General features: G+C 64.0%; 45 protein-coding genes and 1 rRNA gene (1 of these 46 running past the window's edge). 25 read left to right on the top strand and 21 right to left on the bottom strand.

Annotated features, from left to right (window positions below):
• The 3 genes from gdhA to H618_RS0116935 all read right to left on the bottom strand — a co-directional run.
• A protein-coding gene (gene gdhA, locus H618_RS0116945) for an NADP-specific glutamate dehydrogenase (RefSeq protein WP_028696199.1) crosses the window boundary here: on the bottom strand, positions 1-653 show its beginning. It extends 688 nt beyond the left edge of the window; 653 of the gene's 1,341 nt are visible here — the first part of the coding sequence; it begins with the start codon at positions 651-653; its stop codon lies beyond the left edge, outside the window.
• A gap of 241 nt (positions 654-894) precedes the next feature.
• Positions 895-2,562 (bottom strand): energy-dependent translational throttle protein EttA, encoded by a 1,668-nt coding sequence (ettA, locus tag H618_RS0116940; RefSeq protein ID WP_028696198.1) that lies wholly within the window; start codon positions 2,560-2,562, stop codon positions 895-897.
• Positions 2,563-2,720: 158 nt separating this feature from the next.
• A complete protein-coding gene (locus H618_RS0116935; protein ID WP_028696197.1) occupies positions 2,721-3,104 on the bottom strand; it encodes a hypothetical protein in 384 nt (127 codons plus the stop codon).
• 245 nt (positions 3,105-3,349) lie between these two features.
• Here H618_RS0116935 and H618_RS0116930 point away from each other — a divergent pair, with 245 nt between their 5' ends.
• The 5 genes from H618_RS0116930 (at position 3,350) to H618_RS0116910 (ending at position 12,795) form a co-directional block, all read left to right on the top strand.
• Positions 3,350-7,177, top strand: coding sequence for a sensor domain-containing protein (locus H618_RS0116930; protein WP_028696196.1), 3,828 nt, complete (start codon positions 3,350-3,352; stop codon positions 7,175-7,177).
• Between the two features lie 142 nt (positions 7,178-7,319).
• Complete coding sequence (gene glyA / locus H618_RS0116925; RefSeq protein WP_028696195.1) at positions 7,320-8,573, top strand: serine hydroxymethyltransferase; 1,254 nt, start codon at positions 7,320-7,322, stop codon at positions 8,571-8,573.
• A gap of 438 nt (positions 8,574-9,011) precedes the next feature.
• Positions 9,012-10,934, top strand: a complete 1,923-nt coding sequence (locus H618_RS21830; protein WP_081673805.1) for an S-type pyocin domain-containing protein — start codon at positions 9,012-9,014, stop codon at positions 10,932-10,934.
• Positions 10,927-11,250 (top strand): bacteriocin immunity protein, encoded by a 324-nt coding sequence (locus H618_RS0116915; RefSeq protein WP_028696194.1) that lies wholly within the window; start codon positions 10,927-10,929, stop codon positions 11,248-11,250. The genes H618_RS21830 and H618_RS0116915 overlap by 8 nt, the downstream gene beginning before the upstream one ends.
• 312 nt (positions 11,251-11,562) lie before the next feature.
• Positions 11,563-12,795, top strand: coding sequence for an aminotransferase class I/II-fold pyridoxal phosphate-dependent enzyme (locus H618_RS0116910; RefSeq protein ID WP_028696193.1), 1,233 nt, complete (start codon positions 11,563-11,565; stop codon positions 12,793-12,795).
• Here H618_RS0116910 and yjiA read toward each other — a convergent pair.
• The 3 genes from yjiA to H618_RS0116895 form a co-directional block, all read right to left on the bottom strand.
• Positions 12,792-13,766, bottom strand: coding sequence for a GTPase (yjiA, locus tag H618_RS0116905; RefSeq protein ID WP_028696192.1), 975 nt, complete (start codon positions 13,764-13,766; stop codon positions 12,792-12,794). The genes H618_RS0116910 and yjiA overlap by 4 nt on opposite strands.
• Before the next feature lie 78 nt (positions 13,767-13,844).
• Entirely contained in the window at positions 13,845-14,042 is a 198-nt protein-coding gene (locus tag H618_RS0116900; protein WP_028696191.1) for a YbdD/YjiX family protein, read from the bottom strand.
• 18 nt (positions 14,043-14,060) lie between these two features.
• Positions 14,061-16,127, bottom strand: coding sequence for a carbon starvation CstA family protein (locus tag H618_RS0116895; protein ID WP_028696190.1), 2,067 nt, complete (start codon positions 16,125-16,127; stop codon positions 14,061-14,063).
• A 161-nt stretch (positions 16,128-16,288) separates the two neighbouring features.
• On the opposite strand from H618_RS0116895, the gene H618_RS0116890 reads away from it, so the two are divergent.
• On the top strand, positions 16,289-16,654 hold the full coding sequence (locus H618_RS0116890; RefSeq protein WP_028696189.1) for a PilZ domain-containing protein: 366 nt from the start codon (positions 16,289-16,291) through the stop codon (positions 16,652-16,654).
• Between the two features lie 261 nt (positions 16,655-16,915).
• The gene (locus H618_RS0116885) at positions 16,916-18,433 is read left to right on the top strand and encodes a nucleobase:cation symporter-2 family protein (protein WP_028696188.1); all 1,518 of its coding nucleotides are present in this window, start codon (positions 16,916-16,918) and stop codon (positions 18,431-18,433) included.
• A 49-nt stretch (positions 18,434-18,482) separates the two neighbouring features.
• On the opposite strand, the gene radA is transcribed toward H618_RS0116885, so the two are convergent.
• Positions 18,483-19,853, bottom strand: coding sequence for a DNA repair protein RadA (gene radA, locus H618_RS0116880; RefSeq protein ID WP_028696187.1), 1,371 nt, complete (start codon positions 19,851-19,853; stop codon positions 18,483-18,485).
• Between the two features lie 177 nt (positions 19,854-20,030).
• Between radA and mscL the strand changes: the two genes are divergently transcribed.
• Complete coding sequence (gene mscL / locus H618_RS0116875; RefSeq protein WP_028696186.1) at positions 20,031-20,450, top strand: large-conductance mechanosensitive channel protein MscL; 420 nt, start codon at positions 20,031-20,033, stop codon at positions 20,448-20,450.
• A gap of 48 nt (positions 20,451-20,498) precedes the next feature.
• Here the strand turns inward: mscL and H618_RS0116870 are convergent, their stop codons facing one another.
• Positions 20,499-21,275, bottom strand: a complete 777-nt coding sequence (locus tag H618_RS0116870) for a ferredoxin--NADP reductase (protein ID WP_028696185.1) — start codon at positions 21,273-21,275, stop codon at positions 20,499-20,501.
• A gap of 338 nt (positions 21,276-21,613) precedes the next feature.
• Here H618_RS0116870 and H618_RS0116865 point away from each other — a divergent pair, with 338 nt between their 5' ends.
• Both H618_RS0116865 and H618_RS0116860 read left to right on the top strand, forming a co-directional pair.
• A complete protein-coding gene (locus tag H618_RS0116865) occupies positions 21,614-22,327 on the top strand; it encodes a LuxR family transcriptional regulator (RefSeq protein ID WP_028696184.1) in 714 nt (237 codons plus the stop codon).
• Positions 22,328-22,422: 95 nt separating this feature from the next.
• Positions 22,423-23,547 (top strand): methyltransferase, encoded by a 1,125-nt coding sequence (locus H618_RS0116860; RefSeq protein ID WP_028696183.1) that lies wholly within the window; start codon positions 22,423-22,425, stop codon positions 23,545-23,547.
• A gap of 65 nt (positions 23,548-23,612) precedes the next feature.
• On the opposite strand, the gene H618_RS21825 is transcribed toward H618_RS0116860, so the two are convergent.
• The 3 genes from H618_RS21825 to H618_RS0116845 are packed head-to-tail and all read right to left on the bottom strand — an operon-like array spanning position 23,613 to position 26,224.
• Entirely contained in the window at positions 23,613-23,765 is a 153-nt protein-coding gene (locus H618_RS21825; protein ID WP_033727744.1) for a DUF2474 domain-containing protein, read from the bottom strand.
• A gap of 12 nt (positions 23,766-23,777) precedes the next feature.
• On the bottom strand, positions 23,778-24,785 hold the full coding sequence (gene cydB, locus H618_RS0116850; RefSeq protein ID WP_028696182.1) for a cytochrome d ubiquinol oxidase subunit II: 1,008 nt from the start codon (positions 24,783-24,785) through the stop codon (positions 23,778-23,780).
• A gap of 2 nt (positions 24,786-24,787) precedes the next feature.
• On the bottom strand, positions 24,788-26,224 hold the full coding sequence (locus tag H618_RS0116845) for a cytochrome ubiquinol oxidase subunit I (protein ID WP_028696181.1): 1,437 nt from the start codon (positions 26,222-26,224) through the stop codon (positions 24,788-24,790).
• Between the two features lie 350 nt (positions 26,225-26,574).
• Between H618_RS0116845 and H618_RS0116840 the strand changes: the two genes are divergently transcribed.
• The 5 genes from H618_RS0116840 to H618_RS0116820 all read left to right on the top strand — a co-directional run bounded on the left by H618_RS0116840 (position 26,575) and on the right by H618_RS0116820 (position 33,553).
• Positions 26,575-27,804, top strand: a complete 1,230-nt coding sequence (locus H618_RS0116840; RefSeq protein ID WP_028696180.1) for an MFS transporter — start codon at positions 26,575-26,577, stop codon at positions 27,802-27,804.
• Between the two features lie 176 nt (positions 27,805-27,980).
• Entirely contained in the window at positions 27,981-29,276 is a 1,296-nt protein-coding gene (locus H618_RS0116835) for an NCS2 family permease (RefSeq protein WP_028696179.1), read from the top strand.
• Positions 29,273-30,358: a tRNA (uridine(54)-C5)-methyltransferase TrmA gene (gene trmA, locus H618_RS0116830; protein ID WP_028696178.1), complete on the top strand. Its 1,086-nt coding sequence runs from the start codon at positions 29,273-29,275 to the stop codon at positions 30,356-30,358. The genes H618_RS0116835 and trmA overlap by 4 nt, the downstream gene beginning before the upstream one ends.
• Before the next feature lie 147 nt (positions 30,359-30,505).
• Positions 30,506-31,390 (top strand): KPN_02809 family neutral zinc metallopeptidase, encoded by an 885-nt coding sequence (gene ypfJ / locus H618_RS0116825; RefSeq protein ID WP_028696177.1) that lies wholly within the window; start codon positions 30,506-30,508, stop codon positions 31,388-31,390.
• Positions 31,391-31,597: 207 nt separating this feature from the next.
• Positions 31,598-33,553 (top strand): methyl-accepting chemotaxis protein, encoded by a 1,956-nt coding sequence (locus H618_RS0116820; RefSeq protein ID WP_425414205.1) that lies wholly within the window; start codon positions 31,598-31,600, stop codon positions 33,551-33,553.
• Positions 33,554-33,669: 116 nt separating this feature from the next.
• Here H618_RS0116820 and ggt read toward each other — a convergent pair whose 3' ends face one another.
• From ggt to mdaB, 3 genes are all read right to left on the bottom strand, one after another.
• A complete protein-coding gene (gene ggt / locus H618_RS0116815; protein WP_028696175.1) occupies positions 33,670-35,337 on the bottom strand; it encodes a gamma-glutamyltransferase in 1,668 nt (555 codons plus the stop codon).
• Positions 35,338-35,413: 76 nt separating this feature from the next.
• Positions 35,414-36,310: a LysR family transcriptional regulator gene (locus H618_RS0116810; protein WP_028696174.1), complete on the bottom strand. Its 897-nt coding sequence runs from the start codon at positions 36,308-36,310 to the stop codon at positions 35,414-35,416.
• Between the two features lie 86 nt (positions 36,311-36,396).
• Positions 36,397-36,984, bottom strand: coding sequence for an NADPH:quinone oxidoreductase MdaB (mdaB, locus tag H618_RS0116805; RefSeq protein ID WP_028696173.1), 588 nt, complete (start codon positions 36,982-36,984; stop codon positions 36,397-36,399).
• Positions 36,985-37,155: 171 nt separating this feature from the next.
• Between mdaB and H618_RS0116800 the strand changes: the two genes are divergently transcribed.
• The gene (locus H618_RS0116800) at positions 37,156-37,470 is read left to right on the top strand and encodes a putative quinol monooxygenase (protein ID WP_028696172.1); all 315 of its coding nucleotides are present in this window, start codon (positions 37,156-37,158) and stop codon (positions 37,468-37,470) included.
• Here H618_RS0116800 and H618_RS22825 read toward each other — a convergent pair.
• The gene (locus tag H618_RS22825) at positions 37,445-37,597 is read right to left on the bottom strand and encodes a hypothetical protein (RefSeq protein WP_154660681.1); all 153 of its coding nucleotides are present in this window, start codon (positions 37,595-37,597) and stop codon (positions 37,445-37,447) included. The genes H618_RS0116800 and H618_RS22825 overlap by 26 nt on opposite strands.
• Positions 37,598-37,751: 154 nt before the next feature.
• On the opposite strand from H618_RS22825, the gene H618_RS0116790 reads away from it, so the two are divergent.
• From H618_RS0116790 to H618_RS0116760, 7 genes are all read left to right on the top strand, one after another.
• Positions 37,752-38,357: a CDP-alcohol phosphatidyltransferase family protein gene (locus H618_RS0116790; protein ID WP_028696170.1), complete on the top strand. Its 606-nt coding sequence runs from the start codon at positions 37,752-37,754 to the stop codon at positions 38,355-38,357.
• 28 nt (positions 38,358-38,385) lie between these two features.
• Positions 38,386-40,143 carry a bifunctional alpha/beta hydrolase/class I SAM-dependent methyltransferase gene (locus H618_RS0116785; RefSeq protein ID WP_028696169.1) on the top strand — a complete coding sequence of 586 codons (1,758 nt, stop codon included), beginning with the start codon at positions 38,386-38,388 and terminating at the stop codon, positions 40,141-40,143.
• The gene (locus tag H618_RS0116780; RefSeq protein WP_028696168.1) at positions 40,140-41,450 is read left to right on the top strand and encodes a phosphatase PAP2/dual specificity phosphatase family protein; all 1,311 of its coding nucleotides are present in this window, start codon (positions 40,140-40,142) and stop codon (positions 41,448-41,450) included. The genes H618_RS0116785 and H618_RS0116780 overlap by 4 nt, the downstream gene beginning before the upstream one ends.
• Entirely contained in the window at positions 41,447-41,881 is a 435-nt protein-coding gene (locus H618_RS0116775; RefSeq protein WP_028696167.1) for a hypothetical protein, read from the top strand. The genes H618_RS0116780 and H618_RS0116775 overlap by 4 nt, the downstream gene beginning before the upstream one ends.
• Positions 41,882-41,890: 9 nt before the next feature.
• Positions 41,891-42,514: a lysophospholipid acyltransferase family protein gene (locus tag H618_RS0116770; protein WP_028696166.1), complete on the top strand. Its 624-nt coding sequence runs from the start codon at positions 41,891-41,893 to the stop codon at positions 42,512-42,514.
• A 1-nt stretch (position 42,515) separates the two neighbouring features.
• Positions 42,516-43,448: a phosphatidate cytidylyltransferase gene (locus H618_RS0116765; RefSeq protein WP_028696165.1), complete on the top strand. Its 933-nt coding sequence runs from the start codon at positions 42,516-42,518 to the stop codon at positions 43,446-43,448.
• Positions 43,449-43,555: 107 nt separating this feature from the next.
• The gene (locus H618_RS0116760; RefSeq protein WP_028696164.1) at positions 43,556-43,900 is read left to right on the top strand and encodes a cupin domain-containing protein; all 345 of its coding nucleotides are present in this window, start codon (positions 43,556-43,558) and stop codon (positions 43,898-43,900) included.
• 97 nt (positions 43,901-43,997) lie between these two features.
• On the opposite strand, the gene mmsB is transcribed toward H618_RS0116760, so the two are convergent.
• Both mmsB and H618_RS0116750 read right to left on the bottom strand, forming a co-directional pair.
• Positions 43,998-44,885, bottom strand: coding sequence for a 3-hydroxyisobutyrate dehydrogenase (gene mmsB, locus H618_RS0116755; RefSeq protein ID WP_028696163.1), 888 nt, complete (start codon positions 44,883-44,885; stop codon positions 43,998-44,000).
• Positions 44,886-44,895: 10 nt separating this feature from the next.
• Entirely contained in the window at positions 44,896-46,431 is a 1,536-nt protein-coding gene (locus H618_RS0116750; protein ID WP_425414204.1) for a CoA-acylating methylmalonate-semialdehyde dehydrogenase, read from the bottom strand.
• Between the two features lie 125 nt (positions 46,432-46,556).
• Here H618_RS0116750 and H618_RS0116745 point away from each other — a divergent pair, with 125 nt between their 5' ends.
• Both H618_RS0116745 and H618_RS21820 read left to right on the top strand, forming a co-directional pair.
• The gene (locus H618_RS0116745; protein WP_028696161.1) at positions 46,557-47,507 is read left to right on the top strand and encodes a LysR family transcriptional regulator; all 951 of its coding nucleotides are present in this window, start codon (positions 46,557-46,559) and stop codon (positions 47,505-47,507) included.
• A 220-nt stretch (positions 47,508-47,727) separates the two neighbouring features.
• A complete protein-coding gene (locus H618_RS21820; RefSeq protein ID WP_050577335.1) occupies positions 47,728-48,048 on the top strand; it encodes an SHOCT domain-containing protein in 321 nt (106 codons plus the stop codon).
• Between the two features lie 66 nt (positions 48,049-48,114).
• Here H618_RS21820 and recD read toward each other — a convergent pair whose 3' ends face one another.
• From recD to rrf, 4 genes are all read right to left on the bottom strand, one after another.
• Positions 48,115-50,172, bottom strand: a complete 2,058-nt coding sequence (gene recD, locus H618_RS0116735; protein WP_028696160.1) for an exodeoxyribonuclease V subunit alpha — start codon at positions 50,170-50,172, stop codon at positions 48,115-48,117.
• Complete coding sequence (recB, locus tag H618_RS0116730) at positions 50,169-53,864, bottom strand: exodeoxyribonuclease V subunit beta (protein WP_028696159.1); 3,696 nt, start codon at positions 53,862-53,864, stop codon at positions 50,169-50,171. Before recB ends, recD begins: the two co-directional genes overlap by 4 nt.
• The gene (recC, locus tag H618_RS0116725; RefSeq protein WP_028696158.1) at positions 53,861-57,325 is read right to left on the bottom strand and encodes an exodeoxyribonuclease V subunit gamma; all 3,465 of its coding nucleotides are present in this window, start codon (positions 57,323-57,325) and stop codon (positions 53,861-53,863) included. The genes recB and recC overlap by 4 nt, the downstream gene beginning before the upstream one ends.
• 159 nt (positions 57,326-57,484) lie before the next feature.
• Positions 57,485-57,600, bottom strand: a 5S ribosomal RNA gene (gene rrf, locus H618_RS0116720).
• Between the last annotated feature and the right edge of the window lie 71 nt (positions 57,601-57,671).

Raw genomic sequence — 57,671 nt, 5'->3', positions numbered from 1 at the left:
TCGGCGAAATACACACAGCCATAGCCGGTGGCCTCGGGGCGAATCAGGCTGCCACCGTAGTTCATGCCCTTGCCGGTGAGCACCGAGGTGAACTGGTTGGCCAGACGCTTGTACTGACCGAACAGATAGCCGATTTCGCGACCGCCAACACCGATATCACCAGCCGGCACGTCGACGTCAGCGCCGATGTGGCGGTACAGCTCGCTCATGAAGGCCTGGCAGAAGCGCATGACTTCGCCATCGCTCTTGCCCTTCGGGTCGAAGTCCGAGCCGCCCTTGCCGCCACCCATGGGCAGCGAGGTCAGCGAGTTCTTCAGCACCTGCTCGAAGGCCAGGAACTTGAGCACGCTGAGGTTCACCGAGGGGTGGAAGCGCAGGCCGCCCTTGTACGGGCCGATGGCGCTGCTCATCTGAATGCGGAAGCCGCGGTTGACCTGCACCTTGCCCTGGTCATCGACCCAGGAAACACGGAACAGCACCGCACGCTCGGGTTCGCACATGCGTTCGAGGATGCCTGATTGCAGGTAGTGAGGATTGGCTTCGAGGAAGGGCCAGAGGCTGCGCAGCACCTCTTCCACGGCCTGGTGGAATTCGGGTTGGGCAGGGTCGCGCTGGTGCAGGCGGGCCAGGAAACTGTCGACGGATTCGATCATGCTAGACATCTCACCAAGAGGAGGAACTTGTTGATTTTTTCCCGACTCTAGCAAGAGCGACCGCACTGCAAAAGTGCGTGATGTCGTTTTAATGAAAATTTTTGGTGCGTTTATATAAATGTATACAAAATGCAACCTGCTCTAATTCGATAAATCCCCGTCGAATGGGCTCATGACCGGAATAGCCCAGGCACAAAAATGGGGCCGATCATGGCCCCATTTTCGTGCAACCGCTGGCTAGTTACTGCGCCAGCTTCTTGTGACGCACGCGGTGCGGCTGGGCTGCCGCGTCGCCCAGGCGTTTTTTGCGATCGGCTTCGTACTCGGTGTAGTTGCCTTCGAAGAACACCACGTTTGAATCGTCTTCGTAGGCCAGGATGTGCGTGGCCACACGGTCAAGGAACCACCGATCGTGGGAAATCACGATGGCGGCGCCAGGGAAGTCGAGCAGCGCTTCTTCCAGCGAACGCAGGGTTTCCACGTCGAGGTCGTTGGACGGTTCGTCGAGCAGCAGCACGTTGCCCCCCTCTTTCAAGGTCAGCGCCAGGTGCAGACGGCCACGCTCACCACCGGACAGGTCCTTAACGAACTTCTGCTGGTCGCCGCCCTTGAAGTTGAAGCGCCCGACGTAGGTACGCGAAGGAATTTCATAGCTGCCGATGCGGATCTGGTCGGAACCGTCGGACACCTGCTGGAACACCGTCTTGCTGCCGTCGAGGTCTTCACGGCTCTGGTCGACACAGGCCAGTTGCACGGTTTCACCGATTTCGATGCTGCCCGAATCCGGCTGTTCCTTGCCCATGAGCATGCGGAACAGCGTGGATTTACCGGCGCCGTTACCGCCGATCACGCCGACGATGGCGCCTTTGGGCATGCTGAACGACAGGTTGTCGATCAGTACGCGGTCGCCGTAGCCCTTGCTGACGTTCTTGAATTCGATGACCTTGTCGCCCAGGCGCTGGCCTGCGGGGATGTAGATCTCGTTGGTTTCGCTGCGCTTCTGGAATTCCTGCGACTGCATTTCCTCGAAGCGTTGCAGACGTGCCTTGGACTTGGACTGGCGGGCCTTGGCGCCTTTGCGCACCCACTCCAGCTCCTCCTTCATGGCCTTCTCGTGGGCGCTCTGCTGCTTGGATTCCTGGGCCAGACGGTCCGACTTGGCTTCCAGCCAACCCGAGTAGTTGCCTTCGTACGGAATGCCGGCGCCGCGGTCGAGTTCGAGGATCCAGCCGGCGACGTTGTCGAGGAAGTAACGGTCGTGGGTAATCGCCACCACGGTGCCGGGGAAATCGTGCAGGAAGCGTTCGAGCCAGGCCACCGAGTCGGCATCCAGGTGGTTGGTCGGTTCGTCGAGCAGCAGCATGTCGGGGGCCGACAGCAGCAGACGGCACAGCGCCACACGGCGCTTCTCGCCACCGGACAGGTGTTCGATCTTCGCATCCCAGGCCGGCAGGCGCAGGGCGTCGGCGGCGACGTCCAGCTGGCGTTCGAGGTTGTGGCCGTCGGCCGCCTGCAGAATGGCTTCGAGCTTGGCCTGTTCGGCGGCCAGCTTGTCGAAGTCGGCATCCGGCTCGGCGTAGGCCGCGTAGACTTCGTCCAGACGCGCCTGGGCGTCCTTGATCACGCTGACCGCTTCTTCGACCACTTCACGCACGGTCTTGCTCGGGTCGAGCTGCGGCTCCTGGGGCAGGTAGCCGACATTGATGTCGGGCATCGGACGGGCTTCGCCGTCGAACTCCTTGTCGACCCCGGCCATGATCCGCAGCAGGGTCGATTTACCGGCGCCGTTCAGGCCCAGCACGCCGATCTTGGCGCCGGGGAAGAACGACAACGAAATGTTCTTGAGGATTTCGCGCTTCGGCGGCACGACTTTGCTCAGCCGATGCATGGTGTAGACGTATTGAGCCAAGACCAAGCCCTCTCTTAGATAGGTAAGGACATCGACGGGCGCGCAGGCCAGGGCCTGGTCCCGGAATGAAATGGATGTCGTGGAACGAAGCGGGCCATTCTACGCCAAGTCGTGACCTTGCACAGATGGCCCGACGAAGCCGGCCCGCGGCGCGGCGCTCAACGCCGGCCGTTGCGCCGGGTGCCACGCGGGGCGCGGTTGCCGCCGCCCTGCTCGGCCAACTGCGCGGCCCAGGCCGCCTTGACGCTGAAGCCCGCAGCCACGCTGGCGCTGCCGTGCGCCGCTGCGGCGCGCGGCGTGTGGGTGGCAGGCGCGGCAGCACGCTCGGCCGCGAACGGGGCAGTGACGGCCTTGGCGGCTCGGGCCTGCTGACGCAGCTCGGCCAGTGACGGCGCCTTGGCCACCTGGGTGACGGCGGGCTTGAGCAGCGAGCGCTGGCACGACTTGCACGACACCTCGTCGCTCACGGCGGTGCTGACCAGCGTCTGGGCGCGACGCCCGCAGACAGCCTCCAGGCCATTGGGGGAATAGTGGGTAACCAAAACCAGGCTTCTCCAGGAACACGTGCATTGAAACGGCCGGCATTCTCGCACACCCACCGCTCGATGCCGACCCGACCGGACGGGCAGGACAGAACTCTGGCACTTTGCCATAATGCGACGCCCTGTTTCGCAGCAGACTAGTCTGGGGTCAGCGCGCCGTCTTATAGTGCGCCGGCTTCGTTCATGCCCTGGCTCAGCCGCCAGGCGTTTCCCTGCCATCGCCAGCCCCTTTGCAGGATGAGCGCGTGACCCACTTCACCTCACCTTCAGCCCAGCTTCCGGCGGTTCCCGTCAAGGCACTGGGTGGCTCGCTCAAGGGCGCACTGGCGCTGCTCGTGCTGGTGCTGCTGGGCCTGCTCGTGTGGCAGTTGTTCGCCCAGTACCGCGCCACGCAACTGGAGCAGCGCGAGCAAAGCCTGGGCGCCAGTGCCGAATTGGCCGATCACCTGGAATTGAACCTGGCGCTGCGCGCCCAGCAAGCGCTGACGATGCTGCAACTCTATGTCGACGTCCCGCTCGGCGACGCCGCCGATGGCGCGTTGCTGCAATTGCAGGCACGCCTGCCGGCGCTGCAGGGCCTGGCCTGGCTGGACGACGCTGGCCAGGTGCAGGATGACAGCCAGTTCGGCGGCGCAGAGCGCAGCACCATCGACGAGCTGCTCAGCCTCGGTGCTCGGCGAGCGTTCTTCTACAGCAATTCCGCCGACGGGCACACCCTGTACCTGCTGTTGCCACGGGCCGCCCACGGCGAGCGCAACGGCACGGGCGGGCACTGGCTGCTGCGGTTGTCCAGCGACTACCTGTACAGCCTCACCCAGCGCCTGGACGGCCCCAGTTCGCCCTTGTGGCTGCTGGAAAACAGCCGCAGCGGCGACCGGCTCGCGCAGCATCCGGCGATCAGCGACGCCGCGCCACTGGACAGCGTGCTGCTGAGCTTTCTGGACAACAGCAACTGGCAACTGCGTGGGCTGTTCGACGCCGTGCAGGCGCGCAACCAACTGCTGCCGGCGTTGATCGGCAAATGCCTGCTGGTGCTGCTGTGCGCCTCGCTGCCGGTGCTGGCGCTGTTCAACCTGCGTCGCCGCCAGCGCACCCTGCAGGACGAACGGCGACGTTACCACGACATCTTCGAAGGCACCGGGGTGGCGCTGTGCGTGCTTGACCTGTCCAGCCTGCCCGGGCAACTCGAGCGCCACCACCTGAGCAACCGCGCCGGTCTGCGCCACAGCCTGGCGCTGGACCCGAATCTGCGCCGCGCGCTGCTTCAGCAATTGAAAATCACCGAGACCAATCAGGTTGCCCGCCAGTTGCTTGAGGTCGAGTGCAACGACCGCGCCTGGCAACGTCTGATCGAAGGCAGTGGCGATGGCCGCGACAGTGTCGGCATGCAGCTCATCGATGCCGTGCTCGAGCGCCGCGAGCAACTGGAACTGGAAGTGCGCCTGCCCACCGGCCAGGGCGGCGATGTGCACCTGTGGCTGATGGTGCGTCTGCCCGAACCGCGCGACTACCACGCGGTCATCCTCAGCATCAGCGATATCACCAGCCGCAAGCAGGTCGAGCTGTCGGCGCTGGAGCGTGAGAGTTTCTGGTCGGATGTGGTGCGCACCGTGCCGGACCAGCTCTACGTGCAGGACGTGCTCAGCCAGCAGATGATCTTCAGCAATCGTCACCTCGGCCAGACCCTGGGCTACAGCCGCGCCGAGCTGGCGCAAATGGGCGATCGCTTCTGGGAAATGCTCATGCACCCGGACGACGCCGAGCGCTACCGCGCCCAGCGCTGGCACCTGCGCCGCGATGACGAGCAGCCGCTGCACTACCATTCGCGCTTCCGTCACCACGATGGCTCGTGGCGCTGCTACGACATCCGCGAGCAGGTGCTGACCCGTGACGCTGCGGGCCAGATCACGCGGATCATCGGCGTCGGCAAGGATGTCACGGTGCAGATCGAAGCCAGCGAGTCGCTGCGCGACAGCGAACAGCGCTACCGCATGCTCGCCGAGAGCATCAGCGACGTGATTTTCTCCACCGACAGCCAACTCAAGCTCAACTACGTCAGCCCGTCGGTAAAAGTGGTGCTTGGCTACGAGGTGGAGTGGATTTTCAGCAACGGCTGGCAGTCGACCATCGCCAATCCGGCGCAGCTCAGCGGCGTGCTCAAGCTGGTCGAACAGGTCACCAGTGCCCTGGGCAACCTCGAGCAACTGGCGCGCCTGCGTAGCGACCTGCCGACCCAGTTGTTCCTGTTCGACTGCCTGCGCGCCGATGGGCGCAAGATTCCCATCGAGCTGCGCGTGGTGCTGGTGTGGGACGAGCATGGCGGCTTCGAAGGCATTCTCGGCGTGGGCCGCGACATCAGCCAGCAACGGCGCGCCGAAAAAGACCTGCGCATGGCCGCGACGGTCTTCGAGCACTCCACCTCGGCCATTCTCATCACCGACCCGGCCGGCTACATCGTCCAGGCCAACGAAGCCTTCAGCCGCGTCAGTGGCTATGCCGTGAGCGATGTGCTCGACCAGTTGCCGGGCATGCTGGTGGTCGACAGCCAGCAGGAAGCGCATCTGCGCTACGTGCTCAAGCAGTTGCACCAGCGCGGCAGCTGGGAGGGCGAGGTGTGGCTCAAGCGCCGCAGTGGCGAGCACTACCCCGCCTGGGTCGGCATCACTGCGGTGTTCGACGACGAAGGCGATCTGGCCAGCTACGTGTGCTTCTTCACCGACATCAGCGAGCGCAAGGCCAGCGAACAGCGCATCCATCGCCTGGCCTACTACGACGCCCTGACCCACCTGCCCAACCGCACGCTGTTCCAGGATCGCCTGTATACCGCCTTGCAACAGGCGCAGCGCAACACCTCGTGGGTGGTGCTGATGTTCCTCGACCTCGACCGCTTCAAGCCGATCAACGATTCGCTCGGCCACGCTGCAGGCGATCGCATGCTCAAGGACATGGCCGAGCGCCTGCTGGCCTGCGTTCACGATGACGACACCGTGGCGCGCATGGGCGGCGACGAATTCACCCTGCTGCTGCAACCACGGCCCAGCCGCGAAGCCTCGCTGACCCGGGCGATTCATGTGGCCGAGAACATCCTCGCCAGCCTGGTGCGGCCGTTCGTGCTGGAGAACCGCGAGTTCTTCGTCACCGCCAGCATCGGCATCGCCCTCAGCCCGCAGGATGGCAGCGAACTCAGCCAACTGATGAAGAACGCCGACACGGCGATGTACCACGCCAAGGAACGCGGCAAGAACAATTTCCAGTTCTATCAGGCCGACATGAACGCCAGCGCCCTGGAGCGTCTGGAACTGGAAAGCGATTTGCGCCACGCCCTGGAGCAGAACGAGTTCGTGCTGTATTACCAGCCGCAGTTCAGCGGTGATGGCAAGCGCCTGACCGGGGCCGAAGCCTTGCTGCGCTGGAACCATCCACGGCGCGGGCTGGTGCCGCCGGGGGAATTCATTCCGGTGCTCGAAGAGCTGGGCCTGGTGGTGGATGTCGGCGACTGGGTGCTGCGCGAGGCCAGCCGCCAGTTGCGCGCCTGGCGCGAGGCCCGCGTGCGAGTGCCCAAGGTGGCGGTCAACCTGTCGGCCCGGCAGTTCTCCGACGGCCAGCTGGGCACGCGCATCGCCGGCATTCTGGAAGAAAGCGGTCTGTCGCCGGCCTGCCTCGAGCTGGAATTGACTGAAAGCATCCTGATGCGAGAAGTCGACGAAGCCATGCAGATTCTCGCCAGCCTCAAGCAACTGGGCCTGAGCATCGCCGTGGATGACTTCGGCACCGGCTACTCGTCGCTCAACTACCTCAAGCAGTTCCCCATCGACGTGCTGAAGATTGACCGCACCTTCGTCGACGGCCTGCCCTGCGGTGAACAGGATGCGCAGATCGCCCGCGCGATCATCGCCATGGCCCACAGCCTGAACCTGTCGGTGATCGCCGAAGGCGTGGAAACCCACGAGCAACTGGAGTTTCTTCGCGAGCACGATTGCGACCAGGTGCAGGGCTACCTGTTCGGCCGCCCCATGTCGGCCCGCCAGTTCGAAGCGCAGTTCAGCAATGAAGCGCTGTTCATGCTGGAGTGAGGCAGCTGCTAGCTGCAAGCGGCAAGTTGAAGCAGTACGGCTTTTTCTTGTCGCTTGAAGCTTGAAACTTGAAGCTTCAAGCTTGCCGCTGCCCAATGCTGTAGAATGCTGCCCCTTTCCCGCCCGATCCTTGAGGACCGCCATGTTCAGCCGTGATTTGACCATTGCCAAGTACGACGCAGAGCTCTTCGACGCCATGCAGCAGGAAGCGCTGCGCCAGGAAGAGCACATCGAGCTGATCGCTTCGGAAAACTACACCAGCCCCGCCGTCATGGAAGCCCAAGGCTCGGTGCTGACCAACAAGTACGCCGAAGGCTACCCAGGCAAGCGCTACTACGGCGGTTGCGAGTATGTCGATGTGGTCGAGCAACTGGCCATCGACCGTGCCAAGGAACTGTTCGGCGCCGATTACGCCAACGTTCAGCCCCACGCCGGTTCCCAGGCCAACGCCGCGGTCTACCTGGCCCTGCTGTCGGCCGGTGACACCATCCTCGGCATGAGCCTGGCCCACGGTGGTCACCTGACCCACGGCGCCAGCGTCAGCTCGTCGGGCAAGCTGTACAACGCCGTGCAGTACGGCATCGACGGCAACGGCCTGATCGACTACGACGAAGTCGAGCGTCTGGCCGTCGAGCACAAGCCGAAAATGATCGTCGCTGGTTTCTCGGCCTATTCGCAGGTGCTGGACTTCCCGCGCTTCCGCGCCATTGCCGACAAAGTCGGTGCCTACCTGTTCGTCGACATGGCCCACGTCGCTGGCCTGGTCGCTGCTGGCGTCTATCCCAACCCGGTACCGTTCGCCGACGTGGTCACCACCACCACCCACAAGACCCTGCGCGGTCCACGTGGCGGCCTGATCCTGGCCCGCAGCAACCCCGAGATCGAGAAGAAGCTCAACGGCGCCGTATTCCCGGGCGCCCAGGGCGGTCCGCTGGAGCACGTCATCGCAGCCAAGGCGATCTGCTTCAAGGAAGCGCTGCAGCCTGAGTTCAAGGCCTACCAGCAACAAGTGGTGAAGAACGCCCAGGCCATGGCCAGCGTGTTCATCGAGCGCGGCTTCGACGTGGTCTCCGGCGGTACCGAAAACCACCTGTTCCTGCTCTCGCTGATCAAGCAGGACATCTCTGGCAAAGACGCTGACGCAGCGCTCGGCAAAGCCTTCATCACCGTCAACAAGAACTCGGTACCCAACGACCCACGCTCGCCGTTCGTCACCTCCGGCCTGCGCTTCGGCACCCCAGCCGTCACCACCCGTGGCTTCAAGGAAACCGAATGCCGCGAACTGGCTGGCTGGATCTGCGACATCCTCGCCGACCTGAACAACGAAGCGGTGATCGACGCCGTGCGTGAGAAGGTCAAGGCGATCTGCAAGAAGCTGCCGGTTTACGGGCAGTAATCGTTGGGAGCGAACGGCTTCGCAGATTAGCCCTTGGCTAGACGCAAGCTGGCAGTTCGAATCTAGTTGTATAAAAAACCGATACCGGCGCGCTGGTGTCGGTTTTTTTGTGCGCAATGAATGGCAAGTGCTCGAGACCTACACAGGTGGTTGAACCTCAGGCCCTGTCGATCACTTCAAGCACTCATCGTTCGGTAGAGTATTCGCACTACGCTTGATAATGCATGTAGATTCCCGCTCGAATCTTAAACCCCGCTTAATTTGAATTCAGACATGGCGAGCTTCGCCAATAGCAAAACCCCAGGCCCTTAATTTTGCACGCGACGTTGCACGGGAAACATATCCTGCCCAGGAAGTGCTACAAGGTTCAATAAGTGAAGGCCATGACGCACGCTGAACTCTCCTTCTGTCGCCTGACCGAGTCAACTGGAGAGCATCATGCAACATCCTCCCGTAGAGCTTCCTCCGCTTGAAATAAAAGATCTTCAATTAGATTATCCCATGCCACCGCTTTTTCCTTTCAACTTGCCAATGTGGCCCAATAATTTGCTACCACCGCACTTCCCTGTCCCTCCTGAATTACTGCCCGCCCCAGAGCCCACAACCGTTGAAATTGAAAACGCAATTAAAAATGAAACCAGAACCGGAAAAATTCCCAAATTCGCAGACGTGGATGCAGAGATTGATTCTTATGCTCAACTGAAGTCCAGCACCAAGTCGACAGAGGTGCGCCGCCAGGAAGCATCAGATGAGCTATTCCTGCGAACATATAATGAAATGCAGCGTCAGGAAACCCTTGCTAAAGCCCTGTTAGGCCATGATCCGCTTTCTAAGAGCGGCAGCATGAACGTTAGTCGTTATGAAGAGCTTTACGGCGATATCGGGCTTGACAAAGATGCCTTCAAATCGAGACTGAGAGAGAGCTATGCCGCCGCCTGGGCGCGTGGCGACCTGGCCTATAAAAGTTATCTGCTGTTCTTCAGGGCTTGGAATATCGACCCGTCGCACCAATTCATGCAGGTAGGCCCTGGGGTCACACCGGATGCGATCAGAATAAGGGTACGTGACCGCCTAGCTGCGGAGTCCGTTGCTCAAGCTGAAGCTGAACGCATTGCAGCAGAGGCTGCCGCACAAGCCGAGGCAGAACGCATCGCAGCAGAGGCTGCCGCACAAGCCGAGGCAGAACGCATCGCCGCCGAAGCCGCTGCACAAGCCGAGGCAGAACGCATCGCCGCCGAAGCCGCTGCACAAGCCAAGCGCCTCGCTAACACTTACCGGGTTCCCACCGCTCCTATCAAAGCGGGCGTAGCGGTCATCACGCCGGCTGGACTGGTCGTCTCTGCTGTCACCAGTACGGCCATGCGCGCCGCCGTCTCCGGTGCCGTCGCGCTGGTGGTAGCCAACCCGTTGGTCGCCGCAGGTGTCGTGCTCGGAGTGGCGGCGTTCGTCTACACCTCCCGACTCGGCGACGGCAAAACGCCAGAGCGCTACGCGTTGCAATTGCCAGCGTCAGATCTTCTGCTAGGGGCAGAAAGTTCCAGCCAGCCATTACGTCCTGGCAGTACGGTCGATCTGCCCTATCGCATCGGCTCCCGATCCAGCGCCGAAGGGGGTTCGGAGATATTCGTCGCGAAGACCGACAACCTCAATGCTCCCTCGGCAGTGCGCGTTATCGAGGCCGTGTTCGACGCAGCACTTGGCGTCTACACCGCGGTCACAGCCGACTCCCCACCACGCACGCTGACCTGGACACCTGCGGTTTCGCCTGGCGACCCCTCCACCATCACGCCTGAAATCGAGCCAGAGCCTCCTGTCTACCCCGGTGCCACGATTACCCCCATCGACCTGCGCATCGATAGTTTCCCCGAACTTCCCGATACTAGTTTCGATGACTACATCGTCGTGTTTCCTGCTGACTCCGGTCTTGCGCCGATTTACACCATGTTCAAAAGTCGGCGTGAAGAGCCTGGCGTTGCGACAGGTGGCAGCGTAGTGTCGACAGGGAATTGGATTGAGGCAGCGGCTACAGAACTTGGTGCTTCTATCCCGCTTTCTGTCGCCGAGACGCTGAGAGGAAAATCATTTGGATCGTTCCGTGCATTCAGAAGAGCGGTGTGGAAGGCTATGGAGCAGGATTCTGAGGTCAGTGGGCGATTTGGCAACAAGAGATTTGGTCACAGAGCAGGCTCATCTCCCTTCACCAGAGAGGCCGAGCAAGTAGGTGGCAGGAAGCGATATGAGATACACCATCTCACCCCGATACATTCTGGCGGCGAAGTATACGACATGGATAATTTGCGCATTATGACGCCCAGACAACATATTCAAGCCCACAAGCAAAAGGCGAACGTCGATGAATGATAAAAAATCACTCCAAGACTACACCGAGTCTGAGTTTCTTGAATTCGTTCGGCAGTTTTTCAAGGCTGCAGCCCCTAGTACTGATTACGAACAGAGCGATACCGAAAATGAGGTTCAAGCTCTTGACGCCATCGATGCATCTGAAAAGCACTTTGATGAATTGGTAGATCACTTCCGGGCAATCACGGAACATCCCAGCGGAAGCGATCTAATCTATTACCCTGAAGATCACGTTGAGGACAGCCCCGAAGGCATTCTCAACGAAGTGAAAAAGTGGCGTGCCGCCAACGGTAAGCCAGGGTTCAAGCCAGCCTGATATTTGCACCTTTATTGGCCCCTGAGCCGTCAGGGGCCTATCGGCTGATCCTCTGAGTTCCAGCCCCTACCTGCTCCCACCGGGCATTTGCGACTGTACAATCCCTTGCCCTGCTCTCCAACTGAGTCAACGGTTCAGCCAAGCCAATGCCTCCGACCCAGACTTGCCGCGAGCCCGAAATCTGCATCACGTCATGTTCCAAAGTGTTGCGGCCACCCCACCAGAAAACGCCGCCCTCGCGCCGGAAGCGTCTGATTCGCCCGCTCCTGTTTCGTCGTCATGCTGTCGCCCTTACTTCGGCGAGGCGCATCCATGAACGGCAATCACAATCAGCACGGCAACTACAAACGGGTCATCGACACGGCCGAGACCAGCTGGGACTACTCGCAGCGCAGCCGACTGTCGGGGCTGAATGTCACGGTGCTGGCGCCGAACCATCTGGCCGACCAATTCGGCAGGCGTTTGCATCATTTCTGCACCAGTTCCTACCTGGGCCTGGACTATCACCCGCGCCTGCTCAATGGCGCGGTGGATGCGATTCGCCAGAACGGCACGCTGCGCATCGCCAACTCGCGCAATCGCTGCAAGCTGGGGGTGCTGGACGATTACGAGTGGCGGCTCTCGGAGCTGTTCCAGAGCCACTGCCTGGCGACCTTGTCGTGCAGCGCCGCCAGCGCCGGGGTGCTGCCGCTGCTGGCCGCCGGCGTGTTTTCCGACAAGCAGCCACCCACGCTGGTCTTCGACCGCTTCGCCAATGCCTCGATGAGCCATGTCAAAGCCGCCTGCGCCGATGAAACCCAGGTGCTGACCCTGCCCCACAACGACATGGACCAGCTCGAGCAGGTGTGCCGCGATCACCCGCGCGTGGCCTATGTCGCCGACGGGTTGTACAGCATGGGCGGGATGTGCGACCTCGAAGGCTTGCTGTTCCTCCAAGAGCGCTACGGCCTGTTGTTGTACCTGGACGACTCCCACGCCCTCTCCACCCTGGGCGAGCAAGGTGCCGGGCTGGTGCGCCCGGAAATCGACCAGGCTAACGAGCAGACCATCATCGTCGCCTCGCTGGACAAGTCGTTCGGCGCCGGTGGCGGGCTGGTGATGCTGGGCAGCGAGCGGCACAAGCGTCTGATTCACCGCTATGGCGGGCCAACCAACTGGTCGCAGAGCCTGAACACCGCAGTGATCGGCGCCGGGCTGGCATCCATCGAACTGCACCGCACGCACACCTTGACGGCAGCCCAGGACAAACTGCAGAAAAACCTCAGGCTGTTCGATTCGCTGGTGCCGAGCGAGCAGGCCGGCAGCCGCTCACCGATCCGACTGGTGCGCACGGGTGACGCGCAAAGCGCCAATCAGCTGTCGGCGCGCCTGGCCGATCAGGGCTACCTGACCTCGGCGGTGTTCTTTCCCATCGTGCCCAATGGCAGCGCCGCCGTGCGCATCACCCTGCGCGCCGACATGGAGGCGTCGGTGATCATTCACTTCTGCACCGCCCTGCTGGAACTGGCCGGCGCGCACCTGCACCGGCGTGTATCGCAGCGCTAGTTGCCGAGGGCAGCGAAGCCTGCGCGGATTTTTTCTTCGGGCAGCTCATCGCCGATGAACACCAGCACGCTTTCGCGCGACTCGTCGGCCTTCCACTCGCTGTCCCAGTCGAAGCCATACAGCTTGAGCACGCCCTGGAACACCAGGCGCCGCGCTTCTCCGGCGATGCTCAGCACGCCTTTGTAGCGCAGCAGTTGCTTGCCGTGCTCTTCGAGCAGCGCGTTCATGAAGTCGCTGAGGCGGTCGATGTCCAGCGGCGCCTCGCTGCGCAGCACCAGGGTGGCGATGCGATCGGGGGTGGCCGGCTTGAGCAGCGGGCGCAGGGTCGGGGTCGGGCGCAGGCCCAGCTCCGGGTTGAGGTTGAAGCCGCGCACATCGAGCAGCTCGGCCAGCTCGATGCGGCCATGCTCGACGATGCGAATCGCGGCGCGGCCATTGATGCGGCCCAGGCGCTCGCGCAGCGCGTCGAGCGTGGCCGCATCGACCAGATCGGTCTTGCTCAGCAGCAGGCGGTCGGCAAAGCCGACCTGGGCCTGGGCGATGCTTTGGGTCAGGTGCAGCTCGGCGTGCCTGGCGTCGACCAGGGTGATGATGCCGTCGAGGATGTAGCGCTCGCGCAGTTCTTCGTCGATGAAAAAGGTTTGCGCCACGGGCGCCGGGTCGGCGAGGCCAGTGCATTCGATCACCAGACGGTCGAACGCGATTTCCCCGGCGTCGAGGCGTTCGAGCAGCAGGTACAGGGCCCGGGTCAGGTCGCCGTGGATGCTGCAGCAGACGCAGCCGTTGGCCAGGGTCATGACCTGCACCGGCTCATCGCCGAGCAACTGGCTGTCGATGCCGGCGTCGCTGAATTCGTTCTCGATCACGGCAAGCCTGAGGCCGTGCTCGGCCTTGAGCATGTGCTTGAGCAGGGTGGTCTTGCCGGCACCGAGAAAACCGGTGAGGACGGTGACGGGAATAGGCGTGGACACGCAGGTACCTCCATGAAGCAGAAATGAACGTGGGAGTCCGTTCGACCGGACTCCCACGAATTCACGCGTGACGCAGCGTCAACAGCATTTGGGCCCGGACTTGCCGCCGTAACGGGCTTCCTGGCGCTCGCGGAAGAACGCCTCGTAGCTCATCACCGGCTGGTCCGGATGCGTGCGCTGCATGTGCTCGACATAGTTGTCGTAGTCAGGCATGCCCACCATCAGGCGGGCGGCCTGGCCCAGGTACTTACCCAGCTTCCCCAGGTCGTTGAACATCACTGCGGCCCTCTGTGATCACGCATCAGGCAAGGCCTGGAACGGGGTTTCCTTGTCGGTCCGCTCTTTGCGACCCAGTGCGCGATAGCCCACTTTGATGGCGAAGAACAGGATGCTGAACACCACCACCAGGAACAGGATGGTGAGCGTGGCGTTGGTGTAGGCGTTGAAGATCACGTGCTGCATCTGCCCGATGTCCTTGGCCGGAGCCAGCACCTGACCGGCGTCGAGCGCGGTGCGGTACTTGTTGGCCAAGGCCAGGAAGCCCACCGCCGGGTTCGGGTCGAACAGCTTGATCAGGCCTGCGGTGGTGGTGCAGATCAGCAGCCATACCGCCGGCAGCAAGGTCACCCACATGTACTGCTGGCGCTTCATCTTGATCAGCACCACGGTGCCGAGCATCAGCGCGATGCCTGCCAGCATCTGGTTGGAGATACCGAACAGCGGCCACAAGGTATTGATGCCGCCGAGTGGATCGATCACCCCCTGGTACAGCAGGTAGCCCCACAGCGCCACGCAGCCGGCCGTTGCCAGCAGGTTGGCGCCCCATGACTCGGTGCGCTTGAGCGCCGGCACGAAGCTGCCCAGCAGGTCTTGCAGCATGAAGCGCCCGGCACGGGTACCGGCATCCACTGCGGTGAGGATGAACAGCGCCTCGAAGAGGATCGCGAAGTGGTACCAGAAGGCCATGGTGTTCTCACCCGGCAACACCTGGTGGAGGATCTGCGCGATACCCACCGCCAGCGTCGGCGCACCGCCGGCACGGGCCAGCACGGTGTGCTCGCCGATGTCACGGGCCACCGCTTCGAGCTGTTCGGGGGTGATCAAAAAGCCCCAACTACTGACCGTCTGCGCCACCGAGACGACATCCGCACCGACCACTGCCGCGGGGCTGTTCATGGCGAAGTACACGCCCGGCTCGATAACCGAGGCGGCGACCATCGCCATGATCGCCACGAACGACTCCATGAGCATGCCGCCATAGCCGATGTAACGGGCGTTGGTTTCGTTATCCAGCAGCTTGGGCGTGGTGCCCGAGGAGATCAGCGCGTGGAAGCCCGACACCGCGCCACAGGCGATGGTGATGAACAGGAACGGGAACAGGGTGCCCTTCCACACCGGGCCTGTGCCGTCGGTGAACTGGGTCAGGGCCGGCATTTTCAGCTCGGGCGCGATGATCAGGATACCGATGGCCAGGCCGACGATGGTGCCGATCTTGAGGAAGGTCGACAGGTAGTCGCGTGGCGCCAGCACCAGCCATACCGGCAGTACCGCGGCAACGAAGCCGTAGCCCACCAGCATCCAGGTGATCTGCACGCCGGTGAAGGTGAACGCCGGGCCCCAGACCGGATCGGCAGCCACCAGGCCGCCCGCCCAGATCGACAGCAGCAGCAGGACCACGCCGATGATGGAAATCTCACCGATGCGTCCCGGGCGGATGTAGCGCATGTAGATGCCCATGAACATCGCGATGGGGATGGTCGCCATCACCGTGAACATGCCCCATGGGCTCTCGGCCAGGGCCTTGACCACGATCAGCGCCAGCACCGCGAGGATGATGATCATGATCAGGAAGCAGCCGAACAGGGCGATGGTGCCGGGAATGCGGCCCATCTCTTCGCGGACCATGTCGCCCAGCGACCGGCCGTTGCGGCGGGTCGACATGAACAGCACCATGAAATCCTGCACCGCGCCGGCCAGGACCACGCCAGCAATCAGCCACAAGGTGCCGGGCAGGTAGCCCATCTGCGCGGCCAGCACCGGCCCGACCAGAGGCCCGGCGCCTGCGATGGCGGCGAAGTGGTGACCGAAAAGAATGTGTTTGTTGGTGGGGACATAGTCCAGACCATCATTGTTGAGCACCGCCGGGGTAGCGCGGCGCGAATCGAGTTGCATCACCTTGGTGGCGATGAACAGGCTGTAGTAGCGATAGGCGACCAAGTAGATGGCGACCGACGCGACGACAATCCACAAGGCATTGATCGCTTCACCCCGACGCAGGGCGACCACACCCAGCGCACAGGCTCCTATGACCGCCAGCGCCAACCATGGCAGATGGCGTAGCAGGCTATTATTGTTGTTCATGGTTTTGCTTCCAGCTTGAGGTTTGGAATAAGACCGCTCACCGAGTCTAGGGCCAGTCCTTGAGCATTGCCACACTTGCTTTGGTCTAGAGCCTCTGGCGGCCGATTCGCAGCATCCGTTGCACCCTGCCGGGTGCCCACCGTCATTCGAGGGTTTTCAGCATGAGCGGTCATCAGCAACGTCGACGCTTCCAACGCATCCCTTTCGACGCCACCACCGAGCTGTGCCAGGACGATCGCTGCTGGCCGGTGAGCTTGCTCGATCTTTCCTTGAAGGGCTTGTTGATCGCGGCGCCGGATGACTGGGACGCAGACCGCGAACGGCCTTTCCAGGCCACCGTGCACCTGGCCGCCGATGCCGTGGTGCGCATGCAGGTGGAGTTGCGCCATCACGAGGGCAAACGCCTGGGCTTTCATTGTTTGATGATGGACATCGACTCGATCAGCCATCTGCACCGCCTGGTCGAGCTGAATCTGGCCGATGGCGTGGCGATGCAGCGCGAACTGAGCGAACTCATCGAAGATTAGAATCTATTAGCAAGCTATCTATTCGGGCGCTGGCAAATTTCTGTCCAACCAGTCAGCTTCAGACGCAGCGTCCGGAAACTTGTATACACCCCTCTAGTACCGCCCTTCCTTTCCTGGAACGCAATCTGCATACAACCGAATCAGTGAGCGGTGGCGCGCGTGCAGCTTCACATTCAAATTATTGTATACAACCTGACCGTTCGGTTAGGTACGATTCATAGCGCTAGCGCCCCAGAACAATAATTCGAGAGAGCCTGCGCCATGACCACGTCACCCGCTTCGACCCCCGCTCCACGTTCCGAGGATGAAAACCTCGGCGTCGGTGCCAACCTCGCCTATGGCCTGCAGCATGTGCTGACCATGTACGGCGGCATCGTCGCGGTGCCGTTGATTCTCGGTCAGGCAGCGGGGCTTGGCTCGGCAGATATCGGCCTGCTGATCGCCGCGTCACTGTTCGCCGGCGGCCTGGCGACCCTGCTGCAAACCCTCGGCCTGCCGTTCTTTGGCTGCCAGCTGCCGCTGGTGCAAGGGGTGTCGTTCGCCGGCGTGGCGACCATGGGTGCGATTCTGGCCAGCCAGGATGGCGGTGGCCTGCCGGCGGTGCTCGGTGCGGTGATGGCGGCGGCGCTGATCGGGTTGCTGATCACCCCGGTGTTTTCGCGCATCACCCGCTTCTTTCCGCCGCTGGTGACCGGCATCGTCATCACCACCATCGGCCTGACCCTGATGCCGGTGGCCGCGCGCTGGGTCATGGGCGGCAACAGCGCGTCGGCGGATTTCGGCAGCGTGGCCAACATCGGTCTGGCGGCGCTGACCTTCGCCATCGTCCTGCTGCTGAGCAAGCTCGGTAGCGCCAGCCTGTCGCGGCTGTCGATTCTGCTGGCGATGGTCGCCGGCACGCTGATCGCCTGGGCGCTGGGCATGGCTGATTTCAGCCAGGTCGGCCAGGGTCCGTCATTCGCCCTGCCAACACCCTTCCACTTCGGCCTGCCGACCTTCCACATCGCCGCGATCCTGTCGATGTGCATCGTGATCATGGTGACGCTGGTGGAAACCTCGGCCGATATTCTTGCGGTGGGCGAAATCATCGACACCAAGGTCGACTCGAAACGGCTGGGCAACGGCCTACGTGCCGACATGGTGTCGAGCATCCTGGCGCCGATCTTCGGCTCGTTCACCCAGAGCGCTTTTGCGCAGAACGTAGGCCTGGTGGCCGTGACCGGAGTGAAGAGCCGTTACGTGGTGGCCACCGGTGGCCTGATTCTGGTGGTGCTAGGCCTGCTGCCGGTGATGGGACGGGTGATCGCTGCAGTGCCGGCCCCGGTGCTCGGCGGCGCTGGCCTGGTGCTGTTCGGCACGGTCGCGGCCAGCGGCATTCGCACGTTGTCGAAGGTCAGCTACCAGAACAACGTCAACCTGATCATCGTCGCCGCCTCGCTGGGCTTTGGCATGATCCCCATCGCCGCGCCGAACTTCTACCAGCACTTTCCCGGCTGGTTCGAGACCATCTTCCATTCCGGCATCAGCTCGGCGGCGATCATGGCCATCGTCCTCAACCTGCTGTTCAACCACTTCACCACCGGCAACCCGCACAATGCCTCGGTGTTCGCCGCCGGCTACGAGCGCACCATTCACTATTCGGATATTTCCGCCCTGCGCGACGGTGACTACTTCAAGGACGGCAAGCTGTTCGATGCCGAGGGCCATGAAGTGCCGGTGCTGGAGGCCCACGATCAGGGCAAACCCGCTTCACGGCGCAAGCCGGTGGTCGAGCACTGATCGATTGACGGTGCAGGGGCCGATGCGCATCGTCGGCCCCTTTTTTCGCTCAATCGTCGAACAACGCATCCAGCGCCTGCTCCAGGCGCGTCACGGCAATCACCTGCAAACCGGCCGGAGACTCTTTGGGCGCGTTGCCCTTGGGCACGATGGCGCGCTTGAAGCCATGCTTGGCCGCCTCCTTGAGACGTTCCTGACCACTGGGCACCGGACGCACCTCACCAGACAAGCCAATTTCACCGAACACCAGCAAGCCATGGGGCAACGGCCGGTTGCGCAGGCTGGACATTACCGCAGCCAGCAAGGCCAGGTCGGAGGCGGTTTCCAGCACCTTCACACCGCCCACCACGTTGAGGAACACGTCCTGATCGTGGGTCGGAATACCGCCATGCCGGTGCAGCACCGCCAGCAGCATCGCCAGACGGTTCTGGTCCAACCCCAGGGTGACCCGGCGCGGGTTGGCCAGGTGGCTGTCATCGACCAGCGCCTGCACTTCCACCAGCATCGGCCGCGTGCCTTCCCAGGTGGCCATGACCACGCTGCCAGGCACTTCCTCCTGGGCACGGTTCAAGAAGATCGCCGACGGGTTGGAGACTTCCTTGAGCCCGCGATCGGTCATGCCGAACACGCCCAGCTCGTTGATTGCACCAAAACGGTTCTTCACCGCCCGCAACAGGCGCAGGCGACCATCGGATTCGCCCTCGAAATACAGCACGGTGTCGACCATGTGCTCGAGCACCCGCGGACCGGCCAGCGAGCCTTCCTTGGTGACGTGGCCGACCAGGAAAATCGCCGTGCCGCTCTGCTTGGCATAGCGCACCAGCAGCGCCGCGCTTTCGCGTACCTGGGCCACACCACCCGGGGCTGACTGCAACTGTTCGGTGAAGATGGTCTGGATCGAGTCGATGACCATCACCCGCGGCTTTTCCATGCGCGCGGTGGCGATGATGGTTTCGATGCAGGTTTCGGTCATCACCTTGAGCTGGTCTTGGGGCAGACCGAGCCGGCGCGAGCGCATCGCCACCTGCTGCTGGGATTCTTCGCCGGTGACGTACAGCGCCGGCATGTGCGTGGCGATGTTGCACAGGGTTTGCAAGAGAATGGTCGACTTGCCGATACCCGGGTCACCGCCGATCAGCACCACCGAGCCATCCACCAGGCCGCCACCCAGTACCCGGTCGAGCTCGGCGCTGCTGGTGGTGAAGCGCGGAATCTCTTCGACGCTGACTTCGGCCAAGGTCTTGATCTGCGCCTGCTGCCCGGTCCAGCCGGCGCGGCCGCTGGGCGCTGCGGCGCCAGCGCTTTCGATCATGGTTTCCACCAGGGTGTTCCAGGCGCCGCATTCGCCGCACTGGCCCGCCCATTTGGGAAAGGTCGCGCCGCATTCGGTGCAACCATACAAGCGCTTGGCCTTGGCCATGGGTCGGTCTCCTGGAAAAACGGCCATGATACCCCCAGGGGCCATCACCTGCCGCATACCGCAATCGGCTAAAACTATTGGCTGGCAATACAGTCACTTGCAGCATGCGCAAGGCATGAAATCCATCGCTGGCTTACACTGCGAGCACATTCTTCATTTGTTACAAGGAACTACAGCATGAGCGTGATCAAGGAATTCAAGGCCTTCGCGGTCAAGGGCAATGTCGTCGACATGGCGGTCGGTATCATCATCGGCGCGGCGTTCGGCAAGATCGTCTCGTCTTTCGTTGGTGATGTGATCATGCCGCCGCTGGGTCTGTTGATCGGCGGTGTCGATTTCAGCGACCTGGCCATCACCCTCAAGGCCGCCCAGGGTGACGTACCGGCCGTGGTTCTGGCCTACGGCAAGTTCATCCAGACAGTGATCGATTTCATCATCGTGGCATTCGCCATCTTCATGGGCGTCAAGGCGATCAACCGCCTCAAGCGCGAAGAAGCCGTGGCCCCGAGCGCTCCGCCAACGCCGACTCCGCAGGAAACCCTGCTCACGGAAATCCGCGACCTGCTCAAGACGCAGAATCAGAATCGCTTGCCGTAACGACGAAGGGCCGCATTCAGCGGCCCTTCTTTCATACCCTGGCAGCCCTCACCAGTAGGTTTCCACCGCCACCTGCCCGGGCCTGCGGCTAAGGCTCAGTTGCAGGTCGCGGGCTTTGAGCACCTGGCGGGTATCGTCGATCATCTGCGGGTTGCCGCAGAGCATGATGCGCGAATGCTCAGGTGACAGCTCGAGCCCGGCTGCGCGCTCCAACTCGCCATTTTCGATCAGCGTGGTGATGCGCTCGCCCAAGGCCCCCGGGTGGGCTTGGCGGGTGACCACCGGAATGAACTGCAACTTGCCGGCAAACTCTTGCAGGTATTCGCGCTGTTCCAGCGCGGCGATGTCATCGAGGTAGGCCAGCTCCTTGGCCTCACGCACCGAGTACACCAGCTTGATCGATTCGAAGCGCTCCCAGGCTTCGAAGTCCTGCAGGATCGACATGAAAGGCGCGATGCCAGTGCCGGTCGCCAGCAGCCACAGATCACGTCCGCCGACGAAACGATCAAGGGTGAGAAAACCAAAGGCCTGGCGGTCGATGAGCAGCGTGTCGCCTTTGCCCAGACGGCTCAGCTCGCTGGTGAATTCGCCGCCCGGCACGACGATGGAGAAGAAGTCGAGAAACTCGTCATGGGGCGCGCTGACCATCGAGTAGGCCCGCCACGCCACACTGCCGTCGGCCTTGCTCACGCCGAGCCGGGCGAACTGGCCGGAACGAAAGCGAAAGCCGGCGTCACGGGTCACCCGCAAGGTGAACAGGTTCGGCGTCAGCGGCTGTACGTCCAGCAGGGTCTGACAGGTGTACTTGTCGGTATCGGCGGTCATGGCGGGCTCCAGTAAAGCGGTGCGCAAGTGTGGCGCAAAGCGGGGTGGATAAAAACCACCTTGTCAGCAGGGTGAAGCGGCTGTTTCTGGCACGATCGTCTGAACAGCGTCCGCCCACAGCCCCCGTCTCACTAGGGCTGTAGCGTTGCATACGGAGCGTTGGCAGGCACCCGACGGGCGGCATCTGCCAGAGATTTCGGGGGTCTGAGCCGCTTGCTGGCAGTCGAAATGACTAAACCTAAAGTGCGCTATAGCAAAAAAAACACTCTTGTAAATCGATGCTTTTCTACAATGCGAACGGGTAGTCAAACTCAAACCAGTGACTCTGGGGAAACGCGATGCCACATTGGACGTCTGACCAGCTTCAGGATCTGCTGGAAAACCGCGAGCCCGAAGCCGTATTCGATCGAGCGGTCGAGCTCGCTCAGGCACTGGACATGACTCATCTGGGAATGCGCTTGCATGTCCACACCGTCGCCAGGGGCAACGACACAGTTCTTTACAATAACTATCCGCCCGAGTGGAACCAGCAATACGAGCAAGAGAACTTCTGCCAGCTCGACCCGATCAAGTCGCTGTGTCACCACACCACGCTCCCGGTGCTGTGGGACGAAGATCACTTCACCACCACCCCACGCTTTCGCAAGGCCGCTTGCAAGCACGGGCTACGCCATGGCTGGACCCAACCGGTACACGGCCTGCGCGGTCACGAGAGCCACCTGAGCGTATCGCGCCCCTCGGGCAAGATCAGCGTGGCCGAGTTCTATGAAAAGGGCGCGGAGGTGCTGTGGCTGTGCAATACCCTGCATGCCGTACTCTGCGAGCACCACCAGAATCGCCTGGACGCCGTGTCGCCACCGCCCCACCTGAGCGATCGCGAACTGGAAGTGCTGCGCTGGTCAGCCGCCGGCAAGACCGCTGCCGACATCGCCTGCATTCTGTCGCTGTCGCAGAGCACGGTGAACTTTCATATTCGCAGCGTCATCACCAAGACCAACGCCTCGAACAAGGCCGGTGCCATCGCCATCGCCGCCATGCAGGGCATGCTCTGACGCACTGCGCCCAACGCGCCCGCAAAGCCCTGTAGAATCCTCCGCCTCACGTGCAGCGTGCCAACGTTGCAGGATTCGCCTCAGAGCCCGACCCAATGCCTTTGCTGAACAGCCCCTACGCCGACCTCGACCTGATTCGCCAGCCCGAGCAACCCAACGACCCACTGCAAGCCTTCGATGCCGCCGACGAGTACTTGTTGCAGCACCTGGCTGCCCAGGCTCCGGGCGCCGATTGCCGGGTGCTGGTACTCAACGACGCGTTCGGTGCCCTGGCAGTGAGCCTGGCCGGCCATGTGCAGGTGCTCAGCAGCGGTGATTCGCACCTGGCCTGGCTGGCGCTGCAGAAAAACCTCGCACGCAATGGCAAGGCGCCTGACAGCGTGCCGTTCGTGCCGGCCAGCGCCCAGTGGCAGGGCCGGTTCGACCGCGTGCTGCTGCGCGTTCCAAAAACCCTGGCCCTGCTCGAAGAACAGCTGATTCGCCTGCAAGGCCAACTGGCGCCTGGCGCCCAGGTGATCGCCGGGGCGATGCTCAAGCACCTGCCGCGCGCCGCAGGCGACTTGCTGGAGAAATACATAGGCCCGGTGCAGGCGTCGCTGGCGCAGAAAAAGGCCCGCCTGCTCAGCGCAACGCTGGCCGAGCGGCCGCCATTCGTGTCGCCCTACCCCACCACCTACCGCCTGCAAACCCCGGCGCTCGAGCTGCGCAACCACGCCAACGTGTTCTGCCGCGAAGACCTGGATATCGGCACCCGCGCCTTCCTGCCGCACCTGCCCGGCAACCTCGGCAACGCCCGGGTCGCTGACCTGGGCTGTGGCAACGGCGTGCTGGCGATTGCCAGTGCCCTGGCCAATCCCGAGGCGCAGTACACTTTGGTCGATGAGTCGTACATGGCGGTGCAGTCGGCCGAGGAAAACTGGCGCGCGGCGCTGGGCGAGCGTGAGGTCGAGGTGCGTGCCGGCGATGGCCTGGCCGGACAGCCCAGGCAGTCGCTGGATGTAGTGCTGTGCAACCCGCCCTTCCACCAACAGCAAGTGGTGGGCGATTTCCTCGCCTGGCGGATGTTCCAGCAGGCCCGCGAGGCGCTGGTGGTCGGCGGCGCGCTGTACATCGTCGGCAACCGTCATCTGGGTTATCACAGCAAGTTGGCGCGCTTGTTCCGGGGCGTCGAGCAAGTGGCTGCCACGCCCAAGTTCGTGATTCTCAAGGCGCGCAAATAAGAGGGCCGGCGTTGCCGGCCACTCGCGGCTGACGCCGATCCTGCAAGTGCTGCGAATGGCCGCACCTAGTGCGTGGTCAAGCCCGCCGCCGCCATGAACAGCCGCATCAGCCAGGCCGCCACACCCAGGGTGGCGACGCTGGCGAGCCAGATCAGCGCCAGCCAGCCCAGGCGCTGCCACAGTGGTTTCTTGACCTGTACATCGGGTTCACCGGTCATGCTCGCCTCCTGTCAGTGGTAGCCATCGTCGTGGCTGACCTTGCCGCGGAACACGTAGTAGCTCCAGAACGTGTAGCCAAGGATGAACGGCAGGATGAACAGCGTACCCACAAGCATGAAGCCCTGGCTCTGCGGCGGCGCGGCGGCTTCCCAGATCGAGATCGACGGCGGGATGATGTTCGGCCACAGGCTGATGCCCAGGCCGCTGTAGCCGAGGAAGATCAGCACCAGGGTAAGCAGGAACGGCGTGTAGTGGGTGTCCTGCGCCACCGCTCGCAGCAGCGCATAGAAGGTCACCATCACCAGAATCGGCACCGGCATGAACCAGATCAGGTTGGGCATGCTGAACCAGCGTTCGGCGATCTGCCCATAGGCCAGTGGCGTCCACAGGCTGACCACGCCGATCACCGCCAGCAGCACCAGCGCCAAGGGCCGTGCCAGGTCGTGCATGCGCTGGTGCAGGGGGCCGTCGGTCTTCATGATCAGCCAGGTGCAGCCCAGCAGGGTGTAGGCAACGATCAGCCCCAGCCCGCAGAACAGGCTGAAGGGGGTCAGCCAGTCGAGCGTGCCGCCTGCGAAATGCCGGTCGACCACCTTGAAGCCTTCGATGAACGCGCCCAATGCCACGCCCTGGAAGAAGGTCGCCACCAGCGAACCCCAGATGAACGCCTTGTCCCACAGGTGACGCTTGGCATCACGCGCCTTGAAGCGGAACTCGAAGGCCACACCGCGGAAGATCAGCCCCACCAGCATCAGGATCAACGGCAGGTACAACGCTTCGAGCACCACCGCATAAGCCATCGGGAACGCGCCGAACAGCGCCGCCCCGCCCAGCACCAGCCAGGTCTCGTTGCCGTCCCACACCGGCGCTACGGTGTTCATCATCACGTCGCGGTCGGCCTTGCCCTTGACGAAGGGAAAGAGCATGCCGATGCCTAAGTCGAAGCCATCCATCACCACATACATCATCACTCCGAAGATGATGATCACGGCCCAGATCAGCGGAAGATCGATACCCATGTTCAGTTCCCCTCGTTCGGGCGGGCGGCGGCGTGTTCGCTGCCATCGTCAGCGGCAGACAAAGGCCGCGCTGGCGTACGTTGTTGTCCCGGGCCACCGGACTGCGGCTGCTCACCGACCGTGCTCTGCGGGCCTTTGCGCACCAGGCGCATCATGTAGCCAAGGCCGGTGCCGAACAGCGCGAAGTAGACCACCACGAACATCACCAGGGTGATGCCCAGTTGCGTGTAGCTGTGGTTGGACACCGCGTCGGCGGTGCGCATCAGCCCATACACCACCCACGGCTGACGGCCGATCTCGGTGGTGAACCAGCCGGCGAGGATGGCGATCAGCCCCGAGGGCCCCATCCACAAGGTCAGGTAGAGGAACGGCCGCGAGCTGTACAGCTTGCCGCTGCGGCGCAGCCACAGGCTCCACAGACCGACCAGAATCATCAGCATGCCCAGGCCGACCATGATCCGGAACGACCAGAACACCACGGTCGAGTTGGGCCGGTCTTCAGGGGCGAATTCCTTGAGCGCCGGCACCTGTTTATCCAGGCTGTGGGTCAGAATCAAACTGCCCAGGGCCGGGATTTCCAGCTTGAAGCGGGTGGTTTCAGCCTGCATGTCGGGCAGGCCGAAGAGGATCAGCGGCGTTGGCTCGCCCGGGTGGTTTTCCCAGTGGCCTTCGATGGCGGCGATTTTCGCCGGCTGGTGCTTGAGCGTATTGAGGCCATGGAAGTCGCCGATCACCGCCTGCACCGGGGCGACGATCAAGGCCATCCACATGGCCATCGAGAGCATCTTGCGCACCGCCGGGTTGTCGCTCCCGCGCAGCAGGTGCCAGGCCGCCGAAGCGCCGACGAAGAACGCTGTGGCGACGAACGCCGCGGTGGCCATGTGCATCAGGCGGTAGGGGAACGAGGGGTTGAAGATCACCGCCAGCCAGTCCACCGGAATCACTCGTCCATCGATGATCTCGTAGCCTTGCGGGGTCTGCATCCAGCTGTTGGAGGCCAGGATCCAGAAGGTCGAGATGATCGTGCCGACCGCCACCATCACCGTGGCGAAGAAGTGCAGGCCGCGTCCGACGCGGTTCCAGCCGAACAGCATGACGCCCAGGAAGCCCGCCTCGAGGAAGAAGGCGGTGAGCACTTCATAGGTCAGTAACGGTCCGGTGATCGAGCCTGCGAACTCCGAGAAGCGGCTCCAGTTGGTGCCGAACTGATAGGCCATGACCAGGCCTGAGACCACGCCCATGCCGAAGTTGACGGCGAAGATCTTCGACCAGAAATGGTAGAGGTCGCGGTACACCTGCTCATGGGTTTTCAGCCACAACCCTTCGAGCACCGCCAGGTAACTGGCGAGACCTATGGTGATGGCCGGGAACAGGATGTGGAACGACACGGTGAAGGCGAACTGAATTCGGGCAAGCTCCAGGGCTTCTAGGCCGAACATGATGTTTCCTCGTCAGATGGTACGGCGGTACGGCACGCGGCCTACGCCCACTGCCCCCTCGAGTATCGAGCGCTGTGCATTGGAATTGTTCTGTCGGATTGCGGGGGTCCGGCTGCTCGCTGGCTGGCGAAAATTGATCCAGATCAATCGAGCACAGGAAGCATAGCCCCGAATGCCCCGACCCGACGTGTGGTTGAATGCCGCGTGACCCGTTGTCCCACCGCCTTTACCGGGGGGCCGAAGCGTGCCCACCCCGGCAATCAGCAAACATTTGTTACAAACAGGTGATAGGCTCTGCCTGAGCCTGAAACACCTGACCCGCACCGCTTCCCCGAGGTATCAGCCCACCGATGTCCGCCTCCCCTGCCCTGTTGCTGCGCCACCAGCGCCCCTTCGTCGCCTTCTGGTTCGCCCGGGTGTTCACCGCCAGCGGTTTTCAGATGCTCACCGTGGCGATTGGCTGGCATCTGTATCAACTGACCGGCAATGTGCTCGACCTGGGCCTGGTGGGCCTGGTGGAATTCGCCCCACGGGTGCTGTTCATGCTGCACACCGGGCATGTCGCCGACCGCTACGACCGACGCCGCGTGGCCGCGCTGTGCCAGACCTTGCAGGGTCTGATCGCCCTGGGCCTGGCGGTCGGCAGCGCCACCGACAACGTCAGCCGCGAGCTTATTTTCCTCCTGGCCTTCCTGCTCGGCGCCACCCGCTCGTTCGAAATGCCGGCGACCCAGGCGCTGCTGCCCAACCTGGTGCCGGCAGCGCTGTTCCCGCGGGCGGTGGCGGCCTCCGCCTCGGCCACCCAATCGGCGACCATCGTCGCCCCGGCCATCGGCGGTTTCCTGTATGCCTTCGGCAGCCTGTGGGTGTACGGCCCGACCGTGGCGCTGTACGCCATCGCCTGCCTGCTGACCCTGAGCCTCAAGGTGCGCCCGCAGGTGAGGCAAGCCGGCCGCGCCAGCCTTGACTCGCTGCTGGCGGGGGTGCGCTTCATTCGCAGCCGGCCGGATGTGCTCGGCGCCATCTCGCTGGACCTGTTCGCGGTGCTGTTGGGCGGCGCCACGGCGCTGTTGCCGGTGTTCGCCAAGGACATCCTGTTCACCGGCCCCATGGGCCTGGGCCTGCTGCGCTCGGCGCCGGCGGTGGGAGCGCTGCTGATGTCGCTGTGGCTGGCGCGTTTTCCGTTCGAGCGCAAGATCGGCCGCACCATGTTCACCGCCGTCGGTGTGTTCGGCGTGGCGACCATCGCCTTCGGCCTGTCGACCTCGTTCTGGTTTTCCCTGGCGGTGCTGGTGGTGCTCGGGGCAGCCGACATGGTCAGCATGGTCATCCGCAGCGCCTTCGTGCAGTTGCAGACGCCCGATGAAATGCGCGGGCGGGTCAGTGCGGTCAATGGCTTGTTCATCGGCGCCTCGAACCAGCTTGGGGAATTCGAATCGGGGCTGACCGCGCACTGGTTCGGCACGGTGCCTGCGGTAGTGCTGGGCGGCGCCGGCACATTAGTGGTCACCGGCCTGTGGATAAAACTGTTCCCGACCCTCGCCAGGCGCGACCGCCTGCATCAACCGCCGGTCGCCTGACGCCACGGCCCAGGCCGCGCAGCTCAACTGGCCGCGACATTCACTACCGTTCGGCGAACAGGCTGGTATGATGCGCGGCTTTTTTCCGCCCCGGAAAAATACGGCAGCCCTCGGGCGCTGTGCTTTGCTGATGGGGTCGATACATTCACGGCGCCGACGGCGACTTGGGAGCGGGCATGCTGGACAGGCTGTTTCAACTAAAAGCACACAACACCAACGTGCGTACCGAGATTCTTGCGGGCGTCACCACCTTCCTGGCCATGGCCTACATCCTCTTCGTCAACCCGAGCATCCTCGGTGAGACCGGCATGGACAAAGGCGCGCTGTTCGTCGCCACCTGCCTGGCCGCGGCCATCGGCTCGGTGACCATGGGCCTGATCGCCAACTACCCGATCGCCCTGGCCCCCGGCATGGGCCTGAACGCCTTCTTCACCTACACCGTGGTGCTGCACCAGGGCCACACCTGGCAAGTGGCGCTGGGTGCGGTGTTCATCTCGGCGGTGCTGTTCTTCCTGCTGTCGATCTTCCGTATCCGCGAATGGATCGTGAACAGCATCCCGCTGCCGCTGCGCTCGGCCATCGCCGCCGGTATCGGCCTGTTCCTGGCGCTGATCGCCCTGCACAACGCCGGTATCGTGGTGGATAACCCGGCCACCCTGGTGGGCCTGGGCGATCTGCGCGCACCGGCGCCGATCCTCGCCACCCTGGGCTTCTTCCTGATCGTCGGGCTGGAATCGCTGAAAGTGCGCGGTGCCGTGCTGATCGGCATTCTCGCGGTCACCGTCGCCTCCATCGTGCTCGGTTTCACCCCGTTCGGTGGCGTGGTCTCGATGCCGCCGTCGCTGGCGCCGACCTTCCTGCAACTGGACATCGCCGGCGCCCTCGACGTGGCGCTGATCAGCGTGATCTTCGCCTTCCTGTTCGTCGACCTGTTCGACAACTCCGGCACCCTGATCGGCGTCGCCAAGCGCGCCGGGCTGATGGGCAAGGACGGCCACATGCCGAAGATGGGCCGCGCGCTGATCGCCGACAGCACCGCCGCCATGGCCGGCTCGCTGCTGGGCACCTCGACCACCACCAGCTACATCGAATCGGCAGCGGGCGTCAGCGCCGGTGGGCGCACCGGCCTGACCGCCATCGTGGTCGCAGTGCTGTTCCTCCTGGCGCTGTTCTTCGCGCCGCTGGCAAGCAGCGTACCGGCCTTCGCCACCGCCCCGGCGCTGCTGTTCGTCGCCGTGCTGATGGCCTCGGGCCTGGCAGAAATCAACTGGGACGACATCACCGAAGCTGCACCGGTGGTGGTCACCGCCCTGGCCATGCCGCTGACCTACTCGATCGCCAACGGCATCGCCTTCGGCTTCATCACCTGGACCGCCATCAAGCTGATCTCTGGCCGCTACCGTGACCTCAACGCGGCGCTGGTGATTCTCTCGGTGCTGTTCGTCATCAAACTGGGCTGGTTCAACGCATGAGTGCTGCCTTCGATCCCTCGTCCTACAGCGAGCAGCTCACCGCCAAGGCGCAACGCCTGCGCGAGCTGCTGGCACCGTTCGCCGCCCCAGAGCCGCAGGTCTTCGATTCGCCGCAGGCGCACTACCGCCTGCGCGCCGAGTTCCGCCTGTGGCGTGAAGAGGGTCAGCGCCATTACGCGATGTTCGCCCCAGGTGAAAAACACAAAGCCATTCTCATCGACGACTTCCCCATCGCCAGCCAGCACATCAATGAACTGATGCCGCGGCTCAAGGCCGCCTGGCAGGGCAATGAAGACTTGAGCAATCGCCTGTTCCAGGTCGAGTTCCTCACCACCCTGGCCGGCGATGCCATGGTCACGCTGTGCTATCACCGCCCGCTGGACGAGGCCTGGGAAGTCGCCGCCCAGACGTTGGCCAGCGAGTTGAATGTCAGCGTCATTGGCCGTTCCAAGGGCAAACGCCTGGTGATCGGCCGCGATTATGCAGTGGAGAAGCTCGAGGTTGCCGGTCGCACGTTCAGCTACCGCCAGCCGGAAGGCGCCTTCACCCAGCCCAACGGCACGGTCAACCAGAAGATGCTCGGCTGGGCCTATGAGGCCATGGGCGAGCGCAGCGACGACCTGCTCGAGCTGTACTGCGGCAATGGCAACTTCACCCTGCCGCTGGCGACCCGGGTACGCAAGGTGCTGGCCACCGAGATCAGCAAGACCTCGGTCAACGCGGCCCTGAGCAACCTCGACGAGAACTGCGTGGATAACGTCTGCCTGGTGCGCCTGTCGGCCGAAGAACTGACCCAGGCCCTCAACGAGGTGCGTCCGTTCCGCCGCCTGCAGGGCATCGACCTCAAGCAGTACGACTTCGGCACCGTGTTCGTCGACCCGCCGCGCGCCGGCATGGACCCGGACACCTGCGAGCTGACCCGGCGCTTCGAACGCATTCTTTATATCTCGTGCAACCCGGACACCCTGGCGGCGAATATCGCGCAACTGCACGACACTCACCGCATCGAGCGCTGCGCAGTGTTCGACCAGTTCCCCTACACCCACCATATGGAAAGCGGTGTGTTGCTGGTGCGTCGCTGAGGCATCACGCCCGTTGACCGGGGCTGTTTCACAGCCCCTACCGGGTCGCTCGAACCCCCTTGCTGCGTCATGCCACAGCAGCACCGCCCACACCTGAACTAATCTGCATGGGCAAAGCTCATACAGGCTTATTGCAGGAGAACTTCGATGGATTGGCGAAAAGGTCGGCGCAGCGACAACGTGGTGGATGCCCGCGGCTCGGGCGGTGGCGGCGGTATGCGCTTTGGTGGCGGCAAAGGCCTGGGCCTGGGCGCCATTCTATTGATCGTCGGCATCGGCTGGCTGACCGGCCAGGACCCGTTGCAGATCCTCGGCCAGCTCACCGGGCAGATGGAACAACGCCAGGCCGCCCCCGCCGGCACCGAGGGCAAGGCGCCGCCGGCCAACGACGAACAGGCCGAGTTCGTCTCGTCGATTCTGGGCGACACCGAAGACACCTGGAAGGCCCTGTTCGCCCAGTCCGGCCAGCAGTACCGTGAACCGAAGCTGGTACTGTTCAGCGGCCAGGTCAATTCGGCCTGCGGCTTCGCCTCGGCGGCGGTCGGCCCGTTCTATTGCCCCGCCGACCAGCGCGTGTACCTCGACATGTCGTTCTTCCGCGAGATGGAAACGCGCTTCTCTGCCGCCGGCGACTTCGCCCAGGCCTATGTCATCGCCCACGAAATAGGCCACCACGTGCAGACCCTGCTGGGTGTGTCGAAACAGGTGCAGGCTGCGCGTCAGCGCGGTGAGCGTATGGAAGGTGCCAATGGCCTGCTGGTGCGTCAGGAGTTGCAGGCCGACTGCTTCGCCGGGGTCTGGGCCTACCAGGCGCAGAAGCGCCTCAACTGGCTGGAGCCGGGCGATGTCGAAGAGGCCCTGAACGCTGCCAATGCCATCGGCGACGACCGTTTGCAGCAACAAGGCCAGGGCCGCGTGGTGCCGGACTCGTTCACCCACGGCACTTCGGCCCAGCGCGTGCGCTGGTTCAAGACCGGTTTCGAGCAGGGTGACGCGCAGCGCTGCGACACCTTCAACGCCCGCAGCCTCTGACCTTCACCTTCCGGTCCTGACTGTTTTCCAGCAGTCAGGGCCGCCGCTGCACCCTCGCCCTCCCTTCACGCCCGACGCAGCGCTCGGCAGGCATTTGCCAATTGCCGACGAATTCTGCTGAAAAAGCGTTTCAGCTAACACGATGCCAGCCGATAACCCCTGACGACTCAGCGGGCTCTGAAGAACAACAACGCCCCGCGATCGAGAATGACGGAGCAAGACTTAATCTTCAGGAGTGCGTGCATGAACAGCTGGTTTGCCAACATCAGCGTGAATTTGAAACTGGGACTGGGCTTCGGCGTGGTCCTGCTACTGACTGGCCTGCTGGCCCTGACCGGCTGGTTCAGCGTGGGTAGCCTGATCGACCGCAGCAACTGGATGAGCGACATCGGTCAGCTCAACAAGGACCTCACCGAACTGCGCATCGCCCGCCTGCAGTACATGATCGCCAACGGCGACGACGCCTCGGCGGCCAATGTCCAGGCCAAGCTCGATACCTTCAGCGCGCAGCAGCAGCGCCTGACCAGCACCTTCAAGAGTGCCGAGAACGTCCGCCTGCTGGGCGAACTGGGCAAGACCATCGAGCAATACAAGGTTTCCTTGAACCTGATGCGCAGCGGCTACAAGACCTCCCTGGCCTCCCGCGAGCGCATGCAGGAGGCGTCCGCCCGTGCCGATGCCACTCTCGAAGCGCTGGGCAAGGCCATGCTGGCCCGCTCGGAACCCGACGGCATGCTGCTGGCCCATTACCAGCTGACCAGCGAAGCGCGCCTGCAACTGCAACGGCTGATCATCGACGTGCGTGGCTACATCGCCGACAGCAGCGCTGCCAACGAACGCACCGCCCTCAACCAGTTGCAGAGCACCGTCAGCGCCGCAGCCGACCTGCAAGCGCAACTGCCGCGCGACGCCGACGGCGCCCAGCGTTTCTCCGCACAGGTCGGGGTGTACCGCGATGCCGTGCAGTCGTTCCGCGAAGCGGTCGCCACCATCGCCCAGGCGCGCCAGGAAATGACCGTCGAAGGCGCCGACATCGTCAAGACCAGCAATGCCCTGTACCAGCTGCAACTCGACCGCCGCGACAGCGAGAGCGCCCAGGCGCGTACCTTGCAGATCGGCGCCACCTTGCTGGCCCTGTTGTTCGGCATCGTCGCTGCAATCGTCATCACCCGGCAGATCACCAAGCCGTTGCAGGAAACCCTGAGCGTGGTCGAGCGCATCGCCAGCGGCGACCTCACCCACACCCTGCACGTCAAGCGCCGTGACGAGCTGGGCGTGCTGCAACAGAGCATCGGCCACATGGGTACCACCCTGCGTGAACTGATCGGCGGCATCCGCGATGGCGTCACGCAGATCGCCAGCGCCGCCGAGGAACTGTCGGCGGTGACCGAGCAGACCAGCGCCGGGGCCAACAGCCAGAAAGTCGAGACCGATCAGGTCGCCACCGCCATGCATGAAATGGCCGCCACCGTGCAGGAAGTGGCGCGCAACGCCGAGCAGGCCTCGGTTGCCGCCACCAGTGCCGACGGTGTCGCCCGCGACGGCGAGCGCGTGGTGGGCGAGGCGATCTCGCAGATCGAGCGCCTGGCTGGTGAAGTGCACCGCTCAAGTGAAGCGATGAACAGCCTGCAACAGGAAAGCCAGAAGATCGGCAGCGTCATGGACGTGATCAAGTCGGTGGCCGAGCAGACCAACCTGCTCGCCCTCAACGCCGCCATCGAAGCCGCCCGTGCCGGTGAGGCCGGTCGTGGCTTCGCCGTGGTCGCCGACGAGGTGCGTGGCCTTGCGCAACGCACGCAGAAATCCACCGAGGAAATCGAAGCGCTGATCGAGGGCCTGCACAAAGGCACGCAACAGGTCGCCACGGTGATGCTCGGCAGCCGCGAGCTGACCGACAGCAGCGTCGAGCTGGCACGCCGCGCCGGCGCCTCCCTGGGCACCATCACCGGAACGGTGTCGAGCATCCAGGCGATGAACCAGCAGATCGCCGCCGCCGCCGAGCAGCAGGGCGCCGTGGCCGAGGAAATCAGCCGCAGCATCCTCAACGTGCGCGACGTCTCGGAACAGACCGCCGCGGCCAGCGACGAAACCGCCGCCTCCAGCGTCGAGCTGGCGCGGTTGGGCGGGCATTTGCAGATGCTGGTGAGTCAGTTCAAGGTGTGATTCAGGGGCGCAGGGCTGGAGCCTTGCGCACCTCTGAGACTTGCGTTGCCTGAACGTTTTTTCGCGGCTGCGGTTTAGCCGCGAATGGCCTGCCGCCTTATCAAAATCCGCAGAGGCTAACGCACAATCACCCCAACCCCCCGCCCGCGGGGATCGGAAGCGGTTTCCACGCGCTCGCCGGTCACCCGAATCGCCTGGACATCGCCCATGTTCCAGCCCTGGTCTTCCAGCGTGTAACCCATCTTCTTCAGCTCCGCGGCCACTGGCCCGGTCAGCGGCGCGTAGCTGTCGTAGTAGATGGTGTCCTTGGGCAGCAACTGATGGTGCACGCGCTGGGCGGCGACGGCTTTCTCCAGCGGCATGTCGTAGTCATACAGGTTGTTCAGCACCTGGAAGATCGAGGTGAAGATCCGCGAACCGCCGGGAGTGCCAAGCACCAGTGTCACTTTGTCGTCGCGGGTGACCAAGGTCGGGCTCATCGATGAGAGCATGCGCTTGCCCGGCTCGATGGCATTGGCGTCGCCGCCAATCACCCCGAACACATTGGCGGTGCCGGGCTTGACGCTGAAATCGTCCATCTCATCGTTGAGCAAGAAGCCCGCGCCCTTGACCACCACGCCACTGCCGTAGTCGAGGTTGAGGGTATAGGTGTTGCTCACCGCATTGCCGTCTTTGTCGACGATGGAAAAGTGCGTGGTCTGGTGCGACTCAAGGCCCGGCTTGATCGACTCGGTGGCCGAGATCGCCTGCGGATTGACCTGCGCGGCGCGCTGCGCCAGGTAGTCCTTGGCCATCAGACGCACCATGGGGACCTGGGTGAAGGCCGGGTCGCCGAGGTAGTCGGCGCGGTCGGCGAATACGCGTTTTTCGATTTCCGCCAACAGGTGGATATAGCGCGCCGAGTTGTGCGCCACGCCCTTGAAGTCATCGCTGCGCAGCTCCTTGATGCCCAGCAACTGCGCCAGGGCGATGCCGCCCGAGCTTGGCGGCGGCGCGGTGTAGACGATGTTGCCGCGCCACTCGATGGCCACCAGATCACGCCACAGCGCCTTGTAGTCGCGCAGGTCGTCGGCAGTGATCAGGCCCTTGTCGGCTTTCATCTGCGCCACCAGCAGTTCGGCGGTCTTGCCTTGATAGAACTCGGCAGCGCCTTTGTCGGCGATGCGCTCGAGGGTCTTGGCCAGCTCCGGCTGCTTGAACGGCTCGCCGACTTTCATGCTGCCGAAATAGTCGTTGAAGTTGGTCCCGGCCTTGAACAGGCGGTGGGCATCGTCGCGGTACTGGTACTGTTTTTCGGCAATCTTGAAGCCATTGCGCGCATAGCCAATGGCTGGGGTCAGCAGTTCGCTCCAAGGCAGCTTGCCGAATTTCTCATGGGCTTCCCACAAGCCCATCACCGTGCCGGGCACGCCAGCGGCGCGGGCGCCGATCAGGCTGAGGTTTTCGATCACCTGGCCTTTGTCGTCCAGGTACATGTTGCGGCTGGCAGCCTTGGGCGCCACCTCGCGGTAGTCGAGAAAATACGGATTGCCGTCCATGAACAAGGTCATGAAGCCGCCGCCGCCAATGTTGCCGGCTTCGGGGTAGGTCACTGCTAGGGTGAAGGCGGTGGCCACAGCAGCGTCTACGGCATTGCCGCCGCGCTTGAGAATGTCGGCGGCCACCTGCGCGCCGTACTGGTCGGGCGCAGCCACCGCGCCGGCCTGCAAGGTCACGGCGTAACTGGCGGAGCTGGTGAGGATCGCGGCGGCAATGGCCACCGACTGGAACACGACGATACGCATGGGCACTTCCTTGGTCATTGTTCTTCTCGGCCTTTCATTAAGGCCCAAGCCCCGCAGCGCTGCAAACCGCCGTCGCTCAACAGGCGTAGACCGCCAGCTTGTGCTGGATGAAATCGAGGAAGCATTGGATGCGCAGGGCCAGTTGCGTGTTGCGGTAGTACACCGCGTGAATCGGCTGGCGATAGCCGCTGTTGGCGTCGGCCAGCAGCACCTGCAGGCGGCCGCTGCGGATGTCCTCGTGGGTCATGAAGTGCGACAGGCAGACGATGCCCTCTCCGGCCAGGGCCAGCTTGCGCAGCGTCTCGCCATTGGAGGCCAGCACCTGCGCACGGATGCTCCAGCGGTCGCCCTCGGCATGGCGCAGCGGCCAGTGGTTGAGGTTGTCTGGCTGGGTGAAACCGAGCAGGCAATGCTGCTCGAGGTCGTGCACCTGCCGCGGCGTGCCGTGGCGCGCCAGGTAGCCGGGGCTGGCCAGCACCTGCAGCGGGCTGCAACCGAGCGAACGGGCGTGCAGGCTGGAATCACTCAGCTCGCCGATGCGAATCGCCACATCGGTGCGCTGTTCCAGCAGGTCGATGATCAGGTCGTCGGTGTTCAGCTCCAGCTCGATGTCCGGGTACTGGCGGCGGAACTCACCGATCCACGGCACGATCGCGTGCAGCATGAACGACGTTGCCGCGTTGATGCGCAGGCGTCCGGCCGGGGTCTGGCGGTGCAGTGACAGGCGCTCTTCGAGCTCCTGCATCTGCCCGAGAATCAGCCGCGAGCGTTCGAGGAAAAACCGCCCCTCTTCGGTCAGTTCCATGCGCCGGGTGGTGCGGTTGAGCAAGGTGGTGCCCAGCCGTGCTTCCAGCCGCGACAGGCTGCGGCTGAGCGAAGACGGCGTCTGCCCCAGTTGCTCGGCAGCAGCGGAGATCGATCCACAGTCGATCACCGCGACGAATACTTGCAGTTCTTCTGAGCGCGTCTTCACAACGGGCAGGCCTGTCTGGGGGTGGGCGATGATTGATAACGGCTCATCGCCGGCGCTGCAAGCCTGTTCGCCCTCAGCCATCGATTTCAGTCGCGTGCGAACACCTCGCCCAGGTGCGCCTGGTAGCGGGCAAGCGTGGCGGGCACATCGGGGCGTTTCATGACATCCACCGCAAGGAAGGTCGGCAGCCCGGTCATGCCGAGAAACTCATGGGCCTTGTGGAACGGGAAGTAGACCGCATCCACGCCTTTGCCTTCGAAGAAGTCGTGCGGGTCATCGAAGGCCTGCTGCGGGGCGTTCCAGGTGGCAGAAATCATGTAGCGCTTGCCCTGGATGAGGCCGCCGCTGCCGTATTTCTGCGAGGCATCGCTGCGCGTGCGGCCATCGTTGGCGTAGAGGCTGCCGTGGCCTGCGGTGAACACCTCATCGAGGTACTGCTTGACGGTGTAGGGCGCGCCCATCCACCAGCCCGGCATCTGGTAGATCACCACATCGGCCCAGAGAAATTTCTGCACCTCTTCGTCGACGTCGTAACCGCCATCGATGAAGGTTTCGCGCACCTCGAAGCCGGGCTGGTCGAAGAACGCCACGGCGCCGTCGTGCAGGGTCTGGTTGAGGCGCCCGTCGGAATGGGCGAAGCGTTTGCCGCCGTTGAGAAGCAGAATGTGCTGCATGGAAAGCCCCACGGGTCGTCGACCCAGTCAATGAACAGGGCCGCAGACTACCCAGCGTATGGGGGCGGAAACACCCGCTTGCGGGCAAATGATAGTTGCGCAGAATTCACGAATCGCCCGGCCAGTGTTGTCATAGACTCAGTCACTCCCACTTTCAGGAATCCGTTCACCATGACCGAACCCTACGCGTTCATTCTCAAGGCCAAGACCCGCGCGGAAAAAGCCGACGCCTTCGAACTGCTGTTCCGCGCCGCCGTGCAATCGAGCCGCGCCGAGAAAGGCTGTGTCGAGTACCACATGCTGCGCGACAAGACAGACCCGAGCCTGTTCGTGTTCTTCGAGGTGTGGGCCAGTGAGGCCGACTTCCAGGAGCACCTGAAAAAACCGCACATGGTCACCTTCCACGAGCAACGCTCGGAGTACCTGGAAACCGATTTCGATATCCAGTCCATCGAAATGCTCAGCCCAGCCTCGTCCAGCCGTTGAGCCCTCGCTGGGCGCCGAGCGGGGCCAGGCCGGCCCCCTTGCAGCGCCCCGCCAGCACCAGAGTGAGCAGCCCCGGCAACCAAAGCGCCGGGCCGAGGTCTGGATAGAAACCCGGAAAAGGCGCCATGGCAGGAGTCCTGCCCGGCTGCGGGGGGTCGCCAGGCGGCATGCACATGCACATGCACATGCACTGCATCACATCCGCATCCACGGCAACTTGCCCTGCCCCTGGGCCTTTACCGACAATCGCCGCACCCAGCACCGTGAGAAGGATTTCCTGCATGCCGTCGATCTACCAGCTCAAGCCACGTTTTCAGGCCTTGCTGCGCCCCAGCGTGGAGCGCCTGCACGCTCGCGGCGTCACAGCCAACCAAGTGACTCTGGCGGCCGCCGGCGTTTCGCTGCTGCTGGGCCTGCTGCTGGCCTGGCAGGCACACAGCACCTGGCTGTTCCTGCTGGTGCCGCTGTGGATGCTGCTACGCATGGCGCTCAATGCCATCGATGGCATGCTGGCCCGCGAATTCGGCCAGCAATCGACGCTCGGCGCCTACCTCAATGAACTCTGCGACGTGGTGGCCGACGCGGCGCTGTACCTGCCGTTCGCTCTGCTGCTGGGTGTGTCTGCGCCGTTGGTGGTGGTGGTCGTGCTGCTGGCGGTGATCAGCGAATACGCAGGCGTCATGGGGCCGCTGGTCGGCGCCTCGAGGCGCTATGACGGGCCGATGGGCAAGAGCGACCGCGCGTTCGTGTTCGGCGTGATCGGCGCAGGCGTCGGTTGCGCCCTGCTGCCGGCCAGCTGGATCAACGGCCTGCTGGCGGTGGTTGCGCTGCTGTCGCTGTACACCCTCTACAACCGGGTTCGCCAGGGCCTGGCCGAAACCCGCTGAGCCCTCCTGACGGACAAGGAACCTCACCATGCGCCAAGCGCAATCGCTGCATTTCTCAACCCATGATGGCGTCGAGCTGCACTACCGCCACTGGCCGGCCACCCGTAACGAGCACCAGCCACGCCGCGCCGTGGTGATGTTCCACCGCGGCCATGAACACGGCGGGCGCCTGGCGCACCTGGCCGATGAGCTGGACATGCCCGGCTACGACTTCTTCGCCTGGGATGCTCGCGGCCACGGTCACTCGCCCGGCGCTCGCGGCGACAGCCCAGGCTTTGCCACCAGCGTGCGCGATGTGCAGACCTTCATCGAACACCTGCAACGCACCCACGGCATCGAGCAGCACGACATGGTGGTGCTGGCGCAAAGCGTCGGCGCCGTGTTGATCGCCACCTGGGCGCACGACTACGCGCCCAAGGTGCGCTGCCTGGTGCTGGCCTCGCCGGCGTTCAAGGTCAAGCTCTACGTCCCCTTCGCCCGCCCCGGCCTGAAGCTGCTGAAAAAGCTGCGCGGCAACTTCTTCGTCAACAGCTACGTCAAGCCACGCCTGCTCACCCATGACCCACAGCGGGTGATGTCGTACAGCGCCGACCCCCTGATCAGCCGGCCGATCTCGGTGACCATGCTGCTGGGCCTGTACGAGGCCGCAGACCGCGTGGTGGCGGATGCCCAGGCCATCCAGCTGCCGACGCAGTTGCTGGTCTCAGGGGCCGATCTGGTGGTCGAGCGCGCCCCGCAGGAACGCTTCTTCGAACGCCTGGGCAGTGCCCGCAAGGAAATGCACCTGCTGCCGGGGTTCTTCCACGACACCCTCGGCGAGCGTGACCGCGGCCATGTGCTCAGGCGCATCGAGCGCTTCGTCAGCCAGTGTTTCGATGCACCGCTGCCGGCGCCTTCGCTGCTCGATGCCGACCGGGTCGGGGCCAGCTGCGCCGAAGCCGAAAGCCTGGCCGCGCCGCTGCCGCGCCACTCGCCGCGTGACCTCTACTGGCGCGCCACCCGCGCCGGCCTGCGCCTGGGCAAGGGCCTGTCTGAGGGGGTGAAGCTGGGCTTTGACACCGGCTTCGATTCCGGCAGCACGCTCGACTACGTGTACCGCGACCAGCCCACCGGCAAAGGCCGGCTGGGACGCATGATCGACCGCAACTACCTCGACGCCATCGGCTGGCGCGGCATTCGCCAGCGCAAGGTGCATGCCGAGGAACTGCTGCGCGAGGCCATCGCGCGCTTGCACGAGCAGCAGCGCCCGGTGCATATCGTCGACATCGCAGCCGGCCACGGCCGCTACATCCTCGAAGCCCTGCAAGGCCTGCCGCAGTTGCCTGATTCGATTCTGCTGCGCGACTACAGCGAGCTGAACGTGCGCCAGGGCAGCGCGCTGATCGACGAAAAGGGCCTCGGCGCCATCGCCCAGTTCGTTCAGGGCGATGCCTTCGACCGCGACAGCCTGGCCAACCTGCACACCCGCCCGACCCTGGCGGTGGTCTCGGGCCTGTACGAGCTGTTCGCCGACAACACCCAGGTGGGCACGTCCCTGGCTGGGCTGGGCGACGCCGTCGAGGAAGGTGGCTACCTGATCTACACCGGCCAGCCGTGGCACCCGCAGCTGGAGATGATCGCCCGCGCCCTGACCAGCCACCGCGAAGGCCAGGCCTGGGTCATGCGCCGGCGCAGCCAGGCCGAGATGGACCAACTGGTGGAAGCGGCAGGTTTCCGCAAGATCAGCCAACGCATCGATGAATGGGGCATCTTCAGCGTCAGCCTGGCGCAACGGGTGAGTGAATGAACCCAGCCCGCGAGCCGCGGCTGATCCGCCGCGGGTTGTTGTGGCTGCTCTTGCTCGGCCCGCTGTTCTTCCTCAGCTATGGCCTGAGCAACACCTACAGCGCGGGCCGCGCCGACGTCGGCAGCCTGGTGTTCGACTGGGAGCGGCACCTGCCGCTGTGGCCGTGGACCATCGTCCCGTACTGGTCGATCGATCTGCTCTACGGGCTGTCGTTCCTGTTGCCACTGAGCCGCCGGGAAATGGATCGCCACGCCCTGGCACTGCTCACCGCCCAGGTGCTGTGCGTGATCGGCTTCCTGCTCTGGCCGTTGCGTTTCACCTTCGAGCGACCGGCCCTGGAGGGGCTGTTCGGGGTGATGTTCGACGTGCTGATGGGCTTCGACAAACCGTTCAACCAGGCGCCCTCGCTGCACATCGCCCTGCTGGTGATCATCTGGACGATGTTCGCCCGCCACGTGCAGCGCCAGCCCTGGCGCTGGCTGGTGCATGGCTGGATGGCGCTGATCGGTGTGTCGGTGCTGACCACTTGGCAGCACCACTTCATCGACGTGCCCAGCGGCGCTGCGGTGGGGCTGTTGTGCGTATGGCTATGGCCGGGCCAGGGTGCATTGCCCTGGCAGCAGGCGAGCCTTGCCCGTGAGGGCAAGCGCTGGGCACTGGCGGCGAGCTACGCGCTGGGCGCGGCCCTGCTGCTGACGCTGGCACTGAGCCTTGCGGGCGCTTCGCTGCTGTTGCTCTGGCCAGCGCTGTCGTTGAGCCTGGTGGCAATGCACTACGCCTGGCTGGGGCCCACGGGGTTCCAGAAAGGCGGCGATGGGCGCTTGTCCAGCGCCGCCTGCTGGCTGCTGGCGCCGTACCTGGCGGCAGCCTGGCTCAACTCGCGGCTGTGGACCCGGCGCTACCCGCAGGCCGATGAAGTGTGTGCCGGGGTGTACCTCGGGCGCCTGCCCAGTGCCGGCCAGGCGAGCGGCTTTGCGGCCATCGTCGACCTGTGCGCCGAATTGCCCTGCCGGGCCAGGGTGGCGCACTACCGCAGCCTGCCCAGCCTCGACCTGATCGCCCCAGAGCACGCCACCCTGGCCGCGGCGGCCGAGGTCATCGAGCGTTTGCGTGGCCATGGCCCGCTGCTGGTGTGCTGCGCCTTGGGCTACTCGCGCAGCGCCAGCGCAGTGGTGGCCTGGCTGCTGGCGAGCGGTCGCTGCGCCACCCTTGAGCAGGCGTTGGCGCAGGTGCGTCAGGCGCGTCCCGGGGTGGTGTTGCGTGCAGCGCACCGCCAGGCGTTGCAGGTGCTGGAGCGGACGCAATGAAGTTGCTGCTGACCGCCAGCCTGTTGCGCCGTGGCGCGCAGCTCGAACGGGTGTCCGATGGCATCAGCCTGCTCGCCCTCGGCTATGCGCTGACTCCATTGCTGGGGCTGAAGCTGGCCCTCAGCGCCAGCCTGCTGTGCGCCGTGCTGGTGCTGTTGGGCCTGGCGCACAAGTACTGGGCCATGCGGGTGGCGCTGGATGCCGAGCTGTTCGCAAGCCTTGCCGCCCGCCACGCGACACTCATGGAAGACACCCAGGCCCTCGACCAGGCATTGACCGACCTGCGCCTTAAGCCGCCGAGCCCTGCCCCACGCAGCTGGGATTCGCGCTGCCAGGGCGCGTTGCGCCTGCTGCGCCGCCAGACCCTGTGTTTTGCCCTACAGACCGTGCTGCTGTTGGCTACCCTGCTGACACTGCCTTTCATCGGATGATCCCCACCCATGTTCGCTGACCTTACCGCCTTCGCCATCACTTCCGCCGCGCGCCTGATCACCGGCGCGCGGGCGTTGTGGCTCGGCTGCACACCGCAGCCGGTGCAACGCCTGTACTACGCCAACCACAGCAGCCACGGCGATTTCGTGCTGCTGTGGGCGTCACTGCCAGCCGAACTGCGCAAGCACGCGCGGCCGGTGGCGGGCGCCGATTACTGGTGCAAACCTGGCATCCGTGAATTCCTCATCCGCAAGGTGTTCAACGGCGTGCTGATCGACCGCCAGCGCGGCGAGCCAGGCGACAACCCGCTGCAACCGGTGCTCGATGCGCTGGGCCAGGGTGACTCGCTGATCTTCTTCCCGGAAGGCACGCGCAACCTCGGCGAAGAGCAACTGTTGCCGTTCAAGAGCGGCCTGTTCCACCTGGCCGCGGCCAACCCGCAGATCGAGCTGGTGCCAGTGTGGATCGCCAACCTCAACCGCGTCATGCCCAAGGGTCGCGCGCTGCCACTGCCGTTGCTGTGCACCCTGAGCTTTGGCGAACCGCTGCACGCCGCGGCCGATGAAAGCAAACCGGCGTTTCTCGAACGGGCCCGTGAAGCCCTGTTGAACCTGGCCCCCAAGGACGCCTGACATGGATGACAACACCCTTTCGCTGTTCGCCGGCATCGGCGCCCTGCTGCTGCTCGCCAGCCTGATCGGCCGCTTGCTGAAATGGCGCGCCGGCCCCGGCCCGCATGCCGTTATCGACAACCTCAACGCACGCATCAACGCCTGGTGGGTGATGGTGCTGGTCATCGGCATCGCCTTCATATTCGGCAAATACGGCGTGATCGTGCTGTTCTACTGCGTGTCGTTCTACGCGCTGCGCGAATTCATGACCCTGACCCCAACCCGGCGCAGCGACTACCCGGCGCTGGCGGCCGCCTTCTACCTGGCACTGCCGGTGCAATACCTGCTGATCGCCAGCGACTGGTACGGCCTGTTCAGCATCTTCATTCCGGTCTACCTGTTCCTGCTGTTGCCGATTCTCGCAAGCCTCGGCGGCGACACCACGCGCTTCCTCGAACGGGCCTCGAAGGTGCAGTGGGGGCTGATGATCGCGGTGTACTGCGTGTCGGCGGTACCGGCGTTGATGACCCTGGAGATTCCCGGCTATGAAGGGCGCAACCTGCTGCTGATCGCCTGGCTGATCATGGTGGTGCAGCTCAGCGACGTGCTGCAGTACGTGTGCGGCAAGCTGTTCGGCAAGCGCAAGGTGGCGCCCAACCTGTCGCCGTCCAAGACCCTCGAAGGCCTGCTCGGCGGCGTGGCGCTGGCCACCCTGATCGGCGCCCTGCTGTGCTGGATCACCCCGTTCAACTTCTGGCAGGCGGCGCTGATGGCGCTGACCGTCAACGCCATGGGCTTCTTCGGCGGGCTGGTGATGTCGGCGATCAAGCGCGACCGTGGGGTCAAGGACTGGGGCCACATGATCGAAGGCCACGGCGGCATGCTCGATCGCATCGACTCGGTGTGCTTCGCAGCGCCGGTGTTCTTCCACTTCGTGCGGTACTGGTGGGCATGAGCCTGCGATAGCGCGAAGAGACAGCTAAAGGTCGAGTGCAGGCAACTGACGTGCGCGGGATGGGCCTATGGTGGCCTGTCATCCAGCGACCTTTCAGGAGCCTGCACATGTCTGATTTCATCACCGTCCTGCGCGAAACCTGCCCCACTCCGATAGTCGACGCCACCAAGTGGAAACGCATCGGCGGCGAGCCGCACACGGTCAACCTCAACGCCTACCTGTCGGCTGACGGCAGCAAGATCATGGGCACCTGGATCTGCACCCCAGGCAAATTCGAGGTCAACTACGACAAGTGGGAGTTCTGCCACTTCCTCGAAGGCTACTGCATCATCACCCCCGAAGGCGAAGAGCCCAAGCACCTCAAGGGCGGCGACGTGTTCGTCATCGAACCGGGGATGAAAGGCACCTGGGAAGTGGTCGAGACCGTGCGCAAGTACTTCGTTTTCGCCTGATCCGTTTACTCGGCGGATTCGCGGCTGAACCGGCCGGCACTCCGGTTCAGCCGCGATGGGCCGGTCGCACCTACCCGCTGTACTGCCCCACAGTCCCTCAGCCCTTCCTTCGATAGCCCTCGACGATCGCCGAGAAATCCTTGCCGCCCTCGCCGCGCAGGCTCATCGCCTGGTACAGCTGCTGCGCCACCGCGCCGAGAATCACTGGCTGGTGCGCCTGGCGTGCTGCCTCGGTGGCAAGGCCCAGGTCCTTGAGCATCAGCTCAGCGCCAAAACCACCGGTATAGCCACGGGCAGCGGGCGCAGTGTCGATCACCCCGGGCCAGGGGTTGTAGGTATCCGAGCTCCAGCAACGGCCGGTCGAGCTGTTGATGATGCCGGCCAGTACCTGGGTGTCGATACCCAGCGCATCGCCCAGGGCCATGGCCTCGGACACCCCCACCATCGAGATACCCAGCAGCAGGTTGTTGCAGATCTTGGCGATTTGCCCGGTGCCGACGCCACCGCAATGCACGATATTGCGGCCCATCTGCTCGAGCACTGGCTTGAAGGTGGCGAACAGTTCGGCGCTGGCGCCGACCATGAAGGTCAGGGTGCCTGCCGCCGCTCCGCCAGTGCCGCCCGACACCGGCGCATCGCCCAGGTCTACCCCCTTGGCCGCTGCCGCCTCGGACACATCGCGGGCCGTCTGCGGATCGATGGTGCTGCAATCCAAGGCCGGCGTGCCGGCGCGGATGCCCGACAACACGCCGTCATCACCCAGGTAGACGCTGCGCACGTGGGCCGCCGCAGGCAGCATGGTGATCACTGCGTCGGCATCGGCAGCCGCCGCCTTTGGCGAGGCGCTGATCTGCCCGCCCAGCTCGGCGAGTTCGGCCAGCACCGCCTGGTTGAGATCGAACAGATTCAGTTGATGCCCGGCCTTGAGCAAGTTGCGCGCCATGGGCGCGCCCATGTTGCCCAGGCCGATGAATGCGATACGCATGGTGGTCTCCTCAACGCAGGCTGATGGTGGTGTTGACGCCCTGATCGGCGCTGTCATCGTCGAACCAGCGTGCGGTCACGGTCTTGGTCTGAGTGTAGAACTGCACCACTTGCTTGCCGTACGGGCCGAGGTCGCCGAGCTTGGAGCCGCGCGAGCCGGTAAAGCTGAAGAACGGTACCGGCACCGGAATCGGAATGTTGATGCCCACCTGGCCAACGTCGATTTCATTCTGGAACTTGCGCGCCGCCGCACCACTTTGCGTGAACAGCCCGGTGCCGTTGCCGAAGGGGTTGCGGTTGACCAGCGCAATGGCCTCATCGAGGGTGTCGACCTCAAGGGTCACCAGCACTGGGCCGAAGATCTCCTTAGTGTAGATCTGCATCTCGGTGGTCACCCCCGAGAACAGCGTCGGGCCGACGAAGTTGCCCTGCTCGTAGCCCGGCACCTGCACGCCCCGGCCGTCCAGTTCAAGGTTCGCGCCCTCGCTGACACCGCTTTCGATCAGCCCGAGCACACGCTCCAGCGCCCGGCGCGACACCACCGGACCGACATCGGTGCCCGCCTCGCAACCGGCGTTGACCTTGAGCTTGCTGGCGGCAGCCTTGATGTCGGGCAACCATTCGCGGGCCTTGCCCACCAGCACCGCCACCGAGGTCGCCATGCAGCGCTGCCCGGCCGCGCCGAAGGCGGCACCGACCAGCGCGTTGACGGTCTGCGTGCGGTTGGCATCGGGCAGCACCACGGCATGGTTCTTCGCCCCCATCATCGATTGCACTCGCTTGCCGTGCTGGCTGGCGAGGTTGTACACGTGGGTGCCCACCTCGGTGGAACCGACGAAGGAAATCGCCTTGATGTCCGGGTGAGTGCACAGCCCGTCGACCACCTGTTTACCGCCGTGCACCACGTTGAGCACCCCGGGCGGCACGCCGGCTTCCAGCGCCAGCTCGACCAGCATCACGGTCGACAGCGGGTCCTGTTCGGAAGGTTTGAGCACGAAGGTATTGCCGCAGACGATGGCCATGGGGAACATCCACAGCGGAATCATCGCCGGAAAGTTGAACGGCGTGATGCCGGCACAGACCCCGATCGGCTGGCGCAGGGTGTAGGTGTCGACACCACCGGCAACGTTCTCGGCGAACTCGCCCATTTGCAGGCTGCCGATGGAGGCCGCGTGCTCGACCACTTCCAGGCCACGGAAAATGTCACCTTCGGCATCGGCCAGGGTCTTGCCCTGCTCGGCGCTGAGGGTCTGGGCGATGCGCTTGCTGTGTTCGCGAATCAACGCCTGGAACTTGAGCATGATGCGCATGCGTGCGCCGATGGGGGTGTCGCGCCAGCTGTGGAAGGCCTTCTGCGCGGCGGCTACCGCCTCGCTCAGTTCCGCCTCGGTGGCGAACGGCACTTGCGCCAGCACCTCCTGGGTGGCTGGGTTGACGATGTCGCGCCACTCGCTGGAGGTCGATTCACGCCACTGCCCATCGATCAGCAGCTTGACCTGCTCGACCTGGGTGCGTTCGTTGGTATGGGCGGGGTTCACTGCGTTCATCGGCGGCTCCTTGGAATTATTGTCGGGACGCGATTGGTGGCGCCGGATGAGATAGCGCCGCTGGGATGAATTCGAGTATAGATATGCATTCATCCCATAAGAACGCACAAAAAAACCGGATCAACATGCAAAAAGACCCTACACCGCTCAGTGCGCTGAACTGGGATGACCTCAAGTTCTTCCTCGAAGTGGCGCGCACGCGCAAGGCCAGCAGCGCAGCCAAACGCCTGAGCGTCGACTACACCACCGTGTCGCGGCGCATCGCCTCGCTGGAAAGTGCCCTGGGCACGCTGCTGTTCGAAAAGTCGCGCAGCGCAGGCTTCGTCGTGACCCGCGAAGGCCAGCGCCTGCTGGGTTATGCCGAATCCATCGAAAGCACCCTGCACATGGCCTGCGAGCAGGTGTCGGGGTCGAGCATGGCGCTGTCCGGGCATGTGCGCATGGGCTGCACGGAAGGCTTCGGCAGCTTCTTCATCACCCCGCAACTGAGCCACTTCGTCGAAGCCTTCCCGGCGATCTCCGTCGATATCCTGCCGCTGCCGCATTTCATCAGCCTGTCCAAGCGCGAGGCCGACATCGTCATCGCCCTCGAGCGCCCGGAGCACGGCCCCTACGTGTGCTGCAAACTGTGCGACTACCGCCTGCGCCTGTACGCCACCCAGGATTATCTAAACCGCCACACGCCCATCACCCAGGTCAGCGACCTGCGCCAGCACCCGTTCATCAGCTACGTCGACGACCTGGCCTTCAGCTCCGAACTGCTCTACCTCAACAACCTCATCCCCGGCGCCCAGGCGCACCTGCGCAGCACCAGCGTCATCGCCCAGTACACCGCCACCCTGCAAGGCCGCGGCCTGGCCATCCTGCCCTGCTTCCTCGCCGCACAAGACCCCCGCCTGGTCGCCGTGCTGCCGAATGAAATCGAAGTCACCAGGCAGTTCTGGATGTACTGCCGGGAGGATCTGCGCACGTTGAAGCGGATTACTTTGTTGTGGGATTACATTCGGCAGGTGACCGAGGCCAATGAAGGGTTGTTGAGTGGGGAGAGTCGGGAGATGAGGTTTGCTCAGCAATAGCTCGAAGGTGTAGAGAGGCTTACCCACAGCTGATAGCACTGACGCGCGACGACCTGGTGAAAGGGGGTTGGCGCCACGTGTCTGGCTGACCGACAGCTTTTGACGATGATGTCATCATGCTACCATTTGCTTTCAACTTTAAGGCTTTAGACGCCAGGGAGAAATTATCTTGGGATTCATGATTATCGTTTTTTGGCTCGTGTTGTCCGCTGGAGTAGGCATGCTGGCAAACTCGAAAGGACGTAGTTTTTGGGGATTCACTCTACTCTCGGTCATCACCTCGCCACTGCTCGGGCTCATCATCGTTCTGATCGTGAGTGACCTGAACAAGGAGTCTGCCCGGGAGGCTCACCTGGCAGCGGAAAATGAACGTCATCTGGAGTCGATCAAAGCTATTGCTCGCTCCACTGGCACAACGGCACCTGCTCAAGAGCATGTTTCTGTAGCGGATGAGCTTGAAAAGCTTGCAGCCCTCAAAGAGCGGGGAGTTCTGACCGACGAGGAGTTTTCGGTTCAGAAGAAACAGCTGCTCCAAGGCTAGAAACGCCCAGGTTGCTTCGTGCTTCTGTGTGGGTGCTCAGCCGCTGCCTTAGCACCCTAACCCGCCTCAGCCCACACCCTCCCCCAACATCAACCCACTCAACCGCCGCACCCGACGCTTCACCGCCTCCTCGAACACCCCGGCCCGTGGCTCGACCAGGGTGAACCAGGTGCGTGCGCGGGTGATGCCGGTGTAGACCAGCTCTTTGGTCAGTACCGGGTTGAGCACATCGGGGAGGATCAGCGCGGTGTGCTCGAACTCCGAGCCCTGGGATTTGTGCACGGTCATGGCGTAGACGGTTTCGACATCGTTGAGGCGGCTGGGCAGCACCAGCCGTACGCCGCCCTGGCCGTCGTTGCGGGGAAAGGCCACACGCAGGGTGAAGCGCTCGCTGTGCTCGGCTTCGGGCAGGCGCAGGGTGATGCCGATGTCGCCGTTCATCAGGCCCAGGCCGTAGTCGTTGCGGGTGATCAGCACCGGGCGGCCTTCATACCACGGGTGCTCACCTTCGATCAGGCCGGCCGCCTGCAGAGCGCGGGTGGCACGCTGGTTGATCGCCTCGACGCCCCATGGCCCTTTGCGCACGGCGCAGAGGATGCGGAAGCGATCGAACGCGCTGAGCACTTCGGCGGCCCAGTGCTGCCAGGCCGGATCGGCCAGTGCTGTGGTCACCGCCGGGCGCTGCTGCTGCAGCGTGTCGAAATAGCGCCGGTAGCCTGCGGCCTGGCTGCGGCCCTGGGCGCTGCCGCTGATCAGCAGGCGATCGAGCGCGGTGTCTTGCTCGCCTTGCAGGCGGCAGTTGGCGATATCGGTGAAGCGCGCATCGGTGAGTACGCGACGGGCATCGCCGGCACGCTGCTCGTTGACCGCCCGGGCCAGTTCGCCGATGCCGCTGCCTTCGGCGAAGCGCCGTGAATGGCGCAGCATCACCAACTGCTGCGCCAGGGCGTGGCGCCGCTCATCGCCCTCATGCAGGCCGCTGGTATCGAGGTGTTCGCCGCTGATCGTCTCCAGCCAGGCCCAGGTAGCCGGGCTGTAGAAGCCCGCCTCGGCATCGCGGCACAGGTCACCCAGTACCGCGCCGGCCTCGACCGAAGCCAGTTGGTCCTTGTCGCCGAGCAGCACCAGGCGGGCCTTGGGCGGCAGGGCTTCGAGCAGGTTGGCCATCATTTCCAGGTCGATCATCGAGGCTTCGTCGACCACCAGCACATCCAGCGGCAGCGGATTGCCGCGGTGATGACGGAAGTGTCGGGTGCCGGGTCGGCTGCCAAGCAGACGATGCACCGTGGTCACCTCGGTGGGAATGCGTGCCTTGATCGACGGATCGACATCAAGGCCCTGCACCTGGGCGCCGATGGACTCGGTAAGCCGTGCTGCCGCCTTGCCGGTCGGCGCGGCCAGGCGAATGCGCAGTGGCCGCTCGGCCGCCACCCGTGGCCCTTGCAATAGCGCCAGCAGACGCACCACGGTGGTGGTCTTGCCGGTACCAGGGCCGCCAGTGATGATGCTCAGCGCCGCGCGCGTGGCCAGGGCACAGGCGAGCTTCTGCCAGTCGATGCGCACCTCGGCGGCAGGAGGAAACAGCGCCGCCAGGCGCGTCGGCAGGTCGTGCGGAACCTCCACCGGCAAGGCCAGGCGCTTGCGCAAATTGCTTTCCACCGCCCGCTCGTAGGCCCAGTAGCGGCGCAGGTACAAGCGCTCGCCGCTGAGCACCAGGGGCCGGTCACGCGGGCCATGCTCACCCTGCGCAACCAGGCTGGAGGCGTTCAGGGCATCGAGCCATGGCCCCAGTTGCACCTGGGCCATAACGCTCGAGGGCAGGATTTCCACGGTATGGCTGTCTTCACCCTCAGGTGGCAGCGAGAGGGCGAAATCGGGTTCGGCCAAGGTCTGCGCCAGGTCAAGACAGACATGCCCGTGGCCAAGCTGGTGGCTGGTCAGCGCCGCCGCGAGCAGCACCAGCGGTTGCGCCGGCGCCGCATGCTCGGCCAGAAAGCGCACCAGGGCGACGTCCAGCGGGCGCAACCAGCCACGCTCGACCCAGCGCTGCAACACGACGAACAGTTCGGCCGTGGTATTCAGGGAAGGTGCCGGCAGGTCGACAGCAGCGAACGGATCGTTCATGGGTACGCCTCGCCGAACAGGTCAGTCTGGGCCGCGGTGGCCAGGGTATGCAGCTTGCCCTGGAACAGCAGGTCGAGTTCTTCGATCAGCGCCCTGGGCGGGCGGCTGAAGTGCACGCCGCGACTGCGCGCGCTGAGCCCGCGCAGGAAGATGAACAGCGCCCCGCCGATGTGGCGGTCGTAATCGTAATCCGGCAGACGGGCTTTGAGCTGGCGGTGCAGCGCCAACAGGTAGAGCACGCATTGCAGGTCGTAACGGTGTTCGAGCATGGCGCTCTCCATGGCCGCCGGCGAGTAGCTGGCGTTCTCGGCGCCCAGCCAGTTGGATTTGTAGTCGGCGACGTAATAGCGGCCTTCGTGCTCGAAGCACAGGTCGATGAAGCCTTTGAACAGGCCGTTGAGGCGACCGCTCTCGGCCGCCGCGCGGGGCGCGCCATGATAGGTATGCTGGCGCACCAGGGTATCCAGGCGCAGCACATCGACCTCACGGCTGGCGAACCAGAACTCCATCTCGAAACGGTAATCGCCCAGCTCGCACAGGCGCACTTCGGTACCCTCGCCCGCCGGCATCGGCACCGTCAGCAAATGGCTCAGCCAGGCTTCCAGGGTCGGTATCCAGCCCTCCCAGCCGCGGGTCGCGCAGCGCCGGGCGACGCCATCACGCAGTGCCTCGGGTTGCTCAGTCAGGGCCGCGAAACCCTCGCGCGCCGCCCACTCCAGCAGGCTGTGGAGGAAGGTCCCGGGATGCGGGCCACGGGGAAACTGGTGGATCGAACCCTGTTCGGGATAAAACTCATCGGCGTGGGCCAGCGGTTCGTCGTCGAGCAGGTTCTGCGCCAGCAGACTGTCCGGCGCCCAGTCACCGCTGATACTGTCGGCAATGCGCAGGGCACTGTACGAGGCGATCCACCAGTGCTCGGCGGCGCGTCGGCCCGGCTCGCGCGCCGGCTGCAAATGCTGCTCGCTGCGCACCGGCACGTACAGCTGCTCGTCGACCTCGGGCAGGCCTTGCACGGTCAGCGCCGGGCAGCCTTGGGCCATGTCGTTCAACCAGCCGGCCAGGCCTGTGGAGTCGTCCAGCGGCACACCGCCACCCAGCAGGTAACCCAGTGCCGAACGATGCAGCAGCGAACGGCTCTCGCGACCGCGCTTGAGGTCGGCAACGCCCAGCCAACAGGCATACTGGGCACGGGTCAGGGCCACGTAGAGCAGACGCAGGTCTTCACCCAGACGCTCGTCGTCGGCGGCGGCGATCACCGCTTCATCCGGGGTCATGGTCAGGCGCAGTTCACCGTCCTGGTCGTGCCAGGCCACGGGCAGACGGCTGCCATCCACCGGCCGCGTGTTGCACACGAACGGCAGGAACACCAGGGGGTATTCCAGACCCTTGGACTTGTGGATGGTCACCACCTTGACCAGTTGTTCGTCGCTTTCCAGACGCACCACCTGCTCTTCGCCGCCGTCGACCTCGCTGGTGAGGCGCTCGCTCAGGTAGCGCACCAGCGCCTGTTCCCCGTCCAGCTCGGACGAAGCCTGCTGCAACAGTTCGGTCAGGTGCAGCAGGTTGGTCAGCACCCGCTCGCCGTCGCCTCTGGCGGTGAGCCGCACGGGCAACTGGAAGTCGTGCAGCAGCCGCCGCAGCATGCTCAGTACGCCCTGACTGCGCCACAGCGCGCGGTAGTCACGGAACTGCATGACGCGCCGCTCCCAGGCCAGCTCGTCGCGGTTCAGCGCATCCAGCTCGGCCAACGGGCGCGCCAGGGTGACACTGGCCAGCGCGGCGCGCAGCAGGCGGTCGGCATCCGGCTCGGCGCAGGCGCGCAGCCAGGCCAGTACATCGACCGCCTCCTGGCTGCGGAACACCGATTCCTTGTCGGATAGATACACGCTGCGTACGCCGCGCAGGCGTAACTGCATGCGAATGGCGCGGGCCTCACCGCCATCGCGCACGAGAATGGCGATATCGGCCGGGGCCAGCGGACGCTGGGTGCCGTCTGCCTGGACAAAGCCGCACTGGCCGAGCTTGGCCAGTTGCAGCAGGCGCACGATCTCGCTGGCACAGGCTGGCGCCAACTGATCGCGGTAGGTGCCTTTGGCCAGCGGTTTTTCGCTGGGCAACTGCCAGAAGGTCAGGGCCGCTTGCGGCTGACCTCGCACGGCCAGGGCATCTTTACGCCCCTGGGCCGCCACCGGCAGAAACGGCACCGGGTTGTCGTCGCCGTCACGGAACAGGAAAGCGCCTTGCCCAGTGGCTCTGCGCTCGGCGTGCTCGAACACCTGGTTGACTGCCGCGACCATGGGCTTGGTCGAGCGGAAGTTGGTGCCCAGGCTGTGCAGGCGCCCGGTGCTGGCACGCCGCGCGCGCAGGTAGGTGTGAATGTCGGCTCCACGGAAGGCATAAATCGCCTGCTTGGGGTCGCCGATGAGGAAGATGCCGAGGTCTTTGCGGTTCTGCTCGATCTGGTAGATGCGTTCGAAGATGCGGTATTGCACCGGGTCAGTGTCCTGGAATTCGTCGATCAAGGCCACCGGGAACTGTTCGCGAATCACCTGCGCCAGCGCCTCGCCGGCATCGCCGCGCAAGGCTGCGTCGAGGCGCAGCAGCATGTCGTCGAAACCCATTTCTGCGCGCCGACGCTTTTCGCTTTCAAAGCGCGCCGCCACCCAGGCCGCAGCGTGGGCGAGTGCGTCGGCGCCGGGGTCGGGCAGTTGCTGCAAGCGCTCGCGCAGGGTGAGCATGTCATCCAGTGCCGGATGGCTGGGCGGCTCGCCCTTCCAGGCTTCGGCCAGCCCCTGCGGGGTGAGGCGCTCGAAGCCCTTGCCGATGTCCAGCAGGGTGTTTTCAGGGGTTGCCTGCCATTGCGCCAGGCTCTCAAGCCAGGGCTCGAAGAAGCGCGGTTGCAGCTTGCGCGCATCGACCGTCTTAGCCGCTACCGCCTGCTGCAACAGCGCACGCAATTGTTCGACCCACTCGCCCCATGGCGCCTTGATCGTCTCGAGCGCCTGCCTGCGTTGACCCAGGCCGCCCTCGATATGACGTGCCGGATCAGCCTTTTCATCGAGCTCGCCAGCGCTGCCGAGCATCGGTTTGACCCGGCCCAGCAGCGTTGCAGGCGACTTCCACTGCTCGCGCACCCAGCTCAGGGTCTCGCCGGCCATGGCGTAGCAGAACTGTCGCCAGTAATCGCGCATGACCTCGTTGAGCAGCTCGCTGTGATCGGTTTCCAATGTCTGGGTGAACAGGCTGCCGCTGTCCAGGGCGTGCTCGCGCAGCATGCGCTGGCACCAGCCGTGGATGGTCGATACCGCCGCCTCGTCCATCCACTGCGCTGCGGCATCCAGCTTGCTGGCGCACAGCGGCCAGGCATCGTCTGGGTAATCGTCGCGCAACTGCTCGAGCAGCGGGTCGGGGGTGTCGATTTCAGCGCGGAAGAACTGCGCCGCTTGTGCCAGGCGCGCGCGAATGCGGTCGCGCAGTTCCTTGGTGGCGGCATCGGTGAAGGTCACCACCAGAATCTGCGGCGGCAGCACTTCGCGCCCAAAGCCGCTCTGCTCGCCGCCGTGGCCGAGCACCAGACGCAGGTACAGCGCGGAGATGGTGAAGGTCTTGCCAGTGCCGGCGCTGGCTTCGATCAGTTGGCTGCCGCGCAGCGGGAAGGTCAGCGCCAACGGGCGTGGAGTGGGCTGGCTCATCGGGTTTTCTCCTGGGCCTGCGCATCGACCCACGGGGCGCTGAACAGCGGTTGATAAAGCGCTTGCACCCAGCCTTCGAACGACTCGTCGGCGCACAGTGCGGCGAAGTCCGGATACTGCCGGGCCAGGGCCATGTCACGGCTGCGCTCGCCGGCATCACCCTTGGCGAATTCCGAGCCTTCGTAGGCCACCTGCGCGGCCTTGAGGGCAGCGTCTGGGTCTTTTGCGCCGAGAAACGCGAACGCAGTGCGCGGCGCCACCGGCAAAGGTTGCGACATGCCGTGCCGCCACCCCAGCAACAGATCGGCCAGCGCGACGCGGGCCGTTTCGCCGTCCAGCGGCGCCAGCAGCAGCGTGGTATCGGCCGCAACCACTGCCGTATGCAATGCCAGTCCCTCGCTGCACGCCGCCAGATGGTATACCCAGCTGTCGATCAGTCGCGGCCATTTGCGCCCGCTCTTGGTATTGATCGCATTGGCCAGCAGCGTCACCCGCAACAGGCTGCCATCGGCGCCCTCATGCACACCCGCCAGCCAGCCCTCTACCTGCAGGCCGTGGGCGCTGAAAGACAACGGCAGGGCGCTGTCCAGCGGCGTCGGCCATCGCGTGAGCAACGCCTGATAGCGCTCGATCAGATCTGGCAGGGGCGCAATCAACTCGGCCTGCAGCGACTCGCCGAAGCCGGCCATGGGCAGTCGTCCACTGCCTTGCAGCCTGCTTGCCTGGTTGCGCAGCCGTTCTGGCAGAGCACCTTCACCTTCGCTGAGGATGGTTTCGAGCAGATCACTGCTCAGGGTGTAATGCTGCAGTCCATCGAGGGTGAACGGCTCGGCTTCTTCCAGCGCGCCTTGCACCTGCTCGAAATGCACCTTCAGGCGCTGGGTATAGAAGTGTTTCACCGGGTTGCGCAGGAAATTGCTCAGCACCTCGAGCGCCAGCGGCCCCTCCGGCTCGAAGGCAACCAGTCGCTCATCCTCGCCTGCTAGCGAGTGAGGCTCGTGCACTGCCTGCCACTCACGGGCATAGCTGAACAGCGCCGGCTGGCCTTGCTGGAAGTAACGGATGCTGAAGGGTTGCAGCGGGTGTTCGAGGGTCAGCGCTTCGAGCAGGGTCTTGTCCTCTGAGACGCTATCGGCCAAGTGCCAGCCGGCGGCCAGATGATCACGCAGTTGCCCGACCAGTACCGAGGGCGGACGCTCGCTGTTGTCGCGAATACTGCGCCCCACCCAGCTGATGTACAGCTGCTGGCGCGCTGAAAGCAGCGCTTCGAGCATCAGGTAACGGTCATCTTCCCGGCGCGAACGATCACCCGGTCGGTAATCGCTGGCCATCAGGTCGAAATCCAGTGGCTGCTGAACGCGCGGGTAGTCACCGTCGTTCATACCCAGCAGGCAGACCATCTCGAAGGGAATCGCACGCATCGGCATGAGCGTGCAGAAATTCACCGACCCGGCGAGGAACCGGTGGTTGAGGCCGCCCTGATCGAGCCCGGCCAGCCAGGCCTCACGTACTACCGTGACCGGCAGGGACTCCTCCAGTTCGACCGACTCACAGGTGCGCAGCCACTGGTCGCGCAGCTCGTCGAGCTGAATCAGCAGCAACTCGCTGTGCTCGTCCTCGGGCTTGAAGAAGTCGTTGAGCAGGCCCTGCAGGCGCTGGCTCCAGACTGGCGCCGTGGCCGGTTCCAGCAGTGCCTGATACCAGTGATCGAGACGGTCGATGAGGGCGAACAAGGGGCCGATCAGGGTCGCGTCAAGCCCTCCCACTTCGTCATAGGGTTCGACCCCGGCGAAGCCTTCGCCAGCACCTACCGCATACCCCAGCAACATACGGCGCAGGCCGAAGCGCCAACTGTTCTGCTCCATCTGTCCTGGCAGACCCAGTGCTTCGCGCTGGCGTGCATCCAACCCCCAGCGAATGCCCGCACCTTCGATCCAGCCGTGCAAGGTGGCCAGGGATTGCTCGGGGATGTCGAACTTCGCACGCACCGCCGGTACGTCTAGCAGATCGAGAATTTCACCCACGGCGAAACGGCTGTCGGCCAGGTGCAGGAGGTGTTCGAGGGCGATGAGCAGTGGTTCGCGACCGCGTTGTGCCTGATCGTTGAGGGTGAACGGAATGAAGCGTTTGTCCTCCCGCGGCACCTGGCCGAAGACGGCGCGGATGTGCGGTGCATAACCGTTGATATCCGGCACCATGACGATGATGTCGCGGGGCTTGAGCTGTGGGTTACGGGAAAAGTGTTCGAGCAGTTGGTCGTGCAGCACCTCGACTTCGCGCTGCGCGCTGTGGGCGACATGGAAGCGCACGGATCGATCGCTTGCCGGATCGATCGCGGGCCAGTGCTCACGGGTTTCAGCCAGTGGGCGCAGTTCGAGAATGTCGTTCTGCAACTGGTTGAGCAGCGTGTCGGCGTGCTCGTCGCTGTAGAGGTCGATCTTGCCGTCGCTGAATGCGCCTTTGTAGCTGTCGGGCTGGTCGAATTCGTCGAGCAGGGCGATATAGTCCCTGCCCTGCTTGCCCCAAGCGGCCAGCAGCGGTTGCGCATGCTGATGCAGGCTGGTGGCATCGAGTTGCAGCGGCATGCCGGGCTTGCGACTTTGCCGGCGGTATTCGCGTCTGAGTAGTTCTTTATCGGCGACGATGTCTGCCCAATGGTGGCGGCACGGGTTATGTACACACAACAGCACCTGACTGAATCGGGCCAGCCCGGCCAGCGCATGCAACACCTGCGCGGGCAGCGAAGAAATACCAAAAACGATGACCCGGGTCGGCAACCCGGGCGGAGCCGTCTCGGCCGAAAGCAGCGTTTCCATATAGCGCTGATGCACACCCGCTCGGCTTTGCGCCATGCCTTCGGCACCCACATCATCGAGCAGGGCTTGCCACAACGCGGCTTGCCATTGGCTGGCTTCGCTGAGCGGCCGTAGCTGATCGCGGCCATTGCGCAACTGGTAGCGGCCAGCGGCCCAGTCTTCCAGCCAATCGGCGCGGTAGACCTGATACTGATCGAACAGATCTGCAAGGCGCTGCGACAACTGATAGCGCTTGCGCATGTCCTGGTCATCACGAAGGAAGCGCGCCAGCGGTGCGAACAGCGGCTGCTGCATGACCGTTGGCAGCAGACGCATGAGTCGCCAGGTCAGCGGGCCTTTATCCAGCACGGAGGTTTCCGGAATCTCCGAGCGACCCAGCACCTCGCGGTACAGCCGCCAGAGAAAACTGCCTGGCAGTTGCACATCGACAGCCGCCGCCACGCCACAACCGCCCTCGTCGACGTCTGCTGCCAGGGCCATTTTCAGCCATTGCGCGATGCCGTTGCTCTGTACCAGAGCGACTTCGTTTTCCAGTGGACGCAAGGGGTAGCGACGCATCCATTCCACCACCAGGCTGCGCAGGTCATCAGAGCGATTACCGTGGATCACCATGAATCCTGGGGTGATGGATTCGAACTGCGACATTAGGGCTACCTGGTGGGAGTCAAAGGGAAACGATGCCATCTGTCCCTGAGCGGAGCAACCGCAGTTCCACAGCTCATGAGGCTTGCACGCTGATTTTTTAATGACCAGAAAAGACAAAACCCCTACCTGCTCGCGCAGATAGGGGTTTTGCGAAATGAATCTTGACGATGACCTACTCTCACATGGGGAAACCCCACACTACCATCGGCGATGCATCGTTTCACTGCTGAGTTCGGGATGGGATCAGGTGGTTCCAATGCTCTATGGTCGTCAAGAAATTCGGTAGCCGGTGCGTTCTGTGAACGTGCCAGCGAATTCGGATATGTGATGTTCGTGAGCTGCGAAT

The organism is Pseudomonas cremoricolorata DSM 17059 = NBRC 16634, assembly GCF_000425745.1.
Classification (GTDB): Bacteria; Pseudomonadota; Gammaproteobacteria; order Pseudomonadales; family Pseudomonadaceae; genus Aquipseudomonas; species Aquipseudomonas cremoricolorata.
The sequence above is the reverse complement of the archived record's forward strand: the minus strand, read 5'-3'. Positions and strand labels throughout refer to the sequence as shown.

Coding starts and splice junctions, on each gene's coding strand:
- H618_RS0116790 (WP_028696170.1), top strand. CDS start 37,752: ATGCCGTCGATCTACCAGCTCAAGCCACGTTTTCAGGCCTTGCTGCGC.
- H618_RS0116780 (WP_028696168.1), top strand. CDS start 40,140: ATGAACCCAGCCCGCGAGCCGCGGCTGATCCGCCGCGGGTTGTTGTGG.
- trmA (WP_028696178.1), top strand. CDS start 29,273: ATGAGTGCTGCCTTCGATCCCTCGTCCTACAGCGAGCAGCTCACCGCC.
- mscL (WP_028696186.1), top strand. CDS start 20,031: ATGAGCGTGATCAAGGAATTCAAGGCCTTCGCGGTCAAGGGCAATGTC.
- H618_RS0116800 (WP_028696172.1), top strand. CDS start 37,156: ATGACCGAACCCTACGCGTTCATTCTCAAGGCCAAGACCCGCGCGGAA.
- H618_RS0116860 (WP_028696183.1), top strand. CDS start 22,423: ATGCCTTTGCTGAACAGCCCCTACGCCGACCTCGACCTGATTCGCCAG.
- mmsB (WP_028696163.1), bottom strand. CDS start 44,885: ATGCGTATCGCATTCATCGGCCTGGGCAACATGGGCGCGCCCATGGCG.
- H618_RS21820 (WP_050577335.1), top strand. CDS start 47,728: ATGCTGGCAAACTCGAAAGGACGTAGTTTTTGGGGATTCACTCTACTC.
- H618_RS0116900 (WP_028696191.1), bottom strand. CDS start 14,042: ATGTTCAACGACCTGGGGAAGCTGGGTAAGTACCTGGGCCAGGCCGCC.
- H618_RS0116890 (WP_028696189.1), top strand. CDS start 16,289: ATGAGCGGTCATCAGCAACGTCGACGCTTCCAACGCATCCCTTTCGAC.
- recB (WP_028696159.1), bottom strand. CDS start 53,864: ATGAGCCAGCCCACTCCACGCCCGTTGGCGCTGACCTTCCCGCTGCGC.
- radA (WP_028696187.1), bottom strand. CDS start 19,853: ATGGCCAAGGCCAAGCGCTTGTATGGTTGCACCGAATGCGGCGCGACC.
- H618_RS0116915 (WP_028696194.1), top strand. CDS start 10,927: ATGAATGATAAAAAATCACTCCAAGACTACACCGAGTCTGAGTTTCTT.
- H618_RS0116910 (WP_028696193.1), top strand. CDS start 11,563: ATGAACGGCAATCACAATCAGCACGGCAACTACAAACGGGTCATCGAC.
- cydB (WP_028696182.1), bottom strand. CDS start 24,785: ATGGGTATCGATCTTCCGCTGATCTGGGCCGTGATCATCATCTTCGGA.
- recC (WP_028696158.1), bottom strand. CDS start 57,325: ATGTCGCAGTTCGAATCCATCACCCCAGGATTCATGGTGATCCACGGT.
- glyA (WP_028696195.1), top strand. CDS start 7,320: ATGTTCAGCCGTGATTTGACCATTGCCAAGTACGACGCAGAGCTCTTC.
- H618_RS0116775 (WP_028696167.1), top strand. CDS start 41,447: ATGAAGTTGCTGCTGACCGCCAGCCTGTTGCGCCGTGGCGCGCAGCTC.
- H618_RS22825 (WP_154660681.1), bottom strand. CDS start 37,597: ATGGCGCCTTTTCCGGGTTTCTATCCAGACCTCGGCCCGGCGCTTTGG.
- H618_RS21825 (WP_033727744.1), bottom strand. CDS start 23,765: ATGACCGGTGAACCCGATGTACAGGTCAAGAAACCACTGTGGCAGCGC.
- H618_RS0116765 (WP_028696165.1), top strand. CDS start 42,516: ATGGATGACAACACCCTTTCGCTGTTCGCCGGCATCGGCGCCCTGCTG.
- H618_RS0116770 (WP_028696166.1), top strand. CDS start 41,891: ATGTTCGCTGACCTTACCGCCTTCGCCATCACTTCCGCCGCGCGCCTG.
- H618_RS0116845 (WP_028696181.1), bottom strand. CDS start 26,224: ATGTTCGGCCTAGAAGCCCTGGAGCTTGCCCGAATTCAGTTCGCCTTC.
- H618_RS0116840 (WP_028696180.1), top strand. CDS start 26,575: ATGTCCGCCTCCCCTGCCCTGTTGCTGCGCCACCAGCGCCCCTTCGTC.
- H618_RS0116885 (WP_028696188.1), top strand. CDS start 16,916: ATGACCACGTCACCCGCTTCGACCCCCGCTCCACGTTCCGAGGATGAA.
- H618_RS21830 (WP_081673805.1), top strand. CDS start 9,012: ATGCAACATCCTCCCGTAGAGCTTCCTCCGCTTGAAATAAAAGATCTT.
- mdaB (WP_028696173.1), bottom strand. CDS start 36,984: ATGCAGCACATTCTGCTTCTCAACGGCGGCAAACGCTTCGCCCATTCC.
- H618_RS0116870 (WP_028696185.1), bottom strand. CDS start 21,275: ATGACCGCCGATACCGACAAGTACACCTGTCAGACCCTGCTGGACGTA.
- recD (WP_028696160.1), bottom strand. CDS start 50,172: ATGAACGATCCGTTCGCTGCTGTCGACCTGCCGGCACCTTCCCTGAAT.
- ggt (WP_028696175.1), bottom strand. CDS start 35,337: ATGCGTATCGTCGTGTTCCAGTCGGTGGCCATTGCCGCCGCGATCCTC.
- H618_RS0116865 (WP_028696184.1), top strand. CDS start 21,614: ATGCCACATTGGACGTCTGACCAGCTTCAGGATCTGCTGGAAAACCGC.
- H618_RS0116760 (WP_028696164.1), top strand. CDS start 43,556: ATGTCTGATTTCATCACCGTCCTGCGCGAAACCTGCCCCACTCCGATA.
- H618_RS0116745 (WP_028696161.1), top strand. CDS start 46,557: ATGCAAAAAGACCCTACACCGCTCAGTGCGCTGAACTGGGATGACCTC.
- H618_RS0116835 (WP_028696179.1), top strand. CDS start 27,981: ATGCTGGACAGGCTGTTTCAACTAAAAGCACACAACACCAACGTGCGT.
- H618_RS0116820 (WP_425414205.1), top strand. CDS start 31,598: ATGACGGAGCAAGACTTAATCTTCAGGAGTGCGTGCATGAACAGCTGG.
- H618_RS0116750 (WP_425414204.1), bottom strand. CDS start 46,431: ATGAACGCAGTGAACCCCGCCCATACCAACGAACGCACCCAGGTCGAG.
- ypfJ (WP_028696177.1), top strand. CDS start 30,506: ATGGATTGGCGAAAAGGTCGGCGCAGCGACAACGTGGTGGATGCCCGC.
- H618_RS0116785 (WP_028696169.1), top strand. CDS start 38,386: ATGCGCCAAGCGCAATCGCTGCATTTCTCAACCCATGATGGCGTCGAG.
- H618_RS0116895 (WP_028696190.1), bottom strand. CDS start 16,127: ATGAACAACAATAATAGCCTGCTACGCCATCTGCCATGGTTGGCGCTG.